The 56739-nt window shown below is 72.5% G+C and carries 46 protein-coding genes (1 of these 46 only partly in view); 18 read left to right on the forward strand and 28 right to left on the reverse strand.

Features of this window, described 5'->3' with window-relative positions; all coding sequences use genetic code 11:
- Positions 1-262: 262 nt before the first annotated feature.
- Positions 263-928, forward strand: a complete 666-nt coding sequence (locus tag FRCN3DRAFT_RS0239675) for a hypothetical protein (protein ID WP_007506694.1) — start codon at positions 263-265, stop codon at positions 926-928.
- An 88-nt stretch (positions 929-1016) separates the two neighbouring features.
- On the opposite strand, the gene FRCN3DRAFT_RS0239680 is transcribed toward FRCN3DRAFT_RS0239675, so the two are convergent.
- Positions 1017-1907 carry a bifunctional helix-turn-helix transcriptional regulator/GNAT family N-acetyltransferase gene (locus FRCN3DRAFT_RS0239680; protein WP_007506696.1) on the reverse strand — a complete coding sequence of 297 codons (891 nt, stop codon included), beginning with the start codon at positions 1905-1907 and terminating at the stop codon, positions 1017-1019.
- Between the two features lie 235 nt (positions 1908-2142).
- On the opposite strand from FRCN3DRAFT_RS0239680, the gene FRCN3DRAFT_RS0239685 reads away from it, so the two are divergent.
- Positions 2143-3219 (forward strand): GDSL-type esterase/lipase family protein, encoded by a 1077-nt coding sequence (locus FRCN3DRAFT_RS0239685; protein ID WP_007506697.1) that lies wholly within the window; start codon positions 2143-2145, stop codon positions 3217-3219.
- A gap of 47 nt (positions 3220-3266) precedes the next feature.
- Here FRCN3DRAFT_RS0239685 and FRCN3DRAFT_RS0239690 read toward each other — a convergent pair whose 3' ends face one another.
- The 14 genes from FRCN3DRAFT_RS0239690 to FRCN3DRAFT_RS0239755 form a co-directional block, all read right to left on the reverse strand.
- A complete protein-coding gene (locus FRCN3DRAFT_RS0239690; RefSeq protein ID WP_232794400.1) occupies positions 3267-4385 on the reverse strand; it encodes an ABC transporter substrate-binding protein in 1119 nt (372 codons plus the stop codon).
- 588 nt (positions 4386-4973) lie between these two features.
- Entirely contained in the window at positions 4974-6326 is a 1353-nt protein-coding gene (locus FRCN3DRAFT_RS48580; protein ID WP_007506699.1) for an ABC transporter substrate-binding protein, read from the reverse strand.
- A 2-nt stretch (positions 6327-6328) separates the two neighbouring features.
- Complete coding sequence (locus FRCN3DRAFT_RS0239700) at positions 6329-7600, reverse strand: hypothetical protein (protein ID WP_131803570.1); 1272 nt, start codon at positions 7598-7600, stop codon at positions 6329-6331.
- 256 nt (positions 7601-7856) lie between these two features.
- A complete protein-coding gene (locus FRCN3DRAFT_RS0239705; protein ID WP_007506701.1) occupies positions 7857-8546 on the reverse strand; it encodes a hypothetical protein in 690 nt (229 codons plus the stop codon).
- Positions 8547-8727: 181 nt separating this feature from the next.
- Positions 8728-9162 carry a response regulator gene (locus FRCN3DRAFT_RS0239710; RefSeq protein ID WP_007506702.1) on the reverse strand — a complete coding sequence of 145 codons (435 nt, stop codon included), beginning with the start codon at positions 9160-9162 and terminating at the stop codon, positions 8728-8730.
- A 182-nt stretch (positions 9163-9344) separates the two neighbouring features.
- Positions 9345-10748 (reverse strand): FAD-binding oxidoreductase, encoded by a 1404-nt coding sequence (locus tag FRCN3DRAFT_RS0239715; protein ID WP_007506703.1) that lies wholly within the window; start codon positions 10746-10748, stop codon positions 9345-9347.
- Positions 10749-10969: 221 nt separating this feature from the next.
- Positions 10970-14113 (reverse strand): ATP-binding protein, encoded by a 3144-nt coding sequence (locus FRCN3DRAFT_RS0239720; RefSeq protein ID WP_007506704.1) that lies wholly within the window; start codon positions 14111-14113, stop codon positions 10970-10972.
- Positions 14114-14358: 245 nt separating this feature from the next.
- Complete coding sequence (locus FRCN3DRAFT_RS0239725; RefSeq protein WP_035931893.1) at positions 14359-16128, reverse strand: DHA2 family efflux MFS transporter permease subunit; 1770 nt, start codon at positions 16126-16128, stop codon at positions 14359-14361.
- A 468-nt stretch (positions 16129-16596) separates the two neighbouring features.
- Complete coding sequence (locus tag FRCN3DRAFT_RS0239730; RefSeq protein WP_007506707.1) at positions 16597-17046, reverse strand: group II truncated hemoglobin; 450 nt, start codon at positions 17044-17046, stop codon at positions 16597-16599.
- 147 nt (positions 17047-17193) lie between these two features.
- The gene (locus FRCN3DRAFT_RS0239735) at positions 17194-17766 is read right to left on the reverse strand and encodes a DUF5698 domain-containing protein (RefSeq protein WP_007506708.1); all 573 of its coding nucleotides are present in this window, start codon (positions 17764-17766) and stop codon (positions 17194-17196) included.
- The gene (locus FRCN3DRAFT_RS0239740) at positions 17763-18152 is read right to left on the reverse strand and encodes a hypothetical protein (protein WP_007506709.1); all 390 of its coding nucleotides are present in this window, start codon (positions 18150-18152) and stop codon (positions 17763-17765) included. Before FRCN3DRAFT_RS0239740 ends, FRCN3DRAFT_RS0239735 begins: the two co-directional genes overlap by 4 nt.
- Before the next feature lie 544 nt (positions 18153-18696).
- Positions 18697-19299: a class I SAM-dependent methyltransferase gene (locus FRCN3DRAFT_RS0239745; protein ID WP_232794401.1), complete on the reverse strand. Its 603-nt coding sequence runs from the start codon at positions 19297-19299 to the stop codon at positions 18697-18699.
- Positions 19300-19561: 262 nt separating this feature from the next.
- Entirely contained in the window at positions 19562-21718 is a 2157-nt protein-coding gene (locus tag FRCN3DRAFT_RS0239750; protein ID WP_007506711.1) for an acyl-CoA dehydrogenase family protein, read from the reverse strand.
- Between the two features lie 189 nt (positions 21719-21907).
- A complete protein-coding gene (locus tag FRCN3DRAFT_RS0239755) occupies positions 21908-22933 on the reverse strand; it encodes an MBL fold metallo-hydrolase (protein ID WP_007506712.1) in 1026 nt (341 codons plus the stop codon).
- Positions 22934-23315: 382 nt separating this feature from the next.
- On the opposite strand from FRCN3DRAFT_RS0239755, the gene FRCN3DRAFT_RS0239760 reads away from it, so the two are divergent.
- The 4 genes from FRCN3DRAFT_RS0239760 to hpnH all read left to right on the forward strand — a co-directional run bounded on the left by FRCN3DRAFT_RS0239760 (position 23316) and on the right by hpnH (position 28566).
- Positions 23316-24077, forward strand: a complete 762-nt coding sequence (locus tag FRCN3DRAFT_RS0239760; RefSeq protein ID WP_007506714.1) for a crotonase/enoyl-CoA hydratase family protein — start codon at positions 23316-23318, stop codon at positions 24075-24077.
- Positions 24074-25012, forward strand: a complete 939-nt coding sequence (locus FRCN3DRAFT_RS0239765; RefSeq protein ID WP_007506715.1) for an acyl-CoA thioesterase domain-containing protein — start codon at positions 24074-24076, stop codon at positions 25010-25012. The genes FRCN3DRAFT_RS0239760 and FRCN3DRAFT_RS0239765 overlap by 4 nt, the downstream gene beginning before the upstream one ends.
- 300 nt (positions 25013-25312) lie before the next feature.
- Complete coding sequence (locus FRCN3DRAFT_RS48585) at positions 25313-27079, forward strand: proline--tRNA ligase (RefSeq protein WP_007506716.1); 1767 nt, start codon at positions 25313-25315, stop codon at positions 27077-27079.
- Positions 27080-27447: 368 nt separating this feature from the next.
- Positions 27448-28566, forward strand: a complete 1119-nt coding sequence (gene hpnH / locus FRCN3DRAFT_RS0239775; RefSeq protein WP_007506717.1) for an adenosyl-hopene transferase HpnH — start codon at positions 27448-27450, stop codon at positions 28564-28566.
- Between the two features lie 98 nt (positions 28567-28664).
- Here hpnH and FRCN3DRAFT_RS0239780 read toward each other — a convergent pair whose 3' ends face one another.
- The 7 genes from FRCN3DRAFT_RS0239780 to FRCN3DRAFT_RS48595 all read right to left on the reverse strand — a co-directional run bounded on the left by FRCN3DRAFT_RS0239780 (position 28665) and on the right by FRCN3DRAFT_RS48595 (position 38558).
- Entirely contained in the window at positions 28665-29102 is a 438-nt protein-coding gene (locus tag FRCN3DRAFT_RS0239780; protein ID WP_007506718.1) for an ATP-binding protein, read from the reverse strand.
- Positions 29103-29382: 280 nt separating this feature from the next.
- The gene (locus tag FRCN3DRAFT_RS0239785; RefSeq protein ID WP_007506719.1) at positions 29383-30534 is read right to left on the reverse strand and encodes an acyl-CoA dehydrogenase family protein; all 1152 of its coding nucleotides are present in this window, start codon (positions 30532-30534) and stop codon (positions 29383-29385) included.
- Positions 30527-32707 carry an ATP-binding protein gene (locus tag FRCN3DRAFT_RS0239790; RefSeq protein WP_007506720.1) on the reverse strand — a complete coding sequence of 727 codons (2181 nt, stop codon included), beginning with the start codon at positions 32705-32707 and terminating at the stop codon, positions 30527-30529. Before FRCN3DRAFT_RS0239790 ends, FRCN3DRAFT_RS0239785 begins: the two co-directional genes overlap by 8 nt.
- 97 nt (positions 32708-32804) lie before the next feature.
- A complete protein-coding gene (locus FRCN3DRAFT_RS0239795; RefSeq protein WP_007506721.1) occupies positions 32805-34457 on the reverse strand; it encodes a carboxyl transferase domain-containing protein in 1653 nt (550 codons plus the stop codon).
- Between the two features lie 161 nt (positions 34458-34618).
- Complete coding sequence (locus tag FRCN3DRAFT_RS48590) at positions 34619-36319, reverse strand: HNH endonuclease signature motif containing protein (RefSeq protein WP_232794402.1); 1701 nt, start codon at positions 36317-36319, stop codon at positions 34619-34621.
- Positions 36320-36956: 637 nt separating this feature from the next.
- Positions 36957-37274, reverse strand: coding sequence for a hypothetical protein (locus tag FRCN3DRAFT_RS0239810; RefSeq protein ID WP_007506725.1), 318 nt, complete (start codon positions 37272-37274; stop codon positions 36957-36959).
- A 201-nt stretch (positions 37275-37475) separates the two neighbouring features.
- Entirely contained in the window at positions 37476-38558 is a 1083-nt protein-coding gene (locus tag FRCN3DRAFT_RS48595; RefSeq protein ID WP_051467489.1) for an aromatic ring-hydroxylating dioxygenase subunit alpha, read from the reverse strand.
- Between the two features lie 229 nt (positions 38559-38787).
- Between FRCN3DRAFT_RS48595 and FRCN3DRAFT_RS0239820 the strand changes: the two genes are divergently transcribed.
- Together FRCN3DRAFT_RS0239820 and FRCN3DRAFT_RS0239825 are read left to right on the forward strand one after the other, a co-directional pair.
- Positions 38788-39369, forward strand: coding sequence for an NUDIX domain-containing protein (locus FRCN3DRAFT_RS0239820; protein ID WP_007506727.1), 582 nt, complete (start codon positions 38788-38790; stop codon positions 39367-39369).
- Positions 39370-39523: 154 nt separating this feature from the next.
- Positions 39524-40573, forward strand: a complete 1050-nt coding sequence (locus FRCN3DRAFT_RS0239825; protein ID WP_007506728.1) for an LLM class flavin-dependent oxidoreductase — start codon at positions 39524-39526, stop codon at positions 40571-40573.
- Here the strand turns inward: FRCN3DRAFT_RS0239825 and FRCN3DRAFT_RS0239830 are convergent.
- Positions 40570-41484, reverse strand: coding sequence for an IclR family transcriptional regulator (locus FRCN3DRAFT_RS0239830; protein ID WP_007506729.1), 915 nt, complete (start codon positions 41482-41484; stop codon positions 40570-40572). The genes FRCN3DRAFT_RS0239825 and FRCN3DRAFT_RS0239830 overlap by 4 nt on opposite strands.
- Positions 41485-41654: 170 nt before the next feature.
- On the opposite strand from FRCN3DRAFT_RS0239830, the gene FRCN3DRAFT_RS0239835 reads away from it, so the two are divergent.
- The 5 genes from FRCN3DRAFT_RS0239835 to FRCN3DRAFT_RS0239855 all read left to right on the forward strand — a co-directional run bounded on the left by FRCN3DRAFT_RS0239835 (position 41655) and on the right by FRCN3DRAFT_RS0239855 (position 47152).
- Positions 41655-43043 carry an amidohydrolase family protein gene (locus FRCN3DRAFT_RS0239835; RefSeq protein ID WP_007506730.1) on the forward strand — a complete coding sequence of 463 codons (1389 nt, stop codon included), beginning with the start codon at positions 41655-41657 and terminating at the stop codon, positions 43041-43043.
- On the forward strand, positions 43040-44371 hold the full coding sequence (locus FRCN3DRAFT_RS0239840) for an amidohydrolase family protein (protein ID WP_007506731.1): 1332 nt from the start codon (positions 43040-43042) through the stop codon (positions 44369-44371). The genes FRCN3DRAFT_RS0239835 and FRCN3DRAFT_RS0239840 overlap by 4 nt, the downstream gene beginning before the upstream one ends.
- A gap of 32 nt (positions 44372-44403) precedes the next feature.
- On the forward strand, positions 44404-45204 hold the full coding sequence (locus FRCN3DRAFT_RS0239845; RefSeq protein WP_007506732.1) for an acetoacetate decarboxylase family protein: 801 nt from the start codon (positions 44404-44406) through the stop codon (positions 45202-45204).
- Between the two features lie 203 nt (positions 45205-45407).
- Positions 45408-46241, forward strand: a complete 834-nt coding sequence (locus tag FRCN3DRAFT_RS0239850; RefSeq protein ID WP_198536215.1) for an SAM-dependent methyltransferase — start codon at positions 45408-45410, stop codon at positions 46239-46241.
- Positions 46242-46288: 47 nt separating this feature from the next.
- The gene (locus FRCN3DRAFT_RS0239855) at positions 46289-47152 is read left to right on the forward strand and encodes a PIG-L deacetylase family protein (RefSeq protein ID WP_027141362.1); all 864 of its coding nucleotides are present in this window, start codon (positions 46289-46291) and stop codon (positions 47150-47152) included.
- 122 nt (positions 47153-47274) lie between these two features.
- Here the strand turns inward: FRCN3DRAFT_RS0239855 and FRCN3DRAFT_RS0239860 are convergent, their stop codons facing one another.
- Positions 47275-47538 carry a DUF2277 domain-containing protein gene (locus FRCN3DRAFT_RS0239860; RefSeq protein ID WP_007506735.1) on the reverse strand — a complete coding sequence of 88 codons (264 nt, stop codon included), beginning with the start codon at positions 47536-47538 and terminating at the stop codon, positions 47275-47277.
- Positions 47539-47766: 228 nt separating this feature from the next.
- Between FRCN3DRAFT_RS0239860 and FRCN3DRAFT_RS0239865 the strand changes: the two genes are divergently transcribed.
- Complete coding sequence (locus FRCN3DRAFT_RS0239865; RefSeq protein WP_007506736.1) at positions 47767-49455, forward strand: AMP-binding protein; 1689 nt, start codon at positions 47767-47769, stop codon at positions 49453-49455.
- A gap of 154 nt (positions 49456-49609) precedes the next feature.
- Here FRCN3DRAFT_RS0239865 and FRCN3DRAFT_RS48600 read toward each other — a convergent pair whose 3' ends face one another.
- Both FRCN3DRAFT_RS48600 and FRCN3DRAFT_RS0239875 read right to left on the reverse strand, forming a co-directional pair.
- A complete protein-coding gene (locus FRCN3DRAFT_RS48600) occupies positions 49610-50668 on the reverse strand; it encodes a DMT family transporter (protein WP_007506737.1) in 1059 nt (352 codons plus the stop codon).
- Positions 50669-50806: 138 nt separating this feature from the next.
- Complete coding sequence (locus FRCN3DRAFT_RS0239875; protein ID WP_007506738.1) at positions 50807-51349, reverse strand: CGNR zinc finger domain-containing protein; 543 nt, start codon at positions 51347-51349, stop codon at positions 50807-50809.
- Positions 51350-51388: 39 nt separating this feature from the next.
- On the opposite strand from FRCN3DRAFT_RS0239875, the gene FRCN3DRAFT_RS48605 reads away from it, so the two are divergent.
- Positions 51389-52636: an EamA family transporter gene (locus FRCN3DRAFT_RS48605; protein ID WP_007506739.1), complete on the forward strand. Its 1248-nt coding sequence runs from the start codon at positions 51389-51391 to the stop codon at positions 52634-52636.
- Here the strand turns inward: FRCN3DRAFT_RS48605 and FRCN3DRAFT_RS52365 are convergent.
- Positions 52546-52974: a VOC family protein gene (locus FRCN3DRAFT_RS52365; RefSeq protein ID WP_007506740.1), complete on the reverse strand. Its 429-nt coding sequence runs from the start codon at positions 52972-52974 to the stop codon at positions 52546-52548. The genes FRCN3DRAFT_RS48605 and FRCN3DRAFT_RS52365 overlap by 91 nt on opposite strands.
- Positions 52975-53236: 262 nt before the next feature.
- Between FRCN3DRAFT_RS52365 and FRCN3DRAFT_RS48610 the strand changes: the two genes are divergently transcribed.
- Positions 53237-54100 carry a hypothetical protein gene (locus FRCN3DRAFT_RS48610; protein WP_051467492.1) on the forward strand — a complete coding sequence of 288 codons (864 nt, stop codon included), beginning with the start codon at positions 53237-53239 and terminating at the stop codon, positions 54098-54100.
- 72 nt (positions 54101-54172) lie between these two features.
- Here FRCN3DRAFT_RS48610 and FRCN3DRAFT_RS0239890 read toward each other — a convergent pair whose 3' ends face one another.
- On the reverse strand, positions 54173-54628 hold the full coding sequence (locus FRCN3DRAFT_RS0239890) for a helix-turn-helix domain-containing protein (RefSeq protein WP_007506742.1): 456 nt from the start codon (positions 54626-54628) through the stop codon (positions 54173-54175).
- A gap of 243 nt (positions 54629-54871) precedes the next feature.
- Between FRCN3DRAFT_RS0239890 and FRCN3DRAFT_RS0239895 the strand changes: the two genes are divergently transcribed.
- Both FRCN3DRAFT_RS0239895 and FRCN3DRAFT_RS0239900 read left to right on the forward strand, forming a co-directional pair.
- On the forward strand, positions 54872-56392 hold the full coding sequence (locus tag FRCN3DRAFT_RS0239895; RefSeq protein ID WP_007506743.1) for a DUF3375 domain-containing protein: 1521 nt from the start codon (positions 54872-54874) through the stop codon (positions 56390-56392).
- A protein-coding gene (locus FRCN3DRAFT_RS0239900) for a DUF4194 domain-containing protein (protein ID WP_007506745.1) crosses the window boundary here: on the forward strand, positions 56385-56739 show its 5' portion. The gene runs 302 nt beyond the window's last position; 355 of the gene's 657 nt are visible here — the first part of the coding sequence; it begins with the start codon at positions 56385-56387; its stop codon lies beyond the right edge, outside the window. Before FRCN3DRAFT_RS0239895 ends, FRCN3DRAFT_RS0239900 begins: the two co-directional genes overlap by 8 nt.

A 56739-nucleotide genomic window follows, 5' to 3' on the forward strand; every position in this document is an offset into this window, starting at 1 on the left:
CCGCGCCGGCGCGGCATTTCGCGGCGGTGCGCGGGCGGCCGGCGAAGACGGCTGGCGGAGCCCGTTGGTTGCCGCTCGCGACGCCTGACCACTACGGGGGTGCACAACACATGGCGGAATCGGCGCGGGAAGCCCGCCCGCCCGGCCACGACACGTCGATGGAGCATTGTCGAGGCTTATCACCCACCAGGCACCATGAATACGACGGGTCAGCGAATTGCAAAACACCAGGGTATTGCGGCGCGCATGGGTCGACGCGGTCATGGTCGTGACCGATGGCCTGCCCGGCATCCATGCCCAGGTCCGGACGGAGACCGGCTGGGTGGATTTCGCCCTGGTGCCCGACGGCTTCTCCGTGCCGGACGAGGACGGGCTGATCGTGCTGCGGGCGGGCGCCCCACCAGTACACGGCGGCGGCCGGCGGCTCGCGACCGGCGACGGGGAGTTCATCGGCGTCTACGAGCGGGCGCTGGTCCGGGTCGCGGTCCGGTTCGCGGAGGTGAACGACGTCGCGGTGGTGCTGCACTGGCGAGGCGTCCCGACCCGCGCGACGGCGGTGGCGGTCGCGGTCGCCAGCTGGCTGCGCGACACCCGCGCCGTGACCGGCGAGCCGGCCGCCGTGGTCACCAGCGCGCGGCGCCCGCGGCCCGAGGGCGGGTTCATCGCCGTGCCGCACGCGGTCCGGCTCGCGGGCGAGCCCCCGGCCCGCATCTGGGAGCTCCATTCCCCCCGCTACCCCGGCCCGCCGCCTCGGCCTGGCGAGGACCCCGGTGACGAGCCCTCGGCCGGCACCGCCCCGGCCGAGGGCCCCGCCGACGACGCCTGGACGGCGAGCTGGACCATCCGCCCCCGCCCCAGCTCGGGCGCCGCCCGGATCATCCGCCCCGGCCGTCGCCCCGATCCCGGACCGCAGGAGGACGAGGAGTGACCGGCGACCGGCCCTTCCCGGACGCCGGGATCTCCTCGGCCCCGGCGCGGGACCGCTCTCGGCCCGACGACGTAGCCGACGGCGGCGGTCAGGCGGGTGCCGTGAGGGTCTTTTCGAAGAAGTGGGTCGCGAACGGGTTGTCGCCGTAGCGCGGTGTGCGCCGGTAGCCGGCCCGGTCGTACATCGCGATCGCCTCGACAAGCGTCTCGTTGGTATCCAGCCGGGCGACGCGGTGGCCGAGCGACCGGGCGGCGTCCTCCAGGTGACGCAGGAGCCGCGACCCGAGCCCCGCGCCCCGCCACGCGTCGTGCACCCACATCCGTTTCACCTCGCCGACGCCGTCGTCGAGGGTTCGCACACCCCCGCAGGCCACCGGCTCGCCGTCGCTGACCGCCACGAAGAACTCGCCACGCGGCGGCGCCAGGTCGACGGCGTCCTTCTCCGGCTCGCCCGCCGGGTCGAACCCGAACCGCCGGCCGACCTCGGCGAAGTACCGGCCGACGGCGTCCCGCGCGACCGGCGAGTTCGGGTCGACCCGTTCGAACGTCACCGTGGCCGCCCGCACCAACAGGTCCGCCTCCCCCAGGGCCGTGGCCAGCCGCTCCCGCTGCCGCGCGGACAGCGGTTCGACCAGCTGGCGCGCCCGGGCCTCGGAGCGCTCCTCGAGCTCGCGCCAGCGGTGCCGGCCCTCCGGCGTGAGGTCCACGAGGCGGCGCCGCCGGTCCGCCGGGTCCGGCGTGACCACCGCCAGGCGTTCCTCCTCCAACTGGCGCAGCAGCCGGCTGAGATACCCGGAATCCAGCCCCAGCCGGGAGCGCAGCGCCTGCGCGGTCGCCCGTTCGACACCGATCTCGTACAGCAGCCGGGCCGTGCCCAGCGGCAGGCCCGTCCCGAGGAAGGAGTCCTCCAACGCGCCGACCCGCTGGGTGTAGGCGCGGTTGAAGCGCCGGATCACGGCGATCGTCGCGACGTCAGCCATGTTCTCTGACTTTAGTCAGAGAACATGGCCAGGGAAAGGACCGGCCGCGTCCGCTGGCCAGCCAGCGGGGCACGCCGACGAGAGGCGCCTGTACGTGTCAGTCCCTATACTCGGCGCAATGTCCCCTATGGGATGGCTTGGACGCGTCCGCGGTCGCGTTCCCGGCAGCGGTCCCTGTTCCGGTCCGGCCCGCCGTGATCGTCGCGTCCACCGCGAGGGGCGGTCTCCCGGGGCGGTGGTGGCGGCCGCCGCGCTGGCTGTGCTGGTCGCGGTGACCGGCTGCGCCGGCGGCGGGGGGTCCGGCGGTGGCCCGCCTCCGCCAGCCACGACCGGCCCGCCGGTACGGCTCATCATCTTCGGGGACTCGGTCACGCACGGATCAGCCGGCGACTTCACCTGGCGCTACCGGCTGGCCAAGCATCTGACGCTCTCGGCACCCGGGCGGGTCGACTTCGTCGGGGACCGCGATGACCTCTGGGACAACGTCGCGGATGTCGGCGGCTCCCAGGCGTACGCCGACCCGTATTTCGACCGTGACCACCACGCGCGCTGGGGTGACGCGCTGCGCGTCGAGGTTCCCACGATCGAGGGCGTGCTGCGCAAGAACCCCGCGGACGTCGTCCTGGTCGCTCTCGGCGCGAACGACCTGGCCTACTGGACGAGCTCGCCGGCGACGCTGGCGCTGATGAGGCAGCTCGTCGACAACGCGCGCAGGGCCAACCCGAACGTCACCTTCGTCATCGGCCACGTGCTGACCCGATGGGACCCCTACACCAACAGCCCCGCGCTCGCCGCGGCGAGCGAGTTCAACCAGCTCCTCGACGCACAGGCACCCGGCTGGTCGACTCCCACGTCCAAGGTGGTGATCGCGCGCAGCGACCAGGACTGGAACCCGCGGCAGGACACCTGGGACGGCTCGCACCCGGACCCTGACGGCGAGATGCTGATCGCCCGCGGCTTCGCGAACGCGCTCGCCGGCCTGGGTATCGGCGGCCAGTTCGGCGAGGTCTACAGCGGCCTGGCCTGGCCGGGAACAGGCCAGACGCCGACGGCGACCCCGGCCGGCGGCACCCGGTACACGCTTACCTGGCCGGCCACGCCAGGCGCGGCCGACTACCTGATCGAGCGGCGGGTGCTCTCTCCTCAGGGCGAGTCGTCCTACTCCCGGCTCCCCAGCTCCGTACGCGCTCTGACCTGGACGACCGACGACCTGCCGCTGGGCGCCGTCGTCGCCTACCGGGTGGTCCCGGTGAAGTTCTGGATGGTCGGCCAGCCGGGCCCGCCGGTCACGTTCACCGTCACCTTCGACTGAGGCAGGCCTGATGCGGCCAGGGCGGCCAGGTCACGCGCGAGGCGAGCTCAGATCTCCTTTCCGCACCAGAAGCCGTTCGTGCCGCCGCCGGCGGGCGGCACCGGCACGAAGTTCGCCCCCGCCGCGTCCGCCCTGACGAAGGTGAAGCACGTCGCCGGCGCGGTCGGCGTGGAGAGGTTCGTCGGCGCGATCAGGCCGCCGGCATCGTAGTTCGTCACCTGGCGCAGGTTCGTGATGAACGCGTCGCGGGTCGGGCACGCGCCGGCGAGATCAAGGCCGCGCAGCATCTCGTCGGCCGAGACGTAGGAGGCGATGGCCGCCTCCTGGTCGGCGTCCTCCAGCTCGGGCGAGTAGGTGGTCATCGCGGTGTGGTAGGTCCGCATGATCGCGGAGTCCCCTTGGAACGGCGCGTAGCCGACGATGACGGACATGCCCGCGACGTCCTTGCCCCGCTCGACGAGCAGGTCCTTCCCGTAGCCCGCCACGCTCAACGCGACGTTGAGGCGCACCCCAGCCGTCTTCGCCGCCGCGTAGATGTCGGCGAAGTCCTCTGGCCGCACAGCGCCGACCAACGCGTCGGCACCGCTCCTGCGGAGCCCATCGACGACCCGGGCCGGGGTGGAGGCACCGGCGCTGTAGTCGGTCTCGCCCACCACGGCGACGCCCTGGCTCTCCAGGCTGGGCCTGAACTGGGCCGCGATGCCGCTCGTGCCCGGCGCGGTCGGGTCGGCCACGACGTAAGCCTTCGTCCCGCCGTTCGCCTTCACGTACCTGCCGAAGACGTCGACGCTGCCGTGACTGTTGAACAGAGAACTGAAGGAGAACAGGTTCTTGTGGTCGGTCCAGCTGGAGTCGACGGCGAGGCCGGTCGCCGGGATACCGGCGCCCTCCAGCCACTGGACGGACGGTCCGGCGGCCACCGACTGCACGATCAGGCCGAAGACCTTCTCGTTGTCGACCAGGTCGCGCGCCATGTTGGAGAAGACGCTCGGGTCCGACCGGTCGTCCCGCCAGACGACCTGGACCTTGCGACCGTGGACGCCGCCGTTCGCGTTCTGGACGGCGACCCTCGCGTCCACGGCACTGCGCACGGCCCGGAAGTTCTCGACGAGCGCGCTGCCGCTGTCCGGGTAGATGAGACCGATCTTGATCGTGTCACCCGACACGCCCGGCGACGGACAGTCACCACCGGCAGCGGGTACCGGTCCCGACGACCCCGTTGCGCAGCCGGCGAGCACGGCCGGCAATCCCGTCACGACGGCCGTCGCCGCCGCGGCCGCCACCGTCCTGACGCGTCCGCGCCGACCCTTCATGACGATCCTCTCCCGCCCACTACCCACCACAGAACGTGATTCCGAATGATCACTTGGACGAACGCTACCTTGGGTCGCCACGGCGCATTTCCAGCGGGTCGAGCCCGCGCCCGTCGGCCACGGTCGACCGAACACCCACCCATCCGTCACCAATAGGCGAACAGAACGTCACTCTCTGCCCACTAACGGCATACCGTCAACTTCAACAACTACAGAGGGACATTGATTGCATCGATATGTAGGCGGGTCTCTCTCAAGGTGATGGGATCCACCTCGACCGCCGGCTTCCCGGTAGGGCGCACCTGCCGTGACCCTCGTCACCTTGCGTGACTATTTTCACGGCAACCAAGCCGGTCGGACGGGAACGCCTCAAGGCCGGCCAAAGATCCGTGCCGGCCCGCCGAGGGCCGCGGAAACGGCCGGAACCGCGCCTGGTCGCCGTCAGCCGGAACCGGACGGGCAGAGCTGCTCCGGTGGCGGCGAGTCACCCAGGGCCGCGGCGGGGTAGGAGCGCAGGCGAACGTTGTCGAGGCCGATGAGGATCCTGTCCAGGCTGGCGGGGTTGGCGACGAACTCGGTCACGCCCCGGTAGAAGGCGGTCCGCATCGCGGCGGGCATCGCGTCGGAGGCGTCGAAGACGACGTCCGCGCAGGCCGTGTCCTCGACGGAGCGCGCCAGCGCGCGCAGTGCGTCATCCGGGTAGTCAGCCGCCGCCACCGCGTTGTTGGGCGCGATCGTGCCGCCCGCGCGGGCCCAGATCTCCTGGGCCTGGGGCCCGGTCAGGTAGTTCGCGAGCCGCCGCGCGGCGGGCGTGTCGTGGAACATCGCCAGGACGTCCCCGGCGATGACGATCCGCCGGTCGCCGCCGCCCGTGGCCGGGAAGTCGAAATAGCGGGCGTCCGCCGCCGGCCGGCCGGCGCTGTCGCGGTATCCGCCGGCGGCGAACGAGCCGGCCTGCTGCAGGTAACAGCCGGGCTGCTGGTCGAACATGGCGGTACCGGGGTCGCCGAAGCCGGACAGCAGCGCGCCCGCCGTCCCGCCCCGCACCATCGCGGGGGCGACGAGCTCCCCCCAGGTCGTCCAGGCCTTGAGCACGGTGTCGCTCGTCCAGGGAAGCTCGCCGTTCGCCCAGCTCCGGTACTCCTCGGCGCTCGCCTGGTGCAGCAGGATGTCCTCGATCCAGTCGGTGCCGGGCCAGCCCGAGTCCGAGCTGGAGCGCAGTCCCAGGCACCACGGCGCCGTGCCCGTGGCGACGATCTCCCTGCTCGTGGCGAGGAGCTCGTCCAGGGTGCGCGGAACGGGCCAGGAGTAGTGCGCGCTCGAGTACCAGACAAGGCTCTTGCGGGTTCCCTTGACGACCAGGCCGTACTGGCGGTCGCGCCCGTCCGCGCCGGGAACCTCGCCGACGCCCAGCCAGGTCGGGCCGTACTCCCGCCGGATGCGGGCCAGGTCGACCGGCCCGGAGGCGTCGTCGAGCGCGACCAGCTGGCCGCCGTGGGCGTACTGCTCCAGGTCGCCGAGGCTCGGCATCAGCGCGAGGTCCGGCGCGTCACCGCTCTGCACCCGGCCGGCCAGCACCGCCTCGAAGTCGCGCGTGCCGTCGAACCGCACGTGGATCCCGGTCTCCCGCTCGAACGGCCGCAGGACGTCGGCGAACCTCTCCTGCTCGTCGCCGGTCCACGTGCCGAGCACGGAGATGGTCTGCTGGGATGAGATCCCCCCACAGGCGCCCGCTCCGAGACCGAGCACGGCGACGACCGACAGCGCGGCGAGGACACGTCCGGGCGATCCCATGATCAGCTCCTGTACTCCCGGATGCGCGGCCAGAACGCACAGGCGCCGAGCGCCAGCAGGACGACGGTGACGACGGCCGCCGCCCACGGCAGGCCGCCTGAGGGAACCGCGTCCTCGAGGGCGTCGTCCAGCACCGCGGTCCGCTCGCCGACGAGCACGCCGAGCCGCTGGTCGAGCGCCTGGTAGCCGGTGTCCGAGCTCGCGGCGCCGTCAGCCTGAACCGCGGCCAGATCACCTGCCTGCCCGGCGCAGGCATCCGCCCCGGCCACGCCGTCCTGACCGTTCTGACTGTTCTGGATGTCGGTCGCGGCCGGCAGCCCGGCCGCGCGGGAGGCGGCCGGGGCGTACTCGTCGAAGGCCCGGTCCTGCTCGACCGTCGCCGCGGCCTCGCGCGCCTGCCACAGGCAGGCCACCGCGGTGGTCTCCCGGACACCCCGGTCGACGTCGTGGCTGGTCCGCAGGGTCAGGGCCGTCAGGCCGGCGGCGAGGAGCAGCACGACCACCGCCGCGCCGAGCAGCCCGAGGCTCATCGCGCGGTGGAAGCGGCGGCGCAGGAACACCTGGGCGAAGACGAGCAGGACCAGCAGCGCCGCGGCGGCGGCGAGGTGGCCGCCGAGCAGCGCCCAGGGCGCCGACCCCCGCGCCGGCAGGTTCGCGCTGTTGCGTGCCTGGAACTGCGCGACCGTCGCCAGGATGCCGGTCGGCTCGCGCATGAGGTCCGAGGCGTACGCCAGGTAGACCGCCGTGAGGCCCACGTCCGCGTCCGCGGCCCCGGCCGGAACGCCGGCATCGGCACCGGGGCCGGCGGCCGCAGCGGCGGCCGGGGTGTCGTCGACGGCGTTCGCGGCACTGTAGACGTCGCCCATGTAGACGACGAGCAGGCCGTTGTTGACGGCCTGGACCTGGGCTCGGTCGGCCTCGCCGGCGGTCGAGGTGTCGGCCGCGCGCGCGAGCGCCTGGCCGGCCGTCTTGATGTCCTCCTGGAACTGCGCGTCGGGCGGCCCCCATGACCCCGGCGGGAGCAGGCTCTGGGCGGCGACCAGGTCGGCGTCGGCCAGCAGGGCGCGGGCCCGGACGGCGTCCACGACCGTCGGCGCCGTCCGGTCGGCGAGGGTGAGCGCTGTGTGACGCTGGTTCACGACCGTCGCCATCGCCGTCGCCCCGACGGCCAGCGTGGCGAGCACGACCAGCCCGGCCAGCATCAGCAGGCGGCCCGGGGTGGAGGTCCTCCTGACCCTGCCGCGCAGCCCACCGCGGCCCGGTCCCGCCCTCATCAACATCCGCGGCCGCCTTTCCTAGCCGCCGAACGTCCGCGGGGCCGTGACCCGATGGTTTCCAAACCCGGTCATGGACAGCGATTCTAGATCGAGTTCGCCGGGCGTCGCGACCAGCGGCAAGCGACACATAGCCGACAGCAAGCAGTCACCGCCCGGTGTTAGGTTGCTTCGCCGCGCGCCCAGGCGCTTCGGCCCGCCCGCGCGGCCGGCGCCGGCGCCGGGGAAGGTCCGCGGCCGGCGCCTCAACCCGCGATCAGTAACGCGGTTCCACGTAGGGGTGGACGTAGAAGCCGTCGTAGAACGGCGTGAACCAGGCGTTGATGGGGGCCGATGCGGGGTCCACGGCGTGGTCGACGGCGGCGGCCGGCTCGTCGTAGAGGCGGAGATGGGCGTCGTTCTCGAACGCCGTCTCCTCGAAGTACTGGTAACGGGCCCGCGGGTCGTCGTCCAGGCCGTACAGATCCAGCAGGCCCGCCGCTTCCGTCACGACCAGGTAAAGAGCGAGCTGCTCGGCCAGGCAGGCCATCGGGATCCAGTCCGGCTCCGCCAGCCGACCGGTGACGGTGATCGTCGCGACCAGGAGCTTCTTGCCGAAGGCGACGGTGTAGTGGTCGTCGAAGGTGGGCGGCAGGCGGTCCAGTGCGGTGAGGCTGTAGCCCTTCACCGCGGCGTCGTAGGCGGTCGCGGCACCCGCGGACAGCAGGGTCGCGATGTCGTCGACCAGGTGGTCGACGAACGACGCGCAGCCCTCGACGAGCGCGCCGGCGGCCACCAGCGACCGGTCCCCATCGCTGCCGGGGACCGGGTCCCGTACCGCCCGGGGCCCGTCGGTCTCGACGGCGAACGTGTCGACATCGAAGGCGCGCAGCCCATGCGCCGCCCGCCGCATCCGCGCCGCCGCCGCGGCCCGCGCCTCGGCGTCCACCGCCACCTCCTGCCCCACGTCGCCGCTCTCCTCCCAGCCAGGCACCACGCCGCGTTCCACAACTCGGCAGCAACCATAGCGATACCGGCGAATCCGTGGACAGGGTGCGGCACGTCCGCCGCCCCTGGCGCCGTAGCCGAAGCCATGGACCTCGGAGTCGCGAAGCTCGATCCCGCCGTCCGCCGCGAGATCCGTGGGGTCAGGGGCGAGCGCGCCGGATGAGGTCCAGGAAGAAGTCGTCAATCGCGTGAACAGTGCCCAGGAAGTCGTCGAGCTCGCTGGGCTTGCAGACGTACGCATTCGCGCGCAGGTCGTAGACGGCTGACACGTCGTCGGGCGCGTCGGAGGTCGTCAGCACCACGACCGGGATCATCCGCAGCTCCGGATCGCTCTTGATCGCGGCGAGCGTCTCCCGGCCGTCCATCCGAGGCATGTTCAGATCAAGAATGATCAGATCCGGCCGGCGGCGGGCGGGGTCTCGCAGGTAGGCCATCGCGTCGACCCCGTCGGACACCATCTGCAGGTCCTGGCCGAGGCCCCGGACCAGGAAGGCTTCCTCGATGAGCAGGGCGTCACCCAGGTCGTCCTCGGCAAGCAGGACGGTGTAGGGCCGGCTGGGGGCGGCGGCAGCCATCACCAGGCATCTCCACAGGTCGTTGGACGTCTCGTGGAAACCCCGAGCACCTCGCCATCGTCGCACATCACGACAATCCGCCACCGACGGTCGACGCCGGATCATCCGCGGCCCTGGCGCCCGATCTCGGCGGGCGGGCCGCACCGGGCCCGCGGGGTCTGGTGCGGCCCGCCTGGTGCTGGCTACGCCGCCGGCGGGATGTTCTGGTTGATGTGGAAGGTGTTGTCCGGGTCGTAGCGGCGCTTGACCTCGGTGAGACGGCGGTAGTTGCCGCGGTAGGACGCGCGGACCCGGTCGTCGCCCTCGTCCATGAGGAAGTTGACGTAGGCCCCGCCGGCCGAGCTGGGGTGCAGGTCGGTCCAGTAGTCGCGGGCCCAGCCCGAGATCAGGTCGGCGTTCGCCGGGTCGGGGTCGACGCCGACGATGACGCCGGCCCAGCCGCCGTCGCGGTAGGCGAACGCGGTCGACTCGACGGGTACCCGGGCCGCGGCACCGTCGATCGGGTAGAGGTGCATGGTGGAGTGCCCGGTGGGCAGCCGGGAGCCGAACGAGGAGTGCACGTCGATCGCGGCGTCGGTGATCTCGGTGAAGAAGTCCGCGCGCCAGTACCACTGCAGCCCGGCCGGGTAGAGGCCGTCGAAGGCGCTCTGCAGGGCGGTGAACGGCATCGGCGCCAGCCCGACCAGCAGCGGCGATCCGAACGACCGGATCGGCTCGAGGATCTCCTCCGCCCGGTCGTGCGGACCGGTGTAGCACCAGACGATCGCGCAGGCCTTGCTGCCCCACAGGTGCTCCGGGAACGGGGGCGCCGGCGGGATGGTGATCAGGCCGAGCCAGCCGCTGAGCTCCTCGGGAAGCGCGGGCACCAGTTCCCGGTACCAGCGCATCACCTGGGCGGTGTCCGCGAAGTCGTAGAGGACCGGCCCGCCGATGACGGTGCCGCCCTCGCCGAGGTCGTGGCACCGGAACGTGAACGAGGTGACGATGCCGAAGTTCCCGCCGCCGCCGCGCAGCGCCCAGAACAGGTCCGGGTGCGAACGCTCGTCGGCGGTGACGAAGCCGCCGTCGGCCAGGACGACGTCGGCGGAGAGCAGGTTGTCGATGGTGAGGCCGAACCGCCGGGTCAGGTAGCCGATCCCGCCGCCCAGGGTGAGGCCGGCGACTCCGGTCGAGGCAAGGAACCCGGACGGGGTGGCCATCCCGAAGCCGACCGTGGCGTGGTCGACGTCGCCCCAGGTACATCCCGCGTCCACCCGGACCGTTCTGGCTCGCGGGTCGACCGTCGTGCCGCGCATGGCGGACAGGTCGACGACGAGCGCGTCGTCCCAGACGCCCAGTCCGGCGGCGTTGTGACCGCCGCCGCGCACCGCGAGAGTGACGCCGTGGGCGCGGGCGAAACGGACGCAGGCGATGACGTCCACGGTGTCCCGGCAACGGGCGATGGCTGCCGGGCGCCGGTCGATCATGGCGTTGTAGACCGCGCGCGCGTCGTCGTACCCGGGGTCGTCCGGGGTGATCAGCTCTCCGCGGAGCGCGGCGGCGAGCTCGGTGAAGGGAAGAAGGCGAACATCGATGGCCGTGGGCATCCTGGCTCCTCGTCGCGTTGTTGATCAACACGACTGAGGCTAGGTGGCGGGCGTTCGGGGACCGTTCGGCTCGGGCGTTCGGTCGCGCACGCGACATCGCCCGGCGGTCGACCGCCGGTCACGCCCGGGCCGGGCCGGCCCTCGATTCCTTGGTCCCGGACGCTCTTCGGTCCCGGACACTCTTCGGTCACGAGCGCCCTTCGATCACGAGTCCTCTTCGGTCACGCGGGCAGACGCGCGCCGATGAGTTCCAGATCCTCGGTGCACCGGCGCAGCAACGCGAGGCTGCCGTGCGTGGTCGCCATCCGGGCAGCCCCGAGCAGCCGGGACCTGGCGGTTTCCCGACGGTCGTCGTACCCCGCCCGCAGCCGGAGCACCTCCGGCAGCCACCACACCTCGCCGCGGGTCCTCGCGTTCACGATCGCGGCGTCCAGCGTGGAGCGGGCGGCGTCGGCCTGATCGGCCCGGGCGTACAGGTCCGCCAGCAACGCCAGCCAGTACGGCATCCGGGCCAGGGCACCCTCCGCCTTCAGGTTGGCCACGCCGCGCCGGGCGAGCTCCAGACCGTCCTGGCCACCGAGGTGCCAGCCGCGCAGGACCAGCGCCCACTCCCGGTAGTAGCCGAACCCGTAGCGTTGGCAAAGATCTTCCAGTTCGGCGGCCGCGGTCGGCAACTGCTCGGTGTTCCCGCACAGCTGGCTGGTGAACGCCTCGTATGCCAGGGCCATGGCCAGGCTGTAGGGATGGTCCGGGACCGACCGCGCCAGCGTGACCGCGTCCTGGCATCGGCTCCAGGCGGTCACCGGGTCGCCGAGCAGCCAGTGCGCGTGGGCCTCGAACGCCGCGGAGTGGACGTCCGGGCGCGTACCGATGGTCAGCCACACCGGGTGCGCCTGCGCGGCCGCCATTTCGAACTGCCGCAGCGAGTGGGCCGGCTCGCCCATGCACAGCAGCGAACCGGCGACCGCGAAGTGCGCGGCGCCCGCGAACGACGATCCCGGCCGGGCCAGGGACAGCGCCCGGGTACCGGCCGTGTGGCTCTCGGTCATGCGGCCCTGAACGAATGTCGAGGCCCACAGCGCGACGAGGCCGCTGAGGAGGGAATCGTCGCGGCCCAGGGACTCCGCGAGCGCGATCGAACGCACGTGCAGGTCGTGCAGCGACCCGTAGGCGTATCCCCGCCAGGCGTTCAACGGCGCGGCCATGGCCTCCAGCAGGTCCAGCTCACGCCGGTCACGGTCGCGGGACTCCGGCTGCGCGCGGACGATCACGAGCGCGGCGTCGAGCAGGCGCACCGCCTCGGCGTGGGCGAAGACCCCGGAGGCGGTCCCCGCCGCCTGCCGGTAGTAGCCCACCGCCCGGTCCGCCCGGCCCGCGCGCGCGTGCTGCTCCGCGAGCTGCGAGGCCACCGGTTCCAGATCATCGGCGTGCAGGAGCTCCAAGGCCTGGGCCAGGCGACGGTGCCACAGCCACCGCCGAGCCGGAGCGGCGCTGGCGTACGCGGCGCCACGGAGCAGGTCGTGGGCGAAGTCGTAGCCGTCCGCGCTCTGCCGCAGGATCCGGCGGCGCCACAGCTCGTCCACCGCGCAGACCACGGCGTCCAGGTCCAGGTCACTGGCCTCGGCGAGCAGTTCCAGGCTGAAGTCGCGGCCCACGGCCGCGGCCAGACCGGCGATCTCCTGGGCCGCGGCTCCGGCCTGTGCCAGACGGTCGCGAAGGACCAGGGCCAGGTCTGCGGTCGGCAGCGGTGACGCGCCGGTGGTGGCCACCGCGCGCATCGCTTCGATCACGTGCAGCGGGTAGCCGCCGGTGGCCGCCTGCAGCAGGCCACGCTCGGCCGGGGTGTACGTCCGGCCGCTCGTCACCTCGGCCAGCCGAACCGTGTCCTCCTGCCGCAGCGGGTCGAGCGGGATCTCCGTGAGCAGCTCGGCGGCCCGCATCCGGCCCAGCCAGTCCCTCAGCTCGGGTTCGCGGTCCAGGCTGTCGGCGCGCAGCGTTGCCACCACCAGGACCGGCGCGTCGCCGGCCAGGCCGAGGAACCTGGTCAGGAACGCCAACGTCTCGTGATCGCACCACTGCAGGTTGTCCAGGACCAGCAGGGTCGGACGGCCCACCACGAGCAGCGCCCGGGCCAGACCCTCGAAGAACCGGTGACGCTGCCAGGCGGGGGAACCTCCGGCCTGCCCGGCCGGCTCCGCCCGCCCGGCGGTGGAGGGAACGAGCCGGTCGACCTCGTCCCGCCATACCGGCTCGAGCCTGTTCCCGGAAGCACCCACGACCGGGCTACGCAGCCAGTCCGCCACCGGTGCCAGCGCCAGCCGGCCCGAGGTGCCGAAGCACTGACTACTGGCCACCACGGCACCCGTCCGCGCGGTGAGCGCGACGAGCTCGGTCACCAGCCGGGTCTTTCCGACGCCGGCATCGCCGCGCACGACGGCCAGGCGAGCGCCGCCGCCCGCCGCGGTCCGCCAGGCCTGGCGCAGCTCCCCGAACTCCCGGTCGCGGCCGACCAGAGCCACCTCCACCGCGCCGGCGGTGGGGCCGGCCAGGGACGCCGCCGCCGAGTCGTGGCCCTGGTCCCGCCCCTGATCCCGGCCCTGATCCTGGTCATGCTGGCCCTGGACCTGCTGGCCGCGCATGATTCGCCCCAGCGTGGCGCGCAGCGCGGGGCCCGGGGTGACTCCCAGGTCCCGCTCCAGCAGGGCCGAGCATCGGTGGTACGTGCTGACCGCGCCCGCCCGGTCACCAGCCTCGGCCAGCACCTCCATCAGCACCTGGTAGCCGGTCTCGTCCAGCGGTTCCAACCCGATCAGCCGGCGGGCCGCCTCGGTGGCGCCGCGGGTGTCACCAAGCTGCCGGGTGGCCCGGCAGGCCAGCGTGCACAGCTCCACGCATTGCCGGTGCAGGTCCGCGCGGGCCGGCGCCACCCATTCCTCGTCGATGCCAGGCAGGAACTCCCCGCCATAGTGGCGCAGGGCCGCGTCCACGTGCGGCAGCGCGGCACCGAGGCCGATCGCCGTCAGCGCGTCCAGCGCCTCGCGGCGTTCGGCGTCGAAGACGCGCAGATCCACGGTCACGCCAGCGGTGTCCCGCCACAGCAGGGCCTGCGCGGACACCTCCACGCACGGCTCGCCGCCGAGCACCCGGCGCAGCCCGTGCAGCTCGCGACGCAGGTTCGTCAGGGCCTGCCCATCGGTCGAGTCCGGCCAGAACATCCCCGCCAGCCGCTGCCGGGACTGCGGCCGACCCGGGTTCAGCGCAAGGCACGCGAGCAACGCCACGATCCGCGAGGACCTGGTCCGCACCTCACCCGATGCGACGTCGGTGACAGAGCGGTCACCGAGCAGGGCAACCCGGACCGGCATCGGCGCCACCCCCTCCCAACCCGCGCACCCCACGGCCGCGGCGCCAACGGGCGAACCTCGCGCCGAGCAGGCCCGATGGCGGTGGCGATGGAGATGGCCTCGGTACCCGATTGAATCGGCTGTGCCCGGCGACTCTCAAGAGCCCGTCGGCCGACGGACAGGTCCAGCCGAGCGCCACGGTGAACGCGGTTCGCGGAGGGCTTCTCGGCCTCGCCCTGACAGCTGGGCGCCCGCGCCCGCGCATGTCACGTCCGTCCCTGCCCCCGGGGCACCAGGCTGAGAACGGCGACGGCGGTGGCCGCGAGTGATGCGGCAGCGCAGAACCACCAGCCCGCGTGGAAGGCGGCGACGACCGTCCGTGCCGTCGGCGAGCCGATGACGGCGATCAGGATGGCGACGCCGAGCACGCTGGCGATCTGGCGGGCCATGTTCACCACCGCGCTGCCCGTCGCGAACCGGTCCGCTGGCAACGCGGACGTCGCCCCGGAGGTCAGCGTCGGCAGGGCGAGCCCGACTCCGAACCCGACGATCAGCAGACCAGGAAGCATCGACGTGGCGTAGTCATGGGTCAGTCCCGTCCGCAGGGCCCACCAGGCGGGTCCTGCGGCGAAGGCCAGCGTGCCGACAGCCGCGACCGGGCCGCTGCCGAACCGGTCGATCAGCCGGCCGGTGAGTGCCAACGCGACCGGCGGCACCATCGCGGGTCCGGGCGCGACGGCCAGCCCCACCAGCAGCGGCGACCAGCCCCAGGCGGCGTCCAGATAGGTCACGACCGACAGCAGCATCGCGGCGAAGGCCACGCTGAACAGCAGCAGCGCGAACACCGCCGGCCCGAATCCCGGCGCGCGCAGCACCGTCAGCTCCACCACCGGCGCCGGATGACGCGCCGAGCGCACGACGAACCCTGCCAGCGACGCCGCCGCCGCCACGAAGCTCCCGATCACCTTCACCGACGCCCAGCCCCACGACGGGGCCTGCACCAGGCCCAGCGCCAGCAGCGCGACACCGACGGTGAGCAGCAGGACTCCGAGGACGTCCGGGAACGGTCCGGAGGCGGTCTGACGCTGCCGCGGCAGGACCCGCGCCCCGGCCACCAACGCGACGACGCCGAAGGGCAGGTTGACCAGGAACACCCACCGCCAGTCCGCCTCGACGAGCAGCCCGCCGACGACCGGCCCCAACGCCGCCGCGAGCCCGCCGACGGCCGCCCAGCCACGCACCGCGGCCGGGCGCCGCTCGGGCGGAGTGACGGCGAGCAGCAGCGCCAGGCTGGTGGGGATCAGCGCCGCGGCTCCGACAGCCTGCGCCACCCGGGCCACGATCAGCATCGTCAGGTCGGAGCTGGCCGCGCAGGCGGCGCTCGCCGCCGTGAACAGCCCGAGGCCGAGGAGGAAGCCGTCGCGGTGCCCGTGCCGGTCCGCGAGGCGGCCCGCGGGCACCATCAGCGCCGCGAAGGCGATGGCGTAGCCGTTGAGTACCCAGGACAGCGTCGACAACTGGCCGCCGAGCGCGCGGTGGATGTCCGGGAACGCGACGTTGACGACGAACAGGTCCAGATTGGAGACGAAGACCGCGGCGCAGACGACGGCGAACACCATCCGCGCCCGTGGGTTCGCCGCCGGCCGGGCCGTCGGCGCGGCCGGGCCAATGCCGCCGGCCCATACACCCCCGACCATCATGGGCGGCATCCCGACAGGCGACGGCAACATCACCGTCGTCGGCTCGCCGTCCGCGCCGCCACCCACCGTCGACCGACGACCGCCGGCCGGCCGCACCCACGGCGGCGGCGCGCCAGTGAACGGCGGCAATATCACTGTCTTCAGCTCGCCGTCCGCGCCGCCACCCACCGCCGACCCACGACCACCAGCCGGCCGCACCCACGGCGGCGGGGCGCCAACGGGCAGCGGCAGGTCCACCGTCGTCAGCTCGGGCTCTCCCGGCCGGCCCGACGGCATGGGAATGTCCGGCCGCCGCTGGCCGCTGGGACGCCGCCCCGTCTCCACAGCTTCGTTCATCACGTTCTCCTCGCCCCCGAAACGCCCGGGCAGCCAGGACAACGCATTTCCGAGTCTGTCGCCGAACTCGGCAGCGGGGAACACAACCCCGCCGGTCTCCAGGAAGCCGCGCGCCGAGCCGGAAAGACTGGCCACAAACAGGAGCCGTCGACATGATCTAGTCGACGGCACACCTCTACCAGCAAGTATTACTGGTAAGCAGCCACCTGAAGCGATGACGACCAATACCAGACAGGGGCAGCCGGAAACCAGTTCGCCGACATACCCTGCGCAGACTCCCAGCGATTCTCGTCGACGAACCGGCGGGATGTCAGCCCTGCCCTCGGAACATACATTCCAAGAACCAGGAGACCGGTCCACCGCCCGACCGAACACCGGCAGCGGCACCCGCGGCGACGACACCATCGCCCTGGATCAGGACGGTCCGCATCGGTCGATCGCGTCGTGCCGGGGGTTGGCGGCGCGAGGTCAGTGGACGAGGCCCTGGTGTCCCCATCGCGGGGTGGGGCCGGGGTCGCCCAGGTCGGTCCCGACGGGGTTCTGTGAGACGTCCTGGGCGATGGCGGTACCCCAGTCGAAGTACTCCATGAGCGTCGCGGCCAGCTCCGGCCGGCCGGGTAGCACCTCGTGGATCGCGTCGGCCATCAGTTTCAGCCAGCGCTGCCGGTGTTCGTCGGTGATCCCGAGCCCGAGGTGGCTGCGCAGCAGGGCCTGGTGGCCGCCGAGGCGGGCCGAGAAATCCGTTGGCCCGTCGAACACCTCCGCCAGCCAGACGGCCACGTGCTCAAGGTGGGTGGGGGTGAAGTGCGCGAACACGGGTGCGAGCAGCTCGTCCGCGAGCACTCGGTCGTAGAACGCCGCGGACAGGCGCCGCAGGCCGTCGAGGCCGCCCACGTCGTCGTAGAGCGAGGAACTCACGATGATCTCCCGAGGTTGGGACGGTGCGGCACCCAGGCCTCCACCATCCCAGACCTCGGTTTCACCAGGCCGGCCTCCGACATGCTTGTGCCGAGGGCGAACGTCCAGCTCCTGGTTCCGGGACGGGTCCGCGGTTGGGTCGTGGACCTAGTGCTGACCGACGGTGACAGCGGTCAGGCGCCGGCGAGGTGTCACCTGGCGGCCGGGCCGCCCGCTCAGGCGTGGCTGCCCGAGGCCGGGGCCGGGCTGGACGTTCTCGGTGGTCCAGAACGCCTGCGGGGCCAGTTCGGTGACGTCGGCGAGCAGCGCGACGCGGGCGCGGGGGTCGACGACGATCTGCAGGAGGTGCACGACGCCGTTCTCGGAGCGGCCTTCGTAGGAGGTCACCGGCCAGCCCCGGGCGCGTAGCTGACTGTCCAGTTCAGGCTGTCGGGTGAGGACGTTGACGCCGACGGCCTCGGCGGTGAACCGATTTCCGACGGTCACCCCGATGAGGACCCCGCCGCCGACCCCGAGGGCGTAGGCGGCCACGGTGAGCGGGTCCTGGACGTAGGCGACGACCTGCGCGATGGCGGTGATCTGCAGGATGGCGCCGATGATGCCCAGCACGGTCGGGAGACCCTTGGCACCACGGCCGGTCAGAATCACCCGCCATTGCCACAGCCCGACCTCGGTGATCACCAGGACCATGATGACCAGCGGCCGCAGGGAGCCGGTCATGGCCGGGAGTCCCGCCGCTGGGTCCGGGCCTCGCCGCCGACGCCCGTCATCGACGGGGGCTCTGGTCGCCGCGGTGGCCGGAGTGGCCGGATCATGAGATGAGTGGCGGGGCTGATCAGGTCGGGTGACCGGGTGGTCGAGCTGGCTGGCCTGGGGACTGGTACTGCCTGCGGCAGGGGCACACCCGGCCGGGGCCGCTGTGTCTGGCCGGCCGGCCCCGGGTCGCCGTCTCGGCGCAGGAAGCCGGTCAGTACCGCGAGCCACGCGCGTCGGGGCCGCGGGCCGCGCGCATCCCGGGCCAGTTGGTGGCGCGCGGCCCGCCGGTGTTCCTCGGCGGCGTGCTCACGGGCGAGCTGGAAGGCGAGGTCGGTGTGGAGGGGAAACATGATGGTCCTTCGTTGATGTCGTTCGGGCGGCCCGCGATCGCGCACAGCCTGTGCCGGGTGAACCGGTCCCGTGAGCTGGGCGTATTCCTGACCAGGTCCGCGACAAGCGTCCGTCGACCGCCTGTCGGCCAACCAGTCGCATTCCTGTACCTGGTGGTGTCGGTCGCCGGTCAGGTCCGGTCGGCGACCATGCCGATCATCTGGGCCATAAGGCAGTGGGGCCGCCACGTGCGCCTTGACGATCCGGAGGACGACGATTGCGACGGGCTGTCGCTTGTCAGGCGCATGCACCAGCACGCGGTAGCGGATCGGCTTCATCCGTGGCGGACCTGGTGCACATCGTTTGACCGGCGTCGAAGCCGCCGGGGGCTGACTCGACATCGAACGGCCCACATCGAACGGCCCACGATGACGGTCTGCGATGACGGTCTGCGCGCGGGAACCACGCGAGGACGTACACCTGCGGGTGACGGCGAGCGGCCGCCAGATGCACCTGTGGCTATTTCGGCCGGGCGCCGTTCCGCGCCCGTGCCAGGGAGGGGGCTCAGCGCAGCCGGCGTGCGCGCAGTACCAGGTCGTCGGTGTGGTGCGCGCCGGCGCCGCCCTCGGGTGCGATGCGCGGCCGCTGCTCGTTGCGCTCGACAATCCAGTCGTCGTCGAGGAGCGCGGCGATCATGGCCGGCCAGACATAGTCGGCCGGGTCGAAGCCGTCGTCGCGCGCCTGGTGGCTGTCCATTCCCGCGTGGTGCACGAGCAGCAGCACGCCGCCGGGCGCGACCGCGGCGAGCAGCGCGCGCTCGGCCGCGGCGTCGGGAGTGCGCAGCAGCGCCGGATACTGCGCCGAGACGAGATCGAACGATCCCGGCACGAGCCCCGCCCCCGCCAGCTCGGCATGCACCCAACGCACGGCGACACCGGCGTCGGCCGCATGCCCGGCCGCGCGCTTCAAGGCGACCCCCGACACGTCGAGCGCGGTCACATCCCAGCCATGGCTCGCGAGCCAGACCGCGTCCGCCCCCTCGCCACAGCCGACGTCGAGCACCCGCCCTGGAGTGAGCCCGGCGACCTCGGCCACCAGCGCGCCGTTGGGCTGGCCGCTCCACAGCCGCTCCCTGTCGGCGTACCGCTCGTCCCAGTGTGCCGCCACCCCGGGATCTCCCGCGTATCCATCAGCAGACGCAAGGGCGTCAGACGCGGGCGATCCCGCCTCGATCTCGTCGGTCACCCGCCCATCGTTGCCCATCGCACCCCGGCCTCACCAACCTGGTTGCCACTTCGGCAAGACGCCGCCCAACCTCGCGCGCGTCCCACGCGACGATGCGCGGCGCGGGGCCCGGCGGCCGAACAGACCATGGCCAACCACGCTCCGGCCACGGAGTAAGTTCTCGGGTCGTTTCAGGGACGGGTCATTACTTCAGCAGCGGGTCGCGGGGAAGGCCGAGGATGCGCTCGGCGATCTGGTTGCGGGTGATCTCGGATGTGCCGCCGGCGATGGTCATGGCGCGCCAGCCCAGGGCACCTCGGCCCGCCGCGGCGCCCGGGCCGTCGAGGAACGCCGCGCCGGGGCCGGCGAAGGCGAGGTTCAGCGCGGCCGCGGACCCGGTGTGCTCCGCGAGCGCCAGCTTGGTGACGTTGCCCTCGGGGCCGGGCTCGCCACCGGCGACCGCCCGCACGGCGCCGCGCAGGTTGAGCTGGCGCAGCGCCAGGCCCTCGGCGACGTGCCGGCCGACCCGCTCGGCGGCCGCTGGGAACGCGTCGGGCCTGGCCCTGTAGAGCTCGACGACGTCGGCGGACGCCGGAGCGCCGATCCCGCCGCCGATGCTGACGCGCTCGTTGCCCAGGGTCGCGCGGGCGACCTTCCAGCCCTGGTTCGGCTCGCCGACGACGTCCGCGTCGGGGACGAACACGTCGGTGAGGAAGACCTCGTTGAAGTGGCTGTCCCCGGTGGTCTGGCGCAGCGGGCGGACCTCGACGCCGGGATGCTTCATATCAATGATCATCATCGTGACGCCGGCGTGCTTGCGGGCGTCCGGGTCGGTGCGGACGGTCGCGAGGCCGCGCCGGCAGTACTGGGCGAGGCTGGTCCAGACCTTCTGACCGTTGATGACCCAGCCCCCGTCGACCTTCTCCGCCCGGGTCCGGATGCCGGCCGCGTCGGAGCCGGCGGCCGGCTCGCTGAACAGCTGGCACCAGATCTCCTCCCGGGTGAGCGCCTTGCGCACATACCGGTCGATCTGGTCCTGGGTGCCGTGCTGGACGAGGGTGAGGATGTTCCAGCTGGTGATCCCGTAGTTCGGGCGCTGGACGCCCGCGGCGGCGAACTCCTGGTCGATGACGAGCTGCAGGCCGCCCGAGGCCGCGAGACCCCAGGGCCTCGGCCAGTGCGGCTGGATGTAGCCGGTGTCGATGAGCCGCTCGAGCTGCTCCTTCTCCGGGAGGGCGGCCACCTCCTGGGCAAAGGCGCGGACGCCTTCGCGCGCGGCCTCGACCTCGGCCGGCAGGTCCAGCGTCGACGCGCGGCTCACCCCGGCGGCGGCCAGCGCGGCGACGTCGGCGGCCGCCGACTCGGGGCCGAGCACCGCCGCGAGCGTCGTCGCGCGGCGCAGCAGCAGGTGGGCGTCGTGCTCCCAGGTGTAGCCGATGCCACCGTGTACCTGGATGTTCAACGAGGCGTCGCCGGCGAACGCCGTCAGGGCAAGCGCGGCGGCGCTCGCGGCGGCGAGCTCGAGCTCGTCGGCGCCCGCGCCGTCGACGGCGGCCCTGGCCGCGTCCCAGACGGCGGCCGTCGCCAGCTCCGCGGCGACGAACATGTTCGCCAGATGGTGCTTGATCGCCTGGAACGCGCCAATCGGGCGGCCGAACTGCTCGCGGACCTTCGCGTAGGCGGTGGCCACCTCGACCGTCTCCAGTGCGCCGCCGACCGCCTCGGCCGCGAAGATCACTCTGGTGAGGGCGGTGGCAGCGCGGCGGGCACCGGGCAGGACGCCGGCCACCTCGACACCGTCGAGCCACAGCCGGGCCGAGCGGCGCGCCGGGTCGAGCGCCGCCGGCACCTCCACCGTCAGCCCGTCCGCGCCGGCCGGAACGAGGACGACGTCGTCGCCAGTCGCCAGCACGAACAAGGTGGCGAGCGCGCCGCCGAGAACCACTCCCCCGGACCCGGACAGCCTGCCGTCGGCGAGCGTCAGGTCGCCGAGCAGTCCGACGGCCCCGACCGTCTCGCCGGCCGCCAGCCCCGGCAGCAGGCGGGCCCGCTGCTCCGCGTCCCCGGCCGCCGCGATGACCGCGCCGGCGGCGACGGTCGGCACGAACGGCCCCGGCGCGGCGGCGCGGCCCAGCTCCTCGACGACGACCACCAGCTCCGGCAGCCCGGCCCCGCCGCCGTGCTCCTCCGGAAGGTGCAGGCCCAGCAGGCCGAGGTCCGCGAACTCCTTCCAGAAGGTCGGCAGCGGCTCCTCGTCAGCTTCGAGTAACGCGCGGTTCGCGGCCCGTGCGTCGTTGGACGTCAGGAACGCCCGCGCCGTCCGGGCAAGCTCCCGATGCTCCTCGCTGATGGCGATCGCCATGACGTGGCCCTCCGAGTTCTCTTCCCGCGGCGACTCCGACGGGACGTGACCCGTCAGACGCTATGGCGGTTAGAACATCGTTTCACCTGAAGGGCCAGCCGGCCACCCGGCCGCCGAACCGGGCCGGGCCGAGCCGAACCGGGCCGGGCCGGGAAGCCGGCGGCCGCCAAGGCGGCCACCGATCAGCCGTCAGCCGGCGGTGAGCTCCCAGGTCGGGGGGTCGCCGTCGAGCTCGCGGACGACGCCTCGGTGCTCCAGGGCACGCAGGTGCGCGAAGCCCTCGGCGAGCGCGGCGCGCTTCATGAAACCCTCGACGTCGTGCCAGGGGCGTGACCAGGTCATCCGCTGGCAGATCGCCCAGGCGGTGGTGGCGCCGTCGCGAATCGCGGTGATGATCTCGCCGAAGCGCTGGTCGTGATGCGCGCGCAGCTCGGCGAGGCGGGCGGGCAGATTCGCGATCCGGTACTCGTGCGCCGGCAGTGCCTCCTGGGCCGGGTAGGCGCCGACCTTGTCGAGCGAGGCCAGGTAGTCGCCGAGCGGGTCGTCACCCTCCACCGGCGAGAACGGGATGTTGGGCGTGATGCGCGGCAGCACGTGGTCGCCGGACAGCAGCAGCTGGTTCGCCGGCTCCCAGAAGCACAGGTGGCCGGGCGAGTGGCCGGGCGTCCAGATGGCCCGCAGGTCCCAGCCGGGGACGTCCGGGCGGTCGCCGTCCTCGATCAGGACGTCCGGCAGCGCGGGCGCGGGAAACGCGCCCGCCGGCGGCAGCGCCCGCGTCATCGTGGCGATCTCGTCCGCCGACACGCCCGCGCGCACCAGCAGCCTGGCCATGCCGGCGCGCAGCTCGGAGGTGTCTCCCGCGAACCGCTTGAGCATCTCGACGTCGGCCGGGTGCAACGCCACCCAGGCACCCGACTCGTCGCGGATCCGCTTGGCGAGGCCGTAGTGGTCGTGGTGCATGTGGGTCGCCATGACGCCACGGACATCACCGATGCGGTAGCCGGCGACGGCCAGTCCCGCGGACAGGGCGTCGAACGCCTCCTCGGTGTCCCAGCCGGCGTCGACGATGTACGCACCCGCGTCGGTCTCGAACAGGTAGACGAAGACATGGCGCAGGCCGACGGACGGCAACGGGACGGGGATGCTCCACAGCCCGGGCCGCAGCCGTTCCACGGGCGGCAGATCCACGCTCGGCGGCTGCGTCAGCGACGTCATGAGTAGGGCCCTCCTCCACGGCGCGGCTCCGCGCCCAGGCCCCGGCAGTCCACGGCCGCGCCCGGGTCCGACACGGGCCCGCCCCCGGCGGGTGCCACGGCATCGGCAGCCCCCGGCCGGTAGATCATCAGTCAGGAATATCTTCACCGTACTCTTGCGTAAACTCCGGATTCCAGAGAACCGGAATCCAGTCCTCCGCAATCACCGACGGTGGGCCGGACACGGATCGGTGACCCAGGGCACCGGTCGGTGACGCCGGGCAACCAGTTGCGGGCCGCGACGGCCGGCGTGTACGACGGAATGGCGTCCCTCCTGGTTCTCCCTCGTCTTCTCCGGTTCTCCCTGGTCCTTGCTCTCCCCCGCGCCTCGTAAGGAGGTAGTTGTGCCCGACGAGGTGCTGGTCGAGGCGGCCGACGGGGTCATGACGATCACCCTCAACCGGCCCGCGGCCAAGAACGCGATCACTCGGGCGCTGAGCGAGGGTGTGGATGCGGGGCTGCGCGCGTTCGAGGCGCGCGCTGACCTGACTGTGGCGATCCTCACCGGTGCCGGCGGCACCTTCTGCTCCGGCATGGACCTCAGGGCGTTCGTCCGCGGCGAGAACCCGATGCTGGACCATGGCCTCGCCGGCCTCACCCACCGGCCGCCGCGCAAGCCGGTCATCGCGGCCGTCGAGGGGTACGCGGTCGCGGGCGGGTTCGAGATCGTGCTCGCCTGCGACCTCATCGTCGCGGCCGACGACGCTCGGTTCGGTCTGCCGGAGCCGAAACGCGGCCTGGTCGCGGGTAGCGGCGGCCTCTACCGGCTGCCACGGCGGATCCCGTACCACGCCGCCATGGAACTCTCGCTCACCGGCGGCTTCCTTGCGGCGCCGGACGCGCATCGCTACGGCCTGGTCAACCGGCTCACCGAGCCTGGCGGGGCGTTGGCCGCAGCCAGGCGGCTCGCCGCCGAGATCGCCGCGAACGCGCCGCTGGCGGTCTGGTCCACCAAGCAGATCATCGTCGAGTCGGCGGACTGGACGGAGGAGGACTGGTCGGTGAAGCAGGCGCCGATCTTCGACCCGGTCGTGCGGTCGAAGGACGCGATCGAGGGCTCGCTCGCCTTCGCCGAGAAGCGCCCGCCCGTCTGGCGCGGCGAATGACGACGACCGAGCCGGCCGCGAGCCAGCCGCCGCCCCTCACCGAACAGCCGGCGCCCCCCAACGGCCAGCCGGCGCCCGCGGACCTCGGCGCGGACGAGGGACCCCCGTGGGCCTACTTCCGCCGCCTCGACGACGGCCGCTACCTGCCCGGCCTGTTCGCCAGCGGCGTCTGGGGGGCGAGGACCATCAGCGGCCGCATCCTCGGCGGCCTGATCGGGCACGTCCTGGAACAGGAGCAGGCCGAACCCGGCTACCGGCTCGCTCGGCTCACCGTCGACATGTTCCGATCGATCCCCTCCGCGCCGCTCGCGGCGACCACCTCGCTGGTCCGGGCAGGTGGGCGGATCCGGGTCGCCGATGTGCACGTCAGCCACGACGGCGTGCCCGTCACCCGCGCGACGGCGGTGTTCCTGCGCCCGTCGAGCAACCCGGCCGGCGAGATCTGGCACGCCGACCGGGGCGACTGGCCCGCGCCGGCGCTGGGCTCCCCCAACCCGCAGCTGCAGGCGGGCTCGCGCGCCGACGTCCGGCCGATGGTGCCCGGCACCACGCTCACCGCCGCGCTCGGCCCGACCGCGAACGTCCAGCGAGGCGGGGTGTGGATCCGCGAGCTGCGCGAGGTCGTCGAGGGCACGGAGCTGACGCCGCTGATACGGGCGGTGCTGGCCGGCGACATGACCAGCCCGACGACCCATCGTGGCACCGCCGGCATCCAGTACATCAACACCGACTTCACGCTGACGCTGGTCCGCGAGCCGGTGGGTGAGTTCTTCGGCGTCCTCGCCGAGGACCAGTACGCCGTCGATGGCGTCTCCTTCGGCCAGGCGACCGTCCACGACGCCGCCGGCCTGCTCGGCACCTGTGCCACGACCACGCTCGCGAACCCCGGCAAGGCCAACCCGGCGCGTCTCCCGGACAACCAGCGACCACGCTGACCCGCCGCCGCGCACCGCACCGCACCGCATGGCGCGCGGCATAAATCCGTGACGTCGTGGCGGCCGGGGGCGCTACCGTAGGCCTCGCTCCGGCTCTCGAACGGGCCGGCAGCGGAAGACCGGCCGTGGGCAGAGGAGAGATCCGGATGGGCTTCGTCGGGGCGACGCACCGACCGAGGTAGCCGAGCCATCCGTCGAGGGTGGCTCGGCCTCGATCGCCGTTGACGGCCATGAGCCGTCAGCCGACCGCCCCCAGACGACGCGGCCTCGCCGGCCGCCTCGACGTGACGGAGCCTTCCGATGCACGCGCCTTCCCGCGTCCATTTTCTTTCCCGTGTCCTCGTCCGGACGCTTCGCGACGACCCGGCCGAGGCCGAGACGACCAACCACCGGTTGCTGGTGCGCGGCGGATACATCCGCAAGACCACCGCCGGCGTGTACAGCTACCTGCCACTCGGGCTACGCGTCCTGCGCAAGATCGAAGACGTCGTGCGCGAGGAGATGACGGCTGCCGGGTGCCAGGAGCTGCTGATGCCGGCGCTGATGCCCCGCGAACTGTGGGAACGCACCGGCCGGTGGGACCGCTACGGCGACCTGATGTTCCGCGTGACGGATCGCAGGGGTAGCGAGCTCTGCCTGGGCCCGACGCACGAGGAGCTGGTCACCAGCCTGGTCGCGGGCGAGATCGAAAGCTACCGCGACCTGCCGCTGCGGGTCTTCCAGATCCAGACCAAGTACCGCGACGAGCTGCGGCCGCGCGCCGGTCTCCTGCGCTCCCGGGACTTCGTCATGAAGGACGCCTACAGCTTCCACGACGGTCAGGACTCGCTGCGCGAGACCTACCGGGCCATGTACCACGCCTACGAGCGGGTCTTCACGCGCTGTGGGTTGCGGTTCCGCGCCGTCCGGGCGCAGGCCGGCGAGATCGGCGGCGACGTGAACCACGAGTTCATGGCGCCCACCGAGGTCGGTGAGGACCTCGTCGTCCACTCGCCCGGGGGCACCTACGCCGCGAACCTGGAGGCGGCGACCTGCGCCCGGCCGGCGCCGGTCGAACCGGGTACCCGTCCACTGCGCCGCGCTCACACGCCGGGGGCACGCAGCGTCGACGAGGTGGCAGGGTTCCTCGAGATCCCGGCGAACCAGGTCCTGAAGTGCCTGCTCTACAAGATCCCGGCGGGCGAAGGGACAGAGGTCGTGGCCGTGCTGTGCCCGGGAGACCGCGAGGTCAACGAGCACAAGCTCGCGCGAGTGCTCGGCGCGGCGCCCGTCCTCCTGGACGCCGCGGACTTCGCCGGGTACCCGGCCCTGGTGCGCGGGCATGTCGGCCCGGTCGGGCTCGCTCCCCACGTCGGCAGGATCGTCGCGGACCATCACGTGGCGGCCGGCCGTGACTGGTGCGCCGGCGCGAACGAGCTCGACCACCATCTGACCGGCTGTAACCGGGGGCGCGACTTCGAGCCGGACGAGTGGGCCGACATCGTCGACGTCCGTGCCGGTGACCCGTCTCCGGATGGCGCCGGGCCCCTCGCGGTCGAGCGCGCCGTCGAGATCGGACACATCTTCCAGCTCGGCACCAGGTACACCGTGCCGCTGGAGGCGACGTTCCTGGACGCGGCGGGCAAGGACCTGCCGATGGTGATGGGCTGCTACGGGATCGGAATCAGCCGCCTCCTGTCGGTCGTGGTCGAGCAGCACCACGACGAGCACGGCGTCATCTGGCCGGCGCCCCTCGCGCCCTACGACGTCCAGGTGATCCCGCTGGGCCGCAAGGTCGACGCGGCCGTCGTCCGGGCCGTCACCGACGCGCTCGCGGAAGCCGGTCTCGACGTGCTCGTCGACGACCGCCCGGGCGGCTCCGCCGGCGTCCGGTTCGCCGACGCCGACCTCATCGGCTGCCCCTACCAGGTCATCGTCGGTCGCCGCGCGGCCGAGGGCATCGTCGAGCTCCGGACCCGCGACCGTTCGATCGTCACCGAGACCTCCGTCGACGACCTCGCCGCCGTCCTTGCCGCCGTCCTTGCCCGACTCCACGACGCCCGCCGAGCTCCGGTCTCCCGGGCGTAGGGCTCCCAGCGCCGGGACTTCCGTCACGGGTTCCGTCACGGGTTCCGTCACGGGTTCCGTCACGGGTTCCGTCACGGGTTCCGTCACGGGTTCCGTCACGGGTTCCGTCACGGGAAGCGCGCGTCCTGACCCACACCACGTCAGGACGCGCGCTTCCCGCTTCACCGGCATGGCGCCCGTCGTCCTTCTCACCAAATCGGCGCCATGGACGTATCGGTGGCTGGCGGGCGGAGGCGGTATTCGCGACATCCTTCTCACGACATCCTTACGCCCGGCGCCACGGAAACCCCTCGCCTAGGGTGACCAAACAAAGGACAATGCACGGCCGCCACGGCGGACGGCTGGTGAGAGCGGCGGGAAGGGCGTAGATGAGTATTCCCCGGCGTCAGGCGATCAAAATCGGCGCGTACATTCTCAAGCAGCGGCTCGCGGGTCGGACGAAGTTTCCGATCACGCTGGAGCTGGAACCGCTGTTCGCCTGTAACCTCGCCTGCGTGGGCTGCGGAAAGATCCAGCACCCCGCGGACATCCTGAAGCAGCGCATGCCGGTCGAGCAGGCGCTCGCGGCGGTGGACGAGTGCGGCGCGCCGGTGGTGTGCCTGGCGGGCGGCGAGCCGCTCATGCACCCGCAGGTCGAGGAGATCGTCGCCGGACTGGTGCAGCGGAAGAAGTTCATCTTCCTGTGCACCAACGCGCTGCTCCTGCCAAAGAAGATCGACAAGCTGCGGCCGTCGCCGTACCTGTCGCTCGCGGTGCACATCGACGGCCTCGAGGAGCGCCACGACGCGTCGGTGGCGAAGCAGGGTGTCTTCGCCCAGGCCGTGGACGCCATCAGGGACGCCCAGCGGCGCGGATTCCGGGTCACCACCAACACGACTTTCTTCAACACCGACACCCCGCAGACCGTGATGGAGGTGCTCGACTACCTCAACAACGACCTGAAGGTCGACGGGATGATGCTGTCGCCGGCCTACGCGTACGAGAAGGCGCCTGGCCAGGACAAGTTCATGGGCGTCGAGGAGACCCGGAATCTGTTCCGCGAGGCATTCGCCGGCGGCCGCCGCGACCGCTGGCGGATCAACCACTCGCCGCTGTACCTCGACTTCCTCGAGGGCAAGGTCGACTTTCCCTGCACCGCTTGGGGAATTCCGTCCTACTCGCTGCTCGGCTGGCAGAAGCCCTGCTATCTGATGGGCGACGGATACGCCAAGTCCTACCAGGAACTGCTGGAGACCACGGACTGGGAGGCGTACGGCCGGGGCCGCGACCCGCGCTGCGACAACTGCATGGCGCACTGCGGCTACGAGCCGACCGCGCTCTCCGCGACCATGGCGTCGCTACGCGAGTCGATCCGCGCCGCCAGCAGCTCCGCCGCCCCGGCCGTCCTGCCGTCCCTGCTCGGCGGCACCCGCAAGCGCGCGACCGTGGCCGTCCCCCGGCAGGCGTCGCCGGCAGCGGCCGACGCGCCCGAAAAGATCGGCGCCTAGCGCGCCGCGCCGACCCGGGCCGATCCGCCCGGCCCGGGTCGGCCCAGGTCGGCGACGCGGCCCACGCGGCTCAGCGGGCGGCCTCGCAATGGGGCGGCCTATCCCAGGTCGCCGCGCCGCTTCGCCAGCTCGATGGTCACCCGATTGCCCGGCCCGATGGAGCTGGAGACCTCGCCGGCGAGCGCGCTCAGCACCGTCCACGCGAACGTGTCCTTCGACGGCGATTCGCCGTCGAGGCTCTCCACCGAGACGGTGACCCGCATCAGACCGGGCGAGAGCGCGAACGCGCACTCCAGCGCGGAGCCGGGGACGGCGGAGACCAGCAGCAGCGCGGACGCCTCGTCCACCGCGATCCGCAGGTCCTCGATGTCATCGAGGGTGAAGTCCAGCCGGGCGGCGAGCGACGCCGTCGCGGTACGCAGAACGGCGAGGTAGGCGCCCGCGGCCGGAATGGTGAGCTGCACGACGTCGCGCGGGCCGCCACCGTGGGCACCGCTGGAGTCGCCCGGGCCATCGGCTGAAGGCGTCGGATCCACGTTCTGCTCCCCAGTGCTGCGTCGTTGCGGTGGCGAGACCTCGTCACCGGCAGTGAGTTCCAGTCTTGGTCCCCCGGATGGGCACGTACCTAACGACCACATCATCCGGACCACTACATCATCTGGTCTCGCGGACGCGCCAGGGCCGCTCGCGGCCGGGCCTCGACCAGTGGCCGGCGCGCCCGCTTTCGTCTCGGAGCGCGAGGACGGCCTGCGGTCCCCACGGCGCCGAGCTTCGCGCCCGGCTCGTTCGGCTCGGCCGACCTTGCCGGGTCCGGTGCTACAGGCCCAGGTGGCGGGCTATGAGCATCTTCTGGACTTCCGACGTGCCCTCGCCGATTTCCAGGATCTTGGCGTCACGCCAGTGGCGGGCGACCGGGTACTCGTTCATGAAGCCGTAGCCCCCGAAGATCTGGGTCGCCTCGCGGGCGTTCGTCACCGCCGCCTCCGAGGAGAACAGCTTGGCGATCGCCGCCTCCTTCTTGAAGGGCAGGCCGGCGAGCATTCTGGCCGCGGCGTCGTAGTAGGCGGTGCGGGCGACGTGCGTCCGCGCCTCCATCTCGGCGATCTTGAACCGGATCCCCTGGTAGGTGCCGATCGGGGCACCGAACGCCTGGCGCTCCTTCGCGTACTTCACCGACTCGTCGACGCAGGCCTGCGCGAGGCCGACGGACAGCGCCGAGATCGCGATCCGGCCCTCGTCGAGGATTCGCAGGAAGTTCGCGTAGCCGCGGCCGCGCTCGCCGAGCAGGTTCGCCGCCGGCACCCGCACGTCGGCGAAGGACAGCGGGTGGGTGTCGGAGGCATGCCAGCCGACCTTGGAGTACGCGGGCTCGGCGGTGAAGCCGGGTGTCGGGACCGGAACGATGATCGTGGAGATTTCGGCCTTGCCCGCCTCGGAGCGGTCGGTGACGGCGGTGACGGTGACGACGCGGGTGATGTCGGTGCCCGAGTTGGTGATGAACGCCTTCGAGCCGTTGATCAGCCATTCGTCGCCCTCGAGGCGGCCGGTGGTGCGGGTGCCGCCCGCGTCGCTGCCGGCGCCGGGCTCGGTCAGGCCGAACGCGCCGAGCGCGCGCCCGCTCGTCAGCTCCGGCAGCCACTGGAGGCGCTGCTCCTCGGTCCCGAACCGGTAGATCGGCATCGCGCCGAGCCCGACGCCCGCCTCCAGGGTGATCGCGACCGACGAGTCGACCCGCGCAAGCTCCTCGATCGCCAGGCACAGCGTGAAGTACTCGGCGCCCTGGCCGCCGTACTCCTCCGGGAACGGCAGCCCGAACAGCCCCAGTTCGCCCATCTGGGCGACGACCTTGTAGGGGAACGTCTTCGTCTCGTCGTGGTAGGCCGCGACCGGCGCGACGACCTCGCGGGCGAACTGTTCGACGGTCGCCCGCAGCGCCTCCTGCTCGTCGGTGAGCCGGGTGTCAGGCATCGTGGCGCTCCTTACTGGTCAGCTCGGCGGTGTCCGGCTCGGCGGTGTCCGGCTCGGCGGTGTCCGGCTCGACGACGGCGAGGAGGGCGTCGAGGTCGACCCGTGCTCCGACGTCGACCAGCACGTCCTTGACCAGGCCGGTGACCGGCGCGGTGACCGCGTGCTCCATCTTCATCGCCTCGACGACGGCGAGCCGTTGGCCCGCGGTGACGGTGTCACCGGCGGCGACGTCGACCGCGATGACCGTGCCAGGCATGGGGCTGCGGGCCTGCCCGTCGCCGGCCGCCGCCGCGGCGGCACCCGGTTCGCGTACCCACTCGGCGAGCGGCCACGCGGCCCCGCCGGTGCCGACCCACAGCACGCCGGAGGTCGCTCCGGGGGTCGTAGGGCCGTCCGTGACGTACCAGTTGGTCGTCACGCCGTCGAGCGTGACGAGCAGCCGTTCCGCCTTGGCGGCCAGGTCAGGGCCGGCAACCGCGACGGACACCGCGATCGGCGCCCGCCGGTCGATGCGCACCGACGCCGCGGCAGGCGTGCCGCGCACGTCCACCCGGTGGCGCGCGCCGCCGCCCGCGTCGATCGTCCAGGACAGCCAGGCGTCGTCGCCGACCCGCCAGCCCGAAGGGATGTCCCACGGGTCGACGACCGGCCCCGCCGGGCCGAGCCGCGACAGCTGCGCGAGCGCGTACACGGCGAGCACGTCCGCCGGCGGGCCGCCGACGCCGACGCCGCCGCAGGCGCCGTCGGTGGCGCCCGCCGACCCGCCCGCCATCCCGCCCGCGCCCGCCGCCGCGTGGCGGGTGGTCGTGAGACCGGCGAGGTGGCGTTCGACCAGGCCGGTGTCCAGCGCGCCCGCGCGGACGTCGGGGTGGGTCAGCAGGGTGCGCAGGAAGCCGATGTTGGTGGTCACGCCGAGCAGCACAGTGCCGGCGAGCGCCGTGTCGAGTCGGCGCAGGGCGCCCGCGCGGTCCGGCGCCCAGGCGATCACCTTCGCCAGCATCGGGTCGTAGTCGGAGCCGACCGTCGAGCCGAGGGCGATCCCCGAGTCGACCCGCACCCCCTCGCCCGCGGGCTCCGCGAGGGCGAGGATCTCCCCACCCGTCGGCAGGAAGCCGCGGGACGCGTCCTCGGCGTAGACGCGGGCCTCGACGGCGTGGCCGGTGAGGATGACGTCGGCCTGGCGCAGCCGCAGCGGCTCGCCGGCGGCGACGCGCAGCTGCTCGGCGACCAGGTCGACGCCGGTGACCAGCTCGGTGACCGGGTGCTCGACCTGCAGCCGGGTGTTCATCTCCAGGAAGTAGAACGTCTCCGGTTCGTCGCCAGCGACGATGAACTCGACCGTGCCGGCCCCGACGTAGCCGACGGCCGCGGCGGCGGTGACGGCGGCGGCGCCGATCCGCTTCCGGGTCGCCGCGCCCTCCGGGTGCGCGCCGAGCAGCGCCGACGGCGCCTCCTCGATGATCTTCTGGTGGCGTCGCTGAAGGCTGCACTCGCGTTCGCCGAGGTGGATGACGTTGCCGTGGGCGTCGGCGAGGACCTGCACCTCGATGTGCCGGGGGCGGTCGACGTATCGCTCCAGGAACAGGGTGTCGTCGCCGAACGCGTTCGCCGCCTCGCGGCGGGCCGACGCGATCGCGTCGCCCAGTTCGTCCGCCGAGCGCACGACGCGCATGCCCTTGCCACCGCCGCCGGCCGACGGCTTGATCAGCACCGGGAACCCGATCTCCTCGGCGGCCGCGGCCAGGGCCGCCTCGTCCATTCCGGGCTCGGCCCGGCCGGGGACCACCGGCACACCCGCCTCGATCATCGCGCGCTTCGCGGCGATCTTGTCGCCCATCACCTCGACCGCCCGCACCGGCGGGCCGACGAAGACGATGCCGGTGTCGGCGCAGGCGGCGGCGAACGCCGCGTTCTCGGAGAGGAAGCCGTAGCCCGGGTGGATCGCGCGGGCGCCGGTCGCCCAGGCGGCGGCCAGCACCGCGGCGGGGTTCAGGTACGACTCACGCGCGGGCGCCGGGCCGATCCGGACCGCGGCGTCGGCCTCGCGGACGTGGCGCGCGCCGGCGTCCGCGTCCGAGTAGACCGCGACCGAGCGGATCCCGAGCTGTCGCAACGTCCGGATCACCCGGACCGCGATCTCCCCGCGGTTCGCCACCAGCACCGTGTCGAACATCGCCCCACTCACCTGTTCGTTGACCTCTGCTGTTTCGGCTGCCGTCTCCGACGCGGCGGGCCCACCCGCGGGTTCACGTGCGGGTTCGCGTGCGGGCTCACATGCGGAAGACGCCGTAGCCGCGATCGTCGATCGGGGCGTTCGCCGCGACGGACAACGCCAGCCCCAGGACGGTGCGGGTGTCGGCCGGGTCGATCACGCCGTCGTCCCAGAGCCGCGCCGTCGAGTGGTAAGGGCTGCCCTGCGCCTCGTACTGGTCCCGGATCGGCTGGCGGAACGTCTCCTCGGCATCGTGGCTCCAGTCCTGTCCCCTGGCCTCGAGCTGGTCGCGACGGATGGTGGCGAGCACCGCCGCCGCCTGGTCGCCACCCATCACCGAGATCCGCGCGTTCGGCCACATCCACAGAAAGCGCGGCGAGTATGCCCGGCCGCACATCGAGTAGTTGCCTGCGCCGAAGGAACCGCCGATGACGACGGTGAACTTCGGCACCCGGGCGCAGGCCACGGCCGTCACCATCTTCGCGCCATGCTTGGCGATGCCGCCGGCCTCGTACTCGCGGCCCACCATGAACCCGGTGATGTTCTGCAGGAACAACAACGGGATCGAGCGGGCGTCGCAAAGCTCGACGAAATGCGCGCCCTTCAGAGCGGATTCGGAGAACAGCACTCCGTTGTTCGCGATGATCCCGACGGGATGCCCGTGGATCCTCGCCGTGCCGCACACCAGCGTCGAGCCGTACTCCCGCTTGAACTCGGCGAACCGGCTGCCGTCGACGACCCGCGCGATCACCTCGCGGACGTCGTACGGGACCTTCGCGTCGGTCGGGACGGCGGCGTACAGCGTCGAGGGGTCGACGGCCGGCGGCTCGGTCGGAGCCACATCCCAAGGGCGCGGCGCGCGCGGGCCGAGCGCGCCGACGATCTGGCGGACGATCCGCAGCGCGTCCGCGTCGTCCTCGGCGAGATGGTCGGTGACGCCGGACATACGCGAGTGCAGCAGGCCGCCGCCGAGCTCCTCCGCGGAGACGACCTCGCCGGTGGCCGCCTTCACCAGCGGCGGGCCGCCGAGGAAGATCGTGCCCTGGTCGCGCACGATCACCGCCTCGTCGCTCATCGCCGGCACGTACGCGCCGCCGGCGGTGCACGAGCCGAGCACCGCCGCGATCTGCGGGATGTCCTGGCGGGACATCGTCGCCTGGTTGAAGAAGATCCGGCCGAAATGCTCCCGGTCGGGGAAGACGTCGTCCTGCAGCGGCAGGAACGCGCCACCCGAGTCGACCAGGTAGACGCAGGGCAGCCGGTTGTGCAGGGCCACCTCCTGGGCCCGGAGGTGCTTCTTCACCGTCATCGGGTAGTACGTGCCGCCCTTGACGGTGGCGTCGTTGGCGACGATGACGCATTCGCGGCCGGAGACCCGGCCGATCCCGGTGATGATGCCCGCGCCCGGCGCGTCGCCGTCGTACATCCCGTCGGCGGCGAGCGGCGAGAGCTCCAGGAAGGGGCTGCCGCGGTCGAGCAACCCGTCGACCCGGTCGCGCGGCAGCAGCTTGCCCCGGTCGACGTGCCGGCGCACGGCGGCCTCGGGGCCGCTGCGCGCGCCGGCGAGTTTCGCGCGCAGCTCGGCGACGAGCCCCGCGTGCCGGGCCGCGTTCGCCCTGCCCTCCGCCGACCCCGCGTCGACCCTGCTGGTCAGCACCGCCCCCGCCGCCGGCCCGAGCGGGTGGGACCCGAGGTTAGTGGTCGCTAACATGCCGCCAGGTTAGCGCCCGCTAACCGCAGACGCCAGTCCAGCGACGCGGGCTCGGAGCGTGTTCTGACCGAATTGGGGCACAGGTTGCCGACCGGAAAGCTCGGGGCTGGCAGCGACGTTCCTCCGACGATGGCGGGAAGGCCGGGTGCCTGCCGGCCTCGCTACCCGCCCCCGATGGGGGTGGTCGGACGGTGGCGGCGTTGGGAGCGACGGACCGGATGTCTGGTGCTGTTCCCGGTGGGCCAGTGACGACGACCGGCGCCGCCGTGCTCGGGCGCCGCCGGTGGGCGGAGATGGTCCGTTGCTGCCTGGTCACGTAGACCGCCGGAACCGCCGTGCGTCCTCTGGGCGGCTTCGTTCCACTGGTGCTGGGTCAGCACGCAGATCGAGTCGGCGAGGTTGAGCCGACCGCCGTCGCGGGCGAGGATCGCGTCGTCGTCGAGGTGGCGGGTCGCGGCCGCCAGGGTCTCGATGGGTCGGCGGCCGGGGTCGACGACCGGAGCGGGCCGCACGAGACGTCCGTCTGGCAAGGTCGCCACGACCGCGCCTTCGGTACCCCGTTCGAGGATGATGCCCTCGTCGTGGACGGCATGGTGATGACCGGTACACAGGATGGTCAGGTTGCCGATGTCCGTCGCCCCGCCGCCGGCGGACCACTCCGTCAGGTGGTGGATCTGGAGCCAGCGGGTGCGCTCGCAGCCCGGGTACTGGCAGGTACCGAGGTCCCGGGCGTAGACGGCGTCGCGCAGCCGGCGGTTGGGTAGCCGGCGGCGCCGCCCGAGGTGCAACGGATTGCCCTCGGCGTCGGACAGCAGTGCGCGCAGGAGGCCGTCGCAGCCGAGCCGGCGCAGCGCCGACATGGGCAGACCGATCCCAGGCTCGACGTCGGCTCGCGACAGTCGACGGGCGCCGGGTGGACCATCGAGCGAGGCAACCTCCCCGACGGCACCGCGGATGCCGGAGCCAAAGACCTGGTCTGTGTCCGGGGTTTCGGGGGCGTCCGGGGCATCGGGGGCATCGGCCACGTTGGTCCGATCCCCGTCGGCCGAGTTGGCGCTGGCGGGGTGGGGGCTCGCTGGACACGGCCGGCCGGTGCGCAGAAGAGTATCGGCGTCCACGTGAACGGTGACCGTGTGCGATGGCAGCAGGAGACCGGGGGCAGGCCGGTCCAGGAAGCCGTTCGCGAGCGTCACCAGCGCGTCCGCGTCCAGCCGACGGTCCCGCGGCGCCGCGACCACCTCCCCGTCCGCCGGTACCTGGTCGGTCTCGTCCGGAGGTGGCGGCGCGGTGGTGTCCTCCAGGCTCGCGCGGGCCGCGTCGATCGCGGCCACGAGCTGGGCGCCTTCGTCCGCCGGTAGCACCGCCGACAGCCGCAGCATCCCGTCCCGGCCGGTCCGCCATGACACCCGGCGTCCCGCCCGCTGACCCGCGTGGTCGCCGGTCAGCCGCTCGCAGGTGGCCGCGAGTCTCTCCAACTGCGCCGCCGTGCAGCACAGCGCATGGTTCAGCCAGGCCGTCTCACTGTCCGGCTCGGCGACCCGCGTCACCGCACGCACCTTCGAATAGGACAGCCGTCCAGCCGCGAACGCCGCCCGCATCGCGGGCAAGGTCTCCAGCGCGTGCCCGACGGACAGGTGCTCCCGGGCGGTGCGCGCCGCGAGCCCACAGCGCCACGCCAGCCAGTGCGCGCAGGACGAGAACCCCTGCCCCGACCAGCCACCCCGCCGGTCGAACGCCGCAACCATCACCAACCAGCCGCAGGTCGCCGCCGCGAGTCGTCCTGCCCACGCGACGATCTCCCCTTCCAACACCTCCAGCGGAGCAGCCTCCACGTCCACGGACAGCACAGACGGCGACGACACGGCATCTGACGCTGACGCCGACTCGGACTCGGACATCGCGATCGCGGACATCGCCACCACCACCCGGGGTCAATGGGCCACCGACGCAACCAGACTCCCACCCGCCTCCGACACTTTTGCGCCATCGCCCCAGCTCAGAGCAATGATCGACTCTTCGGGAACGCCGCCATGCCGGTGAAGCGGCACGGGGCGGAGCGGCACGGGGCGGAGCGGCCTGGAGGGCGGCTAACGTTCCGGAGGCCACCCGTCATTCAGGACGTCGCGGCATCCGCCTGAACCCGGGCTCCGAACGTCCGATGCCCGCTCGAACGTCAGGACGTCCAGCGCCACGACGTTGGCGGCGACGACCGGCGAGGGCGCCACGCGCCACACTCCGCGCGGTCCCGCGGAACCGCGCGCTCACGGCATCAAGTAGACCGCCGGGCTCCCGGCCCATTCCATCGCTGACCACCGGCCACCGGCCACCGGCTGCGGGCCGTGGGCCGTGGGCCGTGGCCGGTGCCATCCGGGACTGACGAACACCGACATGGCGGAGGCGGCTCCGTCCGTGGTCGCCGCCATGCTCCTGGCTCCGATCAGCGCCGCCGCCGGCCAACCCTCGTCGTCATGGTCCGTCGCTGGCGAGCCGGCAGTGAGCCTAAGGACTTCCGGCTGACGGCCGAGCGATGCTGATCGTTCCGGCCGCCGCCGTGCCGCTGTTGGGATCCTGGCCGGCCAGGCGGACCAGGCCTTTGCGGCCGTCGGCCTCGCAGACGGCGTAGAGAACGAAGGTGCGGTTGCCGGCCGTGCGTCTGGCCCAGTCGAGGACGGCGGGGACGTCGGTCTCCGTGATCTCGAACTCGGTCGAGCTGGGCGAGGCGTTCGAATGGGCCGGGCGCGTCCAGAAATAGACCCGGTATACCGGGTTGTCCAGTTCCCACATGGTGTCGCGTGGGTCGACGCGCCGCACTCGCATGGTTTGGAGGCTATCGGCGGACACCGGACGACATGCCGAACGCCACCGGCTGGAAGGGGCACAGAAAACGAATCCGTCGGCGACGGCGAACCGGTACGCGAATGGTGCGTGCGGATACGCGGTGACGAGGCTGGCAGGCCGTCAGCACCACCACGACCCCGGCCAGCCGTTGCCACGACCCGGCCGACGACAGCTGCGGCATCAGCTCGTTCTCAGCACGGCGTCGATCTCGGCCGCCAGGGCGCCATCCGGCTCCGCGCCGGCCTCGCCCGCGGGACCGGCCGGGCCGGCCGGCCGCCAGGTCCCTGCGGTGGCCTCGGCGAGCAGACGGCGGTAGGCGATGGTGGCGCGGTCGGTGTCGATGTGGACGTTCGCGGTCAGGTCCAGGTGGTAGTCCGGCGGCATGGTCTCGAGGACACACCAGTCCTCGTCGCGGACGGCGGAGTCGAACGCGATGATGTCGGCGGCGGGGCGGTCGGCCTCGGTGTCGTTACGGACCACGAACTGCAGCAGCCGGCAGGTGCCGTCGTCGACCGGCGCGATCGCCTTGACCATGATGTGCGACAGGCCGTCCGGGTAGCGGATGTGGAAGACGCCGGTAAAGGGGGCGTACACGTCGGTGGTGGTGCGCCGCTCGGTCACGCCGGTCTCGCCGGGGCGGGCGTAGACGGGGACGCGGGAGACGAGTCGGATCCCGGCCGCGCTGCGGGTGATCTCGACGCGGTCGATGTGCGGCGTCCGCGGGTTGCCGAACGTCCGGCGGTGCACGAAGGCGATGTGCGCCGGGTCGAGGTTGTTGTCCAGCAGGTGCGGCGCCGAGCAGGGCCAGACGGTGTCGAACTCCTGGACGACCCGCCAGCCCGGCTGCCCGAACTGCGGGATCGCCGGGATGCCGGCCATCGCGGTGGCTGGCTCCGAGGCGGGGTCGAGGCAGACCCACAGCAGTCCGAGCGCCTCGGTCACCGGGTAGGTCGCCACCACGGCGCGCGGTGAGATCCGCTGCCCTGGCGCGTTCTGCGGGATGAGCACGCACTTTCCGTCCGAGCCGTACCGCCAGCCGTGGTAAGGGCAGACGACGGCGCCGTCCTCGGTCCAGCCGCGGGACAGCTTGGCGTCGCGGTGTGGGCAGCGGTCGGCGGCGCAGGCGGGCCGTCCCTCGGCGTCCCGCCACAGGACGACGTCGGTGCCGAGCAGCCGGCGGGCGAGGGGCGCGCCTCCGAGGTCGGAGGCGAAGGCAACCGGGTACCAGTAGTGCCGCAGGAGCGGCTCGGCGGTGACACGCATGCCTTCCGACCATAGGTTCATCCCGTTTTGAAACGGTTACACGACCATTCCGCCGCACACCACCCCTTTGCTTCACGTAAAGCCGGCGCGTCCGGGAGGTGGCCCGCAACATCCCAAACGCCCGGCATGGCGGGCTGGCCGTTATCCCGCGAAGACAGACCGTCATGAGGTAGGTAAAGGCAGGCGGGAAGCAGGGCAGGCGGATCGACGACTCGGTGGCGAGGTGGGCGTGGCGGACGACGGGCCGATCGCCGTACGGGCGAGCCGAGCGGTGTACGAGAACCCGTGGATGCGGGTGCGGGAGGACACGATCGTCCGGGCCGACCAGTCGACCGGGATCTACGGCGTCGTCGAGAAGGCGGACTTCGCGCTGGTGATCCCGGTGGACGCCGACGGAGTGTGGCTCGTCGAGCAGTACCGCTACCCGGTCGGCGCACGTTTCTGGGAGTTCCCTCAGGGCTCCTGGGAGGACCAGCCGAACATCGACCCGGCGGTGCTCGCCGCGGCGGAGCTGCGGGAGGAGACCGGGCTGCGGGCCGGCCGGCTCGACCACCTCGGCCGGCTGTTCACCGCCTACGGCTACTCCACCCAGGGCTGCCACGTCTGGCTCGCCACCGACCTGACCGAAGGCCCGCGCGCACCGACCGTCGAAGAGCAGGATCTGGTGGCCCGCCGGTTCAGCCACCCCGAATGGCTCGCCATGCTCGCGGACGGCGTCATCCAGGACGCCTCGACTCTCGCAGCCTGGGCATTGCTGTGCGCCCGCCCACCGGCCGGGCGCACCCTCCCGCGAGCCTGCCAGCAGGCCTAGCGCGACACCCACACCTCGACAGCCGACGACAACTCGACAGCACCTCGGCAGCCGGCAGCACCTCGGCAGCCAACGGCGCGGCCGGCCGGCAGGTGCCCGCCTACGTCGACCGGTAAGGTCGAGAAGTCGCGAATGCCGAGGTCGGGGGTGCGGTATGCCTGTGCCGGGGGCCGCACTGGAGCAGCTCGGCTTCCTGACAATCGGGCTGTTCGACGAGAACGACCCCGGTCCGGGGCACCAGTCCACATTGCGGATCATCGAGCTGGGCGAACGGCTCGGGTTCGACAGTGCCTGGCTGCGCCACCGGCACCTGCAGTACGGGATATCGTCGCCGATCGCGATCATGGCGGCCGCCACGCAGCGGACCAGTCGGATCCACCTCGGCACGGCGGTCACGCCGCTGGGCTGGGAGAATCCGGTGCGGTTGGCGGAGGACCTCGCGACCGTCGACATTCTCTCCGGCGGACGGGTCAACCCAGGTGTGAGCGTCGGGCCACCGCTTTTCTACGAGCGGGTCAAGGATGCGCTCTACCCGGATACGGGCGACCTCGAGGACTTCACCTACGAACGGGTCGCCCGGTTGCTGAGGCACGTGGCCGGCGAGCCGGCGAGCGCGTTCCGCGGCGCCGAGGGCTTCGAGCAGTTCTCCGACCGGGTGCAGCCGCACTCGCCCGGGCTGCGGTCCCGGATGTGGTACGGCGGCGCCAGCGTCGCGTCGGCCGCGTGGGCGGGCGAGCATGACATGAACTTCCTGACCAGCAGCGTCGTACGGGCCGTCGACGACAAGGACACCGTCGACGCGGACGACTTCGCCACCGTCCAGCGATCCCACATCCAGGCGTTCCGCGCGGCGCACCCCGACGGCCCCGCCGCTCGGGTGTCCCAGGGCCTCGTCGTGATCCCGACCGACAGCGCCACCGCCGACCAGCGCTCCCGCTACCAGGCCTACGTCGACGCCCGCACCCCCCGGACCTTCAGCCCGCAGGGGCCGCAGCGCATGCTGTTCGCCCGCGACCTGCTCGGCACCTCGGAGCAGATCGCCGAGGCCCTCTACGCCCATGCCGGCTTCCGCGAGGTCACGGAGGTCGCCTTCGCCCTCCCCTTCACCTTCGAGCACGAGGACTACGTCCAGATCCTCACCGACATGGCCGAAAGGCTGGGCCCGGTCCTCGGCTGGAAACCAGAGAGCTCCCGCTCCCGCTAGAGGTCGCCGAGGTCCGGGGGGCGACCGGACACGTCGGCGGTGATGGTGATGGCGGCGGCGGTGAGCGCGGTGGCGAGGTGGGTGGTCTCGGCTCCGGTGACAGCCGCGGCGAAGCCGCGCAGGGAGACGACGAGGGCGACGGCGCCGTGGGCGTCGAAGACGGGCGCGGACAGCGAGTCGACCCGGTAGTCCTGGTCCGGGTCGAGCGCGCCCGCGACGAAGTCCGACGGGCTCGCGAGACCGGCGGCGAGGTCGCGTAGCAGGCCGGGGAGCTGGCCGCGCAGGTTGGCGGCGGCAGCGGCGCCGACCTGGCGACGGACCCGCTCGTCGAGGGAGGCGGACAGCTCGACCGAGTAGCCGCGGGCGCGGATGACGTGGAGAAGCTCGCGGTACTCGCCGCGGTCGGCCGGGTCGGTGACGCCGCCGCGGTCGAGCCAGCCTTCCACCACGGCGTCCGGCTGCCAGGCCATGAACGTGATCCCCAGCGGCGGGTGGAACGGGATCGTGTCACCGACGCGCAGCGTGGCGACCGGGCGCCCGCGCGGGTCGACGACCAGGTGCGCGACCGTGGCGTACTCGGCCGCCGGGACGAGCGCGACCACGGACAGGCCGAGCCTGCGGTGCAGGTCGGCCATCCGGCCGCGCCCGGCGGCCAGCGCGTCGGTGCCGGCCGTGGCGGCCTGGCCGGCGGCGATCAGCCCGGGGCCGAGCGCGTAGGTGCGCCGCGTCGGGTGGCGGCGCAGCCAGCCGGCGCGCTCGAGCGCCGCGAGCGTCGGGTAGCAGGTGGCCGCGGTGGTGCCGAGCCGCCGGGAGATCTCCGACTGGCTGAGGCCACCCGGAGCGCCGGCGAGCATCTCGACGACGGCGATGACCCGGTCGGTCTGCGGGGATGGCCGCGGGCGCGACGACATGCGGCGACCCTATCGCCCTCTTTTCGCATAGTGCAAAGATTGACATGGTTGATGCAAAGAGGTTCCCTGATCGGGCGGCGGGCAGCCGCCGCCGAGCCGCCCGAGCGGCCGACTTAGCGGCCGACCTAGCGGCCGGTCCCAGGGGCCGGCCGAGCCGAAGGGGACGCCCCATGGCCTCCGCGTCCGAGCACGAAGCCGCCGACCACAAAGCCCCCGAGAACACCTTGTCCGCGACAGGAAAAGGCGAGCCCGCCAGCGGCGCGGGTACCTCCGGCACCGCCGCCGGCACAACCACGCCGTACATCGTCATCACGTCCGACAGCCACGCGGGCTTACCGACGGAGCTGTACCGGGACTACCTGGAGAAGGAATTCCACCCGGCGTTCGACGAGTTCCTCGCCGGCAGGCCCGCGGCGGTCGAGGAGATCCGCCGCATGGGAACCTCCGACGCGAAGTTCGCCCAGAAATGGTTCACCGAGAACGCCGAGGGCCTGGAGGGCGGCTGGGAGGCGGCGCGGCGCAACAAGGAGATGGACGCGGACGGCATAACCGCCGAGATCATCTTCCCGGACGCGGACGCCGTGGAAAGCCGCACCTGCGCACCTTTCGGCACCGGGCTCGGCCTTTCCGGGGACCTCGACCCGGTGCTCGGCCTCGCCGGTGCCCGCGCGCACAACCGCTGGCTCGCCGAGCTGTGCGCCGATTCGCCGCTGCGGCGGCGCGGCATCGCGCTGGTGCAGATCACCGCCCCGCTCGACGACGTGCTCGCCGAGATCCGCCGGTCCTACGAGTCCGGCCTGCGCGCCGTGATGATCCCGGCGATGTGGATGCACCAGGCGCCCTACCACGACCGGCGCTACGACCCGGTGTGGAAGCTGTGCCAGGACCTGGAGATGCCGGTGCTCACCCATTCCGGCCCGGCGGACAAGGAGTCCTACGGCGACCACCTCGGCATCTACGTCACCGAGGTGACGTGGTGGCCGGCGCGGCCGCTGTGGTTCCTGCTCTGGTCGGGCGTGTTCGAGCGGTTCCCGCGGCTGCGGTTCGGCGTCGCCGAGGCCGGCTGCTGGTGGGTGGCGAACCTGCTGTGGTTCTGGGACCGGCTCTACCTCGGCCAGAAGGGCGCGGAGAAGCTCGGCTCGCTGGGCGACCTGACGATGTCGCCGAGCGAGTACTTCGACCGCAACTGCTTCATCTGCTCGTCGAACACGAAGCGGCGCGAGATCGGCATGCGCTACGAGATCGGCCTGGAGAACATGCTCTGGGGCAATGACTTCCCGCATCCCGAAGGCACCTGGCCGCGCTCGCGCGAATGGATGAGGAAGACCTTCCACGACGTCCCGGTCGCCGAGGCCCGCCGGATGCTCGGCGAAGCCGCGGCCGAGGTGTTCGGCTTCGACCTGGCGCAGCTGCGCCCGATCGCGGACCGGCTGAACGTCACCCCCGAAAGCCTCGGCCAGACCGACGACACGGCCAACGTCGCGAAATGGGCGCGGGCCCGCGACGCCGGCCGACACTGGCTGACCGGCCAGGACCTCCCCTGGGGCGTGGTGGAATGACCGCCGACGCGGCAGCCCCGGCTCCCGTCCCGGCTCCGATTCCTGTTCCTGTTCCTGTTCCGGCTCCGGCTCCGGCTCCGGCTCCGGCTCCGGACGACCGCTACATCGTCATCTCGGCCGACTGCCATGGCGGCGGGAGCCTGCACGGCTACCGCCCCTATCTGGAAAACCGCTGGCTCGACGACTTCGACGCCTGGGCCGCCGACTACGCCATTCCCTATGACGACCTCAAGGGGGACCTGGGCGGCCGGAACTGGGACTCCGACCGCCGGCTGGCCGATCTGGAGGGCGACGGGATCGTCGCCGAGGTGATCTACCCGAACACGGTCCCGCCGTTCTACCCGAACAACTCGCTCGTCGAGCAGCCGCCGGCGCCGAACGCCGGCGACCTGGAGCGGCGCTGGGCCGGTCTGCGGGCGCACAACCGCTGGATGGCTGACTTCTGCGCCGCGGCCCAGGGCCGGCGGGCCGGGATCTGCCAGATCATGCTGCACGACCTGGACGCCGCCGTCGCCGAGGTGCGCTGGGCGAAGGAGAACGGCCTGTTCGGCGGTGTGCTGCTGCCGGGCGCGCCACCCGGCTCCGGCGTGCCCCCGCTGTACGACCCGGCGTATTACGAGCCGCTGTGGTCGGTCTGCGAAGAGCTGGACATGCCGGTGAACCACCACAGCGGCAGCGCCGCGCCTGCCGCGGGCGAGCGCGCCGAGGACAAGGTGATCCTGCTGTTGGAGGTCACCTGGTGGGCGCACCGGGCATTCACTCACCTGCTCGTCGGCGGCGTCTTCGAGCGCCACCCCGGCCTGCGGCTGGTGCTCGCCGAGCAGGGCACCGCGTGGGTCCCCGACGAGCTGGCCCGCCTCGACTACTTCTTCGACCGGATGGGCAGCGGCGCCGCCGACTCGCAGGAGGCGGTCTGGGGCAAGGACCTCGTCGGCGGGATGAGCCTGCGCCCGAGCGAGTACTTCGCCCGGCAGGTCCGCATCGGCGCGAGCTTCCTGCGTGGGCACGAGGTGCCGGCCGCCGGGCGCCTCGGCTTCGACAAGATCATGTGGGGCAGCGACTACCCGCACCGGGAGGGCAGCCACCCCTACTCCCGCGAGGCGCTGCGGGCCGCGTTCGCCGGCGTCGACCCGGTGGACGTCGCGCGGATGCTCGCCGGCAACGCCGCCACCGCCTACGGCTTCGACCTGGCGGCGCTGCGCCCGCTCGCCGACCGGTTCGGCCCGACGGTCGCCGAGGTCGCCGAGCCGCTGAAGCCGGCGTCGCTGCCCATCGAGGCGGAGATGTGCCCCGCCCTCATCGGCTACGGCATCCCCGCCGGGAGCTGAGCACTCCCCACCCCCGCACCGAAGGAGATGTCGTGGCCACCCGCATCCGCTATGGCGCCCGCACCCCCGAACAGCTGCGCAACCGCGAGGTCGAGGCGACCTCGGTCGATACCTGGGCGACCTCGCTGGTCGCGATCTACGAGACCGACCCCGACCTCATCGCGGCCGTCTTACCGCCGCCCCTGGTCGCGGCCACGCCCGAGCACGTGCGCGTCACCGTCGCGCGGGTCGACGTCGGGCGCGGCCTGGCGCCGTTCGGCGCCGGCACGTTCGGCGTCGGCGCCGTCCACGACGGGCTGGTCGGCGACTACGCGCTCACGATGCCGATGTCGACCGAGCAGTCGGTCATCGGCGGTCGGGAGACGTTCGGCGAGCCGAAGAAGATCGCCGACGTCCGCCTCGACCTCGATGGTGACCTCGCGGTGGGCACGCGGCTGACCGGCTCGTTCACCCGGCTCGGCGTGACCTATGTCGAGATCAACGGGCAGCTCGTCGAGGAGCTGTCCCTGCCGGCGAACGGGGTGCGTACCAGCTTCTACCTCAAGTTCCAGCCCGCGCCCGACGGCAAGGGTTTCGACGACGACCCCGCGCTGGTGCACGTCCAGCGTCGGGAGAAGAACCGCAGGCTGTTCCGGGTGGACGGCGAGGTCATCCTGCGCGAGTCCCGGTTCGACCCGGTCGCGGACCTGCCGGTGCGGCGCCTCGTCGGCATCGAGCTCGCCGAGCGGTCCAGCATCCAGACCGGCGCCGTCGTGCGCCGCCTGCCGCAGGAGGACGTCATACCGTTCACCCACCAGCGCTACGACGACCTCTCCCCCGTCGGCGAGGAGTAGGGCGCCGGCGCGACGCTTGCCGACAGCCGGCGGGAGCGAGCCCACCGGCCCACTCCCGCCGGCCCGTACCCGCCGGCCCGCTCCCGCCGGCCCGCTCCCGCCGGCCCGCTCCCGCCGCCCGTCACCGTGCGCAGTCGACTACCAGGCGGCGCAGCGACGGCGGTCGGATGACCAGTTGTCCAACGCTCTGCGAATATGTCCAGATGCGCCGCGACGCAGCGGCCGAGGACGGAGTGGACATGCCCAATGACGAGCAGTCCTTGGCCGGGTTAAATCCGCATATCCCGCATCCAGAGCGGATCTACAACTACTTCCTCGGCGGCAAGAACAACTTCGCCGTCGACCGCGCCCTGGCCGAACAGATGCTGGCGATCGACCCGACCATCCCCCATATCGCGCAGGCGAACCGGGCCTTCCTGCGACGCTCCGTGACGTACCTGGCCGCCGACGCGGGCATCCGGCAGTTCCTCGACATCGGAACCGGCCTGCCGGCCAACGACAACATCCATGAGGTCGCCCAGCGCGTCGCCCCCGAGAGCCGCATCGTCTACGTCGACAACGACCCGCTCGTGATGGCGCACGCCCGGGCGCTGCTGACCGGTGTTCCCGAGGGCACGACCGCCTACCTGCAGGCCGACCTGCGTGACCCGGAGAAGATCCTGGGGGAGGCGGCGGACGCGCTGGACTTCTCCCAGCCGATCGCGACCCTGCTGCACGGCGTGGTGCAGTTCATCCCGGAGTTCGACGAGGCGCACCAGGTCATCCGAACCCTCCTGGACGCGATGCCGGTTGGCAGCTACCTCTCGTTGGCCCACATCGCCGCGGACGTCCGTCCCGAGACCGCCCGCAGCATGGACGAGGCGAGCGCCAGCAGCCCGGTGGTCTCCGTCTACCGGACACGCGACGAGGTCGCGCGCTTCGTGGCCGGTCTCGAACTCGTCGAGCCCGGCCTCGTCACCGCCTCCGAGTGGCGTCCCGACCCCGGCGCCGACTCCACCCCCGTGCCTATCTGGGTGGCGGTCGCGCGGAAGCCCTGAGCGCCGCGGTTCCGGCCCCGTCTGGCCGGTCTGGCACGATCCCGGACGTGGGCTCGGTGGTGGCACTGCACGCGCATCCGGACGACGAGGCGCTGTGGAGCGGTGGGACGCTGGCGTTGCTCGCCGCGGCGGGACATCGCGTGGTGATCGTCGTCGCGACCGACGGGCACCTGGGAAACGGCTCCGATCCGCAGGCACGCGTCCGCCTGGACGAGTTGCGGGCAAGCGCGGCGGAGCTTGGGGCCGCCCGGGTCGAGCACCTCGGCTACGCCGACAGCGGGCATGGGCCGCTGTTCTACCCGGACCCGGTGGACCGGCAGCGGTTCGCGCGCGCCGACCTCGACGAGGCGGCCGGGAGACTGGCCGACCTGCTGCGCGCGGAGAAGGCGTCGGTGCTGATCAGCTACGACGCGCGCGGTGGGTACGGGCATCGTGATCATGTGCGGGTGCACGAGGTAGGCGTCCGCGCGGCGGACCTGGTCGGCGGCGTCCGGCTGTTGGAGGCGACGCTCCCGCGCGAGACCATCGAGCGACTGGTCCGCGTCGGCCGGTTGGGCTCGCTGTTCCGGCCGTCGCGGCTGTTCCGGCTGTTCCGGTCGTCCCGGCTGTTCCGGTCGTCCCGGCCAGGTAGCCCGGCCGCGGCGGTGCCGGAGCCCGCTCCCCCGATGTTCACCCCACGCCGGGAGATCGCCTACCGGGTGGACGTCCGCCGCTATGCGCGCCAGAAGCGCGCCTCACTTGCCGCGCATGCCTCCCAGCTCGCCGGCCCGCGCGCGCCAGCTCGCCTGCGCCGCTACGTCACCCGCCTTCCGGTTCCGCTGTTCGCCCTGCTCGGCGGCCGCGAGTACTTCAACGATCCGTGCGGCACCCCTGCCGCCTCGTTCCTGGATGCCTTCACCGAGGTCGTCTGACGCCCCGCGCCACCGATGTGCGCGTACGCGCACCGGCGCACCCATGTGCGCGTACACGCGCATGGGTGCAGCTGTGACGAGGGGTAAGGGCGAGGCGCGGCTGGACGGGCCGCGGGCGGTGCTCAGCGGCCGAGGCGGGCGCGAACCTCGGGACGGCGCAGCGGCGGGACGGCCGCCGGCGGCTGGCGGCGGGCGGGGAGCCCGTCCAGCAGGCGGTGGACGATGGCCGCCACGTCGGTGACGGCGCCGTCGAACGCCTCCGCGACGGCCGGCGGCGGCTGGCGCAGTCCGCTGACCTTCCGGATGAACTGCAGCGCGGCTGCCTCGATCTCCTCGTCGGTCGCCGGCGGCTCGAGGCCGCGCAGCTCCGTGATGTTGCGGCACATGCCTCCACGGTAGGTCCGGGCACCGACAGGCCGGTCCGCCGACCTCGCCTTCGTGCGACGGCCCAGCTCTCTCGCGGTTTCTCGGGACGTCTCCCTGGACGGCCGTCCGCTCCCTGCGCCGGACGAACGCCCGGTCCCGGGTTCCGCGCGCGGCCGATCCGACCTAACGTCAGTGATCGGCGTCACACAATCGGCGGCGGGGCGCCCGGCGGATCTGGAGGCGGACGGATGGTGACCACGACGAACCGGACGATCTCGGGGGCGGGCGCGGCGGGCGCGGGCGGCGGCCGGGGAGCGCCCGATCCGGCTCTCGAGGCCGCACGGACGTACACCTGGGTGACGCAGCTGGTGCGGCACGCCCATCAGATCCCGGACGGCGTCGCCCTGCGGTTCGACGGTCGCGGCGTCACCTGGTCCGAGCTCGCCGACCGGGTGTCGCGGATCGCGGCGGCGCTGGTGCGGCGCGGGATCCGGCCGGGCGACCGGGTCGCGACACTGATGCTCAACCGCGTCGAGCACATCGAGACGGTGCTCGCCGCCGCCTGGGCCGGCGCGGTCGCGGTGCCGGTGAACTTCCGGCTGGTCGGCGCGGAGGTGGCCTGGATCCTGGACGACTGCGGCGCTGTCGCGCTGGTCGCGGACGCGGCGACCGCCCCGGTCGCCGCCGCGGCGCGCGCCCAGGTGCCGGTCGAGGTGTGCCTGGTGGCGGGCGGCGATCCGGCGCGGGCCGGGGCCGGCGCCGAGGACTTCGAGGCGGCGGTCGCGGTCGAACCCGAACGGCCGGACGACGCGGGCACGGCCGGGGTGGCGGGTGGACGGTTCCCCTACGCCCAGGTCCGCGAGACCGACACGTTCCTGATCATGTACACGTCGGGGACGACCGGGAGCCCCAAGGGCGCGATGCTGACCCATCTCAACCTGCTGATGCAGGCGATCACGGCGATGCGCTCCTACCGCCTCGCCGACGGCGAGGCGGTGGTCCTCGTGAGCGCTCCGCTGTTCCACATCGCCGGCGTCGGCGCGCTGGCACCGGTGCTGCTGACCGGCGGCCGGGCCGTCGTGGTGCCGACGGGGGCGTTCGACGCGGCGGCGCTCGTCGACCTGATGGCCCGCGAGCGGGTTACCAGCGCCTTCCTCGTGCCGACGCAGTGGCAGGCGGTGTGCGAGGTGCCAGGGGTGCGGGAGCGGGATCTGGCGCTGCAGTCGATGTCCTGGGGCGCGTCGCCCGCATTGGCGTCGACGTTGGAGGCGATGGCGGCGACGTTTCCGGGCGTCGCGAATGTCGCCGTCTTCGGGCAGACGGAGCTGTCGCCGGTCACCTGCGTGCTGGACGGCGCCGACGCGCCGCGCAAGCTGGGGTCGGTCGGCAGGCCGGTGCCGACGGTGGCGGTCCGCATCGTCGACGACGAGATGCGGGACGTGCCGCGCGGCGAGGTCGGGGAGATCGTCTACCGGGGGCCGGGGCTCATGTCCGGCTACTGGCGCAACCCCGAGGCGACGGCGGCGGCGTACGCCGGCGGCTGGTTCCATTCTGGCGACCTCGTCCGTGAGGACGCGGAGGGATTCCTCTACGTCGTCGACCGGAAGAAGGACATGATCATCTCAGGTGGCGAGAACATCTACTGCGCCGAGGTCGAAAATGCCGTCGCCGGCCACCCGAAGGTGCGCGACGTGGCCCTCATCGGCGTCCCGCACCCGCGCTGGATCGAGACGCCGCTCGCGGTGATCGAACCCGCCGACCCGAACGACCCGCCGACGCTCGACGACATCCTCACCTGGACGAGGGACCGGCTCGCCTCCTACAAGAAGCCGACCGCCATCGAGATCGTCGACGTGCTCCCCCGCAACGCCAGCGGCAAGGTCCGCAAGGTCGACCTCCGCGCCCGCTACGGGACGCGCGGGGCGAGCTCCGGCTGATGCCGCCCGCCGCGGCTGCCGCCAGCCGCGGCGTGAGTTCTGGAGAGGCGTGAGTTCTGGAGATCAGTCAGACGCGGCGCGCCAGTGGTGACGCGCGGCGTCTGACTGATCGTCGGCCAGCTGGCGCGGACGGGGGGCGTCTGGTGAGGCGGCGTTAGCGGGCGGGCTTGTGGCGGGACAGGGCCCAGCCGCGCACGCCCGGCTGTCGGGTCGACGGCGCGCCCGGAGCCGGGTGTGGCGAGGCCGGCGGTGCCGCGACCGATGTGGCCGACCCGGCCAGGACGGCCGAGGCCGACAGGGTGGACGGGGCCGACAGGGTGGACGGGGCGACCAGGGGTGGCTCGGTCGCGGCCGGTGGCCGCGCGGAGGTCGTCGCCAGGACCGAACCGACGAGGATCAGCGTGAACCCCACGCCGATGGACCAGGTCAGCGATTCACCGAGGAAGATCGCGCCGGCGGCGATGGCGACCGCCGGGTTGACGTAGGTGATGACGGTCGCGCGGGCGTTGCCGACCTCGCGGATCAGCGCGAAGAACAGGACGAACGCCAGCGCCGTGCAGATCAGGCCGAGGGCGACGAGCGCGCCCAGAACCCGGGCGCTCGGGACGGCACTCGGCCAGGTCGCGACGGCGGGGCCGGTGTAGACGAGCACGGCGAACGTGAGGCAGGCGGCCGTCATCGGCAACGACGGCACGTCGCCGAGCCGGCGCACGGCGATCAACGGGGCGGTCGCGTAGCAGACCGCGACGGCGAGAACCTCCAGGACCGGCCGGACGCCGAAGCCGTCGATGCCGGGCACGGCGAGCGCCGCGACGCCGCCGGTCCCGATCGCGAGGCCGAGCCAGCGGGCCATGGTGATGCGTTCGGTGCCGCCGGCGAGCCGCGTCGCGACGACCGCGACGACCGGAGTGGCGGCGACGAGCAGGCCGGTCAGCGAGCTGGACAGATGCTGCTCGGCATCGGAGAGCAGGATCCACGGGCCGAGGATCTCGATCGTGGCGAACGCGAGGATCGGCCGCCAGTGCCGCGCCACCTGGGCGCAGCCCTCCCGGTCACGCAACGCCAGCGGGGCCAGCACCAGCGCGCCGACCCCCGTGCGGGCCAGCACCAGCACCGGCCCCGACACTCCTTCGACCGCCACCTTGATGAGCAGGTAGGGAATTCCCCAGATCACGCTCATCGCCGCGAACAGCGCCCAGCCCCGCCTCGTCATCAACGCACAACCTTCCAGCCGGGCCGGCAGTCCACATCGGTCCACATCGGTCCGCGCGCGGACATCGCACGCGCAGAGCCTGCTCTGGACCTCAACGGAGGTCCATCTACTTTTTGTTAGGGGAAACGCGAAGAATTTCTATACAGTTGGCGCTCGCCGGCGGGCCCGGTAGGCGGCGACGGCCTCGCGGTTGCCACAGGCGACCGAGCAGAAGCGACGGGAGCGGTTGCGGGAGAGGTCGATGACCAGGCCCTCGCAGCCGTCGGCGGCGCAGACGGCGAGACGGGTCATCTCGTCGAGGCGGATCAGGTCGACCATCGCCATCGCCGTCTCGACCATGATCCGAGTAGTGAACGGCGCGTTCCCCGGAACGGCGTGAATGTGCCAGTCGAAGCCGCCGTGCCGGACCAGGCGCGGGACGGCGTGGGCGTCGGCGAGCACCTGGTTGGCCACCTCGGCGGCGTCGTCGCGGCTGCCGGCGAGCAGGCGGCGCAGCCTCGGGCGCAGCTCGCGGACCGCGGCGAGCTCGGTCTCGTCGCCGTCGCGGTGGCCGGTGTAGTGGAACTCGTCGAAGAAGTCGTCCAGCTGCTCGACGGTCTCGAGAGTGTCCGGCGGCTCGGCGGAATTGACCAGCCAGACCGCCGCGAGCAGCGACGCCTCCGTGTCATGAGCAAACAGCACGTTGACATATTACACCCGACCGACATAGCGTCATTAGTCATGAAGTCCCTGACACATGACATGGCGGCACCCGGCCGGGCGGGAGACGGCGCCGCGGTGGCCACACTGGCGGGCGGGGCCGGCGTCCGTGCGCTCGCCGGCCCCGTCACCGCGGGTGGCGCCGCCCCCGACCTGCCGAACGGCACCCCTGACAACGGCGCGGCGGGTCACGTCGCCGCGGGCAGCGGGTCCGCCGTTGGCACGCTGCTGGCGCTCGTCTCGGCGGCGTCGTTCGGGATGTCGGGGGCACTCGCGCGTGGGCTGATGGACAGCGGCTGGACGGCGGGCGCGGCGGTCACGGCACGGGTGATGATCGCGGCGGCGGTGCTGCTGGTGCCGGCGCTGGTCGCGTTGCGCGGACGGTGGTGGCTCCTGCGGCGCAACGCCGGGCTGCTGGTCGGCTATGGGCTGATCGCGGTCGCCGGCTGCCAGCTGTGCTACTTCAACGCCGTCGACCACATGGAGGTCGGTTCGGCGTTGCTCATCGAGTACACGGCGCCGGTGCTGGTGGTGCTGTGGCTCTGGGGCCGGCACGGGCAGCGGCCGGGACCGCGGACGCTGGTCGGTGCCGTCCTCGCCGCGCTCGGGCTCGTCGGCGTGCTCGACCTGGTCGACGGCACCCAGGTGAGCCTGGTCGGCATGCTGTGGGCGCTCGGCGCGATGGTCGGCGCGGCGATCTACTTCGTGCTGTCAGCGGCCGACGACACGGGCCTTCCGCCGATCGTGCTCGCCGCCGGCGGGCTCGTGGTCGGCGCGGTCGCGCTGGTCGTCGCGGGCGGGGTCGGGATGGTGCCGATGGCCGCGTCGACGGCGCCGGTGACCTACCGGGACGTGACGGTGCTCTGGTGGGTGCCGCTGGCGCTGGTCGGCCTGGTCGCGTGCGCGCTGGCCTACTGCGCGGGGATCGCGGCCAGCCGGCGGCTCGGGCCGCGCCTCGCCTCGTTCGTCGCCCTGTTCGAGGTCGTGGCGGCGCTCGGCTTCGCCTGGCTGCTGCTCGCCGAGCTCCCCCGGCCCGTCCAGCTGCTCGGCGGCGTCCTCATCCTGGCCGGCGTCATCACCGTGAAGTCCGGCGAGCCGAGGACGGAGCGCCCCGCGCCTTCCGCGGCCGGGGCGCCACCAGCGGCCGATGTTCCCGAGGGTCCCGATGGTCCCGAGGGTCAGGCGAAGTCGGCCGGGCTGAACTCCCGCGGCTCGACGATGACCAGCCAGTTGCCGGAGTTGTCACGCATGACCGCCTCCACGCCGTAAGGCCGGTCGGACGGCTCCTGCAGGAACTCGACGCCCTTGGCGGACAGCTCCTCGTAGGTCTTGCGGCAGTCGTCGACGGTGAGCCCGAGGCCGCCCATGTTCCCCTTGCCGAGCTGCCGGCGGTAGAACTCGGCGGCCTCCGGGTCCAGCGGCGGCCCGGGGATCATCAAGGTGACGTCCAGCTCTGGCTGGCTGGGATGCCCGACGGTGACCCATCGGAAGCCCTCGCCCATGGTGATGTCGGTGCGCGGCTCGAAGCCGAGGACGTCGACGTAGAAGTTCTTCGTCTCGTCCTGGTCGCGGCAGTAGACGGTGACTAGCGAAATATTCGTGATCATGAAGTCAGCCTAGGCCAGACCGAACGCGGCTCGCTTCTCCGAAATTGCGCAGGTCGCGGGCCGGAGGTGACCGGTGACCGGGCGCCTCGGGCCACGCGCCGCCGGCCGGACGCCTCGGGCCGGCCGCTGGAGCCATTCGCCTGTAGGAGGAAGTCCCCCGATGTTCCCGCTCGCCGGGTCCCGGGATGCTGCCGCCATGCGGGTCAGTTACCAAGCCACAGACGCCCACGTCACAAGCAAAAGGCCAGCCTCGGACGCGGACATGACGTGCGCACGCGTCCCAGGCGCGCTGGCGCGCCGTCTTCCGGCGGTGCTGGCCGGACTCGCCGCCACCGCCGTGCTCGTCGCCGCGTGCGGCACAGGCACCTCGACCGAGCCGAAGCCGGCCAGCGGCGACCAGGCCACCGGACCGGCCACGCCGTTGGGGGTGGCGGCCGCGGCCGAGCCGACTGTGGTCATGGGCGCGGGCGACGCACTGAGCGCCACCGTCGAGAAGTTCCGCGGAATCCTCGGACCGGACAACGGTGGAGCGCCGGGCGGCGCCCCGAACGGCCATCGCGAGATCAACTGGGACGGTGTGCCGGACGAGCTCGCGGCGCCGAACACGCTGCCGGCGGACTTCTTCAACGCGGCCGTGGAGCCGCGCGCCCGCGGGTTGGTACTCGAGGTCGGCGCGGGTGGCCACCTGTCCGTGAGCGCCGACGAAGGCAACCCGGCGGGCGTCCCTGTCCGGTTCGGCGACCTCAACCCGAGCTACCCGGCCACCTTCGAGACCTTCAGCGCGCCGCGGCTGTTCACTCCGGTCGGCACCGAAACCGTCGACCTGAAGTTCTTCGTGCCCGGCACGAACCAGCCGGCGACGGTACGCGGGTTCGGCGCGGTCTACGCCGATGTGGACACCGACGCCGGGCCCACGTTCGAGTACTACGACGCCGACGGCAAAAAGATCGGTACCGAACGGGTGCCGTCGGGTCCGGACGCGCTGTCTTTCCTCGGCGTCGCCTACCCGGAGCCGGTCATCGCCTCGGTGCGCATCGTCTACGTCGTCCTCGGCCCGACCGAGGACGCCAGCCACGACGTCGCCGTCATGGACGACTTCTTCTACGGCGAGCCGCTGCCGCGCTGACGCCCACGTCGCCGCCACCCACGCCGGCGCGCCCGGACGCGGATGCGCCACGCGCACCGGGCCCGCGCGCGCTCAGCCTTTCTGGCCGGGGTTCGGGCTGGCGGTGCAACGGGGGTCCACGGAGCCGCGCATGAACAGGTAGCAGCCAGGGATCCGTGGTCCCCCGCGGGCGGCCCAGCGATCGCGGTAGGCGGCGGGACTCTCTCCCACCAGCTGGGTGAACCGCGTCGAGAACGAGCCGAGGCTGGCGAAACCGACCAGCATGCACACCTCGGTGACCGTCAGGTTGGCGTGCCGGAGCAGGTCCTGTGCCCGCTCGATCCGGCGACGGGTGAGGTAGCGAATCGGCGTCTCGCCGTAGCTCGCCTCGAAGCAGCGGGCGAAATGGAACTTCGAGACCCGCGCGACCCGGGCCAGCTCGTCGAGGTCGAGTGGCTCCCGGTAATGCCGGTCGATGTGGTCACGGGCCCGCCGCAGGTGCGGCAACAGCTCCAACGGCACCGCGCGCGTTCCTGACGCCACCGCCACGTCGTGCCTCCCCCGGGCACCTGCCCGACGCACCAAGCCCGTCCTGACCTGCGGTGCTCATTCTCCAGCATCCTCGGCCACCGAGCCCATCCGCCATGGACCTCACCGCCACCGAGGTCCGCATAGGCTCCGCCGTCCCGCGCCCGACAGTCCCGCCCCACCGGTCACGTCGAGCTGAGCGCCGGGCACACGCCGTTGTCGGACCTGTCACCTACGATCGCGGCGACCGGGAGGAGGCGTCCGTTGGACGACCAGTTGGACTACGAGACGGTCGAGCTGCTACGGCGCGGACCGGCCTGGCGGCTGCTGCGCGCGGAGCACGCCCCGCTGGTCGTCAGCTTCCTCGCCCAAGTCTTCGTCGAGGAGAACGTCCGCGACATCGCCGCGTCGACGCTCGCCGGCCGGCTCGACGACACGCTGTACACGCTGAACCAGCAGCTGGGTGACGGCACCTACCCGCGGTCGGCGAAGGCCTACCTGGAGGACTGGGCCGGCGCGGAGCAGGGCTGGCTGCGCAAGTACTACCCACCCGATTCCGACGAGCCACACTTCGACGCGACCCCGGCGCTGGAGCAGGTCGTGTCGTTCCTGTCCGGGCTGCGGGCGCGGTCTTTCGTCGGCACGGAGTCGCGGCTGAACACCCTGTTCGACCTGCTCCGCCAGATGACGCTCGGGACCGAGACCGACCCGGGGCGGCGCCTCGAGGAGCTGCGGCGCCAGCGGGACGCGCTCGACCGGGAGATCGACCGGGTCAGCCGCGGCGAGCTCGACGTACTAAACCCGTCGGCCCAGCGGGACCGGTTCCAGCAGTTCGCCGACATGGCACGCGAGCTGCTGGCGGACTTCCGTCAGGTCGAGACGAACTTCCGCGAGCTCGACCGGAGCCTGCGCGTCCAGATCGCCTCGTTCGACGGCGCGAAGGGCGAGCTGCTCGACGAGGTCCTGCGCAGCCGGGGCAGCATCACCGAGTCCGACCAGGGCAGGAGCTTCGGCGCCTTCTACGACTTCCTGCTCTCGGCGGATCGGCAGGCGCGGTTCACGGCGTTGCTCGACCAGGTCCTGGAGCTTCCCGCGCTCGCGGGCGCCGACCCGCGCCTCGGCACGATTCACCACGACTGGCTCGCCGCGGGCGAGCGAACCCAGGCGACGGTGCGGCTGCTGTCCGCGCAGCTGCGGCGCTTCCTCGACGATCGAGTATGGCTGGAGAACCGTCGGATCGGGGAGATCCTGCGCGGCATCGAGGCGCACGCCCTCCAGCTGCGCGACGCTCCCGGGCCGCTGCCCGGGGCCGAGCTGGACGAGACGGCGCCCCGGATCGTGCTGCCGATGGAGCGCCGGCTGTACGCGCCGAAGCGCCGGACGGTGATCGACAGCACCGGGCTGGCGGCGGGTGACGGCGACTTCGACTCGGACGCGCTCTATGACCAGGTCCACGTCGACCAGGCGGAACTCCTGACGGCCGTACGCGACGCGCTGGCCAGCCGGCCCCGAGTCGGCCTCCCCGCGTTGCTCGTGGACCGCCCGCTCCAGCGAGGCCTGGCGGAGCTGGTCGCCTACCTCTCCCTGGGCGACGAGGCCTTCAGCGTGGTCTTCGACGACGGCGCCACGGACGAGCTGACCTGGGAGGGCGACGATGGGGTGGTGCGGGTGGCGACGGTTCCGCGCGTGACGTTCGTCCGCGCCGGTTGGGCCGCCGCGCCTGACACGGCCGCCGCGTCAGGCGCGGGCATCGCCGCGGCCGGTGAGGGCCGCGCGGATGACTGAGCCCGCGAGCGCCCCGGGCGGAGGGCGGGCCACCTCGTCCGCGCGGGCCGCGACAGCACCCCTGTCCGACCTCAACCTGTCGCTCGTCGTCACCAGTCTGATGAAGGGGCCGGTGTACCGGGACCAGCACGAGAAGGTGTGGCGCCACCTGCTCGGCCTGCGCGCGCGGGTTTCCGACTACGTCGCCGTGCTCGGCCTGCAGGTCATCGTGGACGACGCGGAGGGGTATGCCTTCCTGCGGTCACGCCCGGACGGCGACGACGGTGAGGCCGTGCCCAGGCTGATCGCCCGGCGGGCGCTGTCGTTCCCGGTCAGCCTGCTGCTCGCCCTGCTGCGCAAGCGGCTCG

Source organism: Pseudofrankia saprophytica, from assembly GCF_000235425.2.
Classification (GTDB): Bacteria; Actinomycetota; Actinomycetes; order Frankiales; family Frankiaceae; genus Pseudofrankia; species Pseudofrankia saprophytica.

Bases quoted from the DNA above. Each gene is read 5' to 3' on its own strand.
- FRCN3DRAFT_RS48600 (WP_007506737.1), bottom strand. From the start codon at position 50,668: ATGACGAGGCGGGGCTGGGCGCTGTTCGCGGCGATGAGCGTGATCTGG.
- FRCN3DRAFT_RS0239825 (WP_007506728.1), top strand. From the start codon at position 39,524: ATGCCTGTGCCGGGGGCCGCACTGGAGCAGCTCGGCTTCCTGACAATC.
- FRCN3DRAFT_RS0239850 (WP_198536215.1), top strand. From the start codon at position 45,408: ATGCGCCGCGACGCAGCGGCCGAGGACGGAGTGGACATGCCCAATGAC.
- FRCN3DRAFT_RS0239865 (WP_007506736.1), top strand. From the start codon at position 47,767: ATGGTGACCACGACGAACCGGACGATCTCGGGGGCGGGCGCGGCGGGC.
- FRCN3DRAFT_RS0239675 (WP_007506694.1), top strand. From the start codon at position 263: ATGGTCGTGACCGATGGCCTGCCCGGCATCCATGCCCAGGTCCGGACG.
- FRCN3DRAFT_RS0239680 (WP_007506696.1), bottom strand. From the start codon at position 1,907: ATGGCTGACGTCGCGACGATCGCCGTGATCCGGCGCTTCAACCGCGCC.
- FRCN3DRAFT_RS0239725 (WP_035931893.1), bottom strand. From the start codon at position 16,128: ATGAACGAAGCTGTGGAGACGGGGCGGCGTCCCAGCGGCCAGCGGCGG.
- FRCN3DRAFT_RS0239750 (WP_007506711.1), bottom strand. From the start codon at position 21,718: ATGGCGATCGCCATCAGCGAGGAGCATCGGGAGCTTGCCCGGACGGCG.
- FRCN3DRAFT_RS0239795 (WP_007506721.1), bottom strand. From the start codon at position 34,457: ATGTTAGCGACCACTAACCTCGGGTCCCACCCGCTCGGGCCGGCGGCG.
- FRCN3DRAFT_RS0239700 (WP_131803570.1), bottom strand. From the start codon at position 7,600: ATGAGGGCGGGACCGGGCCGCGGTGGGCTGCGCGGCAGGGTCAGGAGG.
- FRCN3DRAFT_RS52365 (WP_007506740.1), bottom strand. From the start codon at position 52,974: ATGATCACGAATATTTCGCTAGTCACCGTCTACTGCCGCGACCAGGAC.
- FRCN3DRAFT_RS0239785 (WP_007506719.1), bottom strand. From the start codon at position 30,534: ATGCCTGACACCCGGCTCACCGACGAGCAGGAGGCGCTGCGGGCGACC.
- FRCN3DRAFT_RS0239710 (WP_007506702.1), bottom strand. From the start codon at position 9,162: ATGGCTGCCGCCGCCCCCAGCCGGCCCTACACCGTCCTGCTTGCCGAG.
- FRCN3DRAFT_RS48595 (WP_051467489.1), bottom strand. From the start codon at position 38,558: ATGCGTGTCACCGCCGAGCCGCTCCTGCGGCACTACTGGTACCCGGTT.
- hpnH (WP_007506717.1), top strand. From the start codon at position 27,448: ATGAGTATTCCCCGGCGTCAGGCGATCAAAATCGGCGCGTACATTCTC.
- FRCN3DRAFT_RS0239835 (WP_007506730.1), top strand. From the start codon at position 41,655: ATGGCCTCCGCGTCCGAGCACGAAGCCGCCGACCACAAAGCCCCCGAG.
- FRCN3DRAFT_RS0239735 (WP_007506708.1), bottom strand. From the start codon at position 17,766: ATGACCGGCTCCCTGCGGCCGCTGGTCATCATGGTCCTGGTGATCACC.
- FRCN3DRAFT_RS0239740 (WP_007506709.1), bottom strand. From the start codon at position 18,152: ATGTTTCCCCTCCACACCGACCTCGCCTTCCAGCTCGCCCGTGAGCAC.
- FRCN3DRAFT_RS48585 (WP_007506716.1), top strand. From the start codon at position 25,313: ATGCACGCGCCTTCCCGCGTCCATTTTCTTTCCCGTGTCCTCGTCCGG.
- FRCN3DRAFT_RS0239840 (WP_007506731.1), top strand. From the start codon at position 43,040: ATGACCGCCGACGCGGCAGCCCCGGCTCCCGTCCCGGCTCCGATTCCT.
- FRCN3DRAFT_RS0239830 (WP_007506729.1), bottom strand. From the start codon at position 41,484: ATGTCGTCGCGCCCGCGGCCATCCCCGCAGACCGACCGGGTCATCGCC.
- FRCN3DRAFT_RS0239720 (WP_007506704.1), bottom strand. From the start codon at position 14,113: ATGCCGGTCCGGGTTGCCCTGCTCGGTGACCGCTCTGTCACCGACGTC.
- FRCN3DRAFT_RS48605 (WP_007506739.1), top strand. From the start codon at position 51,389: ATGAAGTCCCTGACACATGACATGGCGGCACCCGGCCGGGCGGGAGAC.
- FRCN3DRAFT_RS0239810 (WP_007506725.1), bottom strand. From the start codon at position 37,274: ATGCGAGTGCGGCGCGTCGACCCACGCGACACCATGTGGGAACTGGAC.
- FRCN3DRAFT_RS48580 (WP_007506699.1), bottom strand. From the start codon at position 6,326: ATGGGATCGCCCGGACGTGTCCTCGCCGCGCTGTCGGTCGTCGCCGTG.
- FRCN3DRAFT_RS0239755 (WP_007506712.1), bottom strand. From the start codon at position 22,933: ATGACGTCGCTGACGCAGCCGCCGAGCGTGGATCTGCCGCCCGTGGAA.
- FRCN3DRAFT_RS0239715 (WP_007506703.1), bottom strand. From the start codon at position 10,748: ATGCCCACGGCCATCGATGTTCGCCTTCTTCCCTTCACCGAGCTCGCC.
- FRCN3DRAFT_RS48610 (WP_051467492.1), top strand. From the start codon at position 53,237: ATGACGTGCGCACGCGTCCCAGGCGCGCTGGCGCGCCGTCTTCCGGCG.
- FRCN3DRAFT_RS0239765 (WP_007506715.1), top strand. From the start codon at position 24,074: ATGACGACGACCGAGCCGGCCGCGAGCCAGCCGCCGCCCCTCACCGAA.
- FRCN3DRAFT_RS0239860 (WP_007506735.1), bottom strand. From the start codon at position 47,538: ATGTGCCGCAACATCACGGAGCTGCGCGGCCTCGAGCCGCCGGCGACC.
- FRCN3DRAFT_RS0239790 (WP_007506720.1), bottom strand. From the start codon at position 32,707: ATGTTCGACACGGTGCTGGTGGCGAACCGCGGGGAGATCGCGGTCCGG.